Source organism: Enterococcus sp. AZ194, from assembly GCF_051713825.1.
Classification (GTDB): Bacteria; Bacillota; Bacilli; order Lactobacillales; family Enterococcaceae; genus Enterococcus_K.
Genome location: NZ_JBIOQR010000001.1, coordinates 1 through 47,500, shown reverse-complemented (window position 1 = coordinate 47,500; position 47,500 = coordinate 1). Strand labels below are relative to the sequence as shown.

Sequence of the window (47,500 nt, the reverse complement as noted above, 5' to 3'; positions counted from 1 at the left end):
GCTGCAGCACTGAAGGGCGGAAACCCTCCAACACTTAGCACTCATCGTTTACGGCGTGGACTACCAGGGTATCTAATCCTGTTTGCTCCCCACGCTTTCGAGCCTCAGCGTCAGTTACAGACCAGAGAGTCGCCTTCGCCACTGGTGTTCCTCCATATATCTACGCATTTCACCGCTACACATGGAATTCCACTCTCCTCTTCTGCACTCAAGTCTCCCAGTTTCCAATGACCCTCCCCGGTTGAGCCGGGGGCTTTCACATCAGACTTAAGAAACCGCCTGCGCTCGCTTTACGCCCAATAAATCCGGACAACGCTTGCCACCTACGTATTACCGCGGCTGCTGGCACGTAGTTAGCCGTGGCTTTCTGGTTAGATACCGTCAAGGGATGAACAGTTACTCTCATCCTTGTTCTTCTCTAACAACAGAGTTTTACGATCCGAAAACCTTCTTCACTCACGCGGCGTTGCTCGGTCAGACTTTCGTCCATTGCCGAAGATTCCCTACTGCTGCCTCCCGTAGGAGTCTGGGCCGTGTCTCAGTCCCAGTGTGGCCGATCACCCTCTCAGGTCGGCTATGCATCGTGGCCTTGGTGAGCCGTTACCTCACCAACTAGCTAATGCACCGCGGGTCCATCCATCAGTGACACCCGAAAGCGTCTTTCAAATTAGAACCATGCGGTTCCAATTGTTATACGGTATTAGCACCTGTTTCCAAGTGTTATCCCCTTCTGATGGGCAGGTTACCCACGTGTTACTCACCCGTCCGCCACTCTTTTTCTTTCGGTGGAGCAAGCTCCGGTGAAAGAAAAAGCGTTCGACTTGCATGTATTAGGCACGCCGCCAGCGTTCGTCCTGAGCCAGGATCAAACTCTCATAATAAAAGTTAGAACAATCATAAGATTGTTAAGCTCAATTTGTTTGCTAGCCTATTGCTTGCTTGTTAAATGTTTGTGACTTGATTAATCAAGTACACACTACACATTTGGTTTGTCTTACTTTGTTCAGTTTTCAAAGGTCTACAATTGCTGTGTCAGCAACTTTTATATCATATCAGTTGAGCAGTTAAATGTCAACCTCTTTTTTATAAAAGTTTTTAACTTCTTTTTTCAAATCAGTTAATCGCTTGTTTCAGCAACTTAATTAGAATACCAGTTCAGTTGTTATTTGTCAACAACTTTTTTCAATAAAATTTATTGATTTATCAACTGTTATTCTGCCATCTCTCTCGAGCGACTTTGTTATTCTATCATGTTGATTCCTCAACGTCAAGAACAATTTTGAAAAAGTTTTTCCAAAAATTAATTCGCGTTTATGAATGAGAAATCATTCACGCGAACATCTAATAATATATCAACTATTTCAGGTTTCGTCAACTAAAAAAACGTTGATTTATCAACATTTCCATGAATACGATTATTTATTTATTAACGTGTTTTATTCGTTCGTAATTTTCGGTTTTTACCCACTCATATACTCCTTTTCCATTAATAACGTTCGTTACACCTCGCGACTTCCAAATATTTTGTTGATTTACTTCTAAATTTTCATTAATTAATCACTGCACTTATCCAAAACTGTCTTTTTTTGATAGAATAGAGCTGATAACATAATATATTGGAGGTTTATTTATGAAAATTTTAGTAGCAGATGATGATAAAGAGATTGTTGAACTATTAAGTATCTATATACACAACGAAGGTTATGAAGCCGTAAAAGCCTATGATGGGAAAGATGCCTTATCTAAAATTCGCACAGTTCCTGATATCGAACTGTTAATTCTTGATATCATGATGCCAATCATGGATGGCATGCAAGTCGTAAAGGAATTAAGAAAAGAATCGCAAATCCCAATTATTATGCTGACAGCTAAAACAACAGACATGGATAAAATTAAAGGCTTAGTTGCTGGGGCAGATGACTATGTGACTAAACCGTTTAATCCACTTGAAGTTATGGCGCGCGTAAAATCATTACTTCGTCGAACAAAAATGCAAGTAACTCCTGATCAACCAGACATTTTGGAAGTTCATTCATTAATCATTAATAAAGATTCTCATGAAGTCAAAACGATTGATGGAAAAGAAATCCAATTAACAGCCCTTGAGTTTGGTATTTTATACTTACTAGCTAGTCATCCAAATCGTGTCTTTAGTGCAGACGAAATTTTTGAACGCGTGTGGAAACAGGAGAGTATCGTTTCTGCGAAAACGGTAATGGTTCACGTAAGTCATTTGCGCGATAAAATTGAAGAAGCAACCGATGGCGAAAAAGTGATTCAAACCGTTTGGGGAGTTGGTTATAAAATTGATGCAAGGTAAAAGAAAGGTTGCACAGGAAAAAAAGAAGCGAATTACTCTTACTTCTAAGGAAATTAGCGAGCTTTTAGCAGAAGGAATTATTACGATTGTTTTATTACTTCTATTAAATGTAGCGATTTTGGTTGTTTTAGATTCTGTCGTTCGAAACTCTCCTTCATTAGAGAATGCAATTTGGGGAACAAAGAATGTCTTTGCTGATCAATTGAATACCGATTTCTTCTTAAGTTTCCGAAACTTTTTTGTTCCAGCCTTCTTACTAATCGACTTGGCAGTTCTTTACTGGCGACTGATTCGTCGGTATAGACAAATGCAGCTACGTCATATTATTAGTGAACTTCATTATATTGCAGATGGAAATTATAACCACCGAATCCCATTTGAATTGAGTGGCGATTTGAGTCGAGTCGTCTCTAGTATCAATGGTTTGGTTGATAGTACCGTTGCTGCCATTGAAGACGAACGTCGTATTGAAAAATCAAAAGACGAGCTAATTACAAATGTCAGCCACGATATTCGAACACCGTTAACTTCTATTATTGGGTATCTTGGGTTAATTGAAGATCGACAGTTTCATTCACAAGAGGATCTCTTAAAGTATACGCATACTGCTTATGTTAAAGCCAAACAGATGAAAATATTAGTAGAAGATTTATTCGAATATACAAAAGTTCGCCAACCTTCTGTACCAATCAACATCACCTCTTTTGATATGACGCAGTTGGTGGAACAGTTAGCTGCTGACTTTGAATTAGAAGCTTCAAAAAAACAAATCGAGATTCATGTCGTCTCTTCACCGGAACATTTTATTATGGATGGAGATACAGAAAAACTGGTTCGCGTCTTTAATAACCTTCTATCAAATGCTCTGAAATACGGAAAAGGTGCTAAGTATATCGTAATAGAAGTAGAGAAGGTCGGGACAGAAGCCGTCATCACCGTCAAAAATGATGGGGCCATGATTCCAAAACGCGCACTCGACTCGTTATTCGATCGTTTCTACCGCGTGGAAGAGTCTCGTTCACAAGAAACAGGTGGGACTGGTTTGGGTTTGGCTATTGCACAAAGTATTGTCGCCTTACATGGTGGCTATATTTATGCTAAGTCAGATCCAAACTGGACGGCCTTCATCCTACACTTACCGATTACTAGAAACAATCCTGACGAACTAGATACCGAAAAAACTCTTTCTGAAACAAAGAAAAAGCTAGGGCTACGAAAGTAAATTTTGTGTAAGAAGCTAGGGCTTAGGTGAGTCATCTCTAGGTCTTAGCAGAATTCATTTAGAAGGATGTTCCAATTTTTACCATAAGAAATTGACAATTAATTTGTCATTCACTATACTATGGTTAATATGATTCAGAAAAGCTAGTACTTACGATTCTATTTGTAGAGAGTTGACGATTGGTGAAAGTCAATAATAGATAGTTTGGAATCCACTTTTCGATAATGAAATATAACGAAAACAGTAGGTCTAAGTTATATCGGCAAACAACCGTTATCTTGTTTACAAGGGCAGTTTTTTAACTGAACTTGGGTGGTACCGCGAATTCAAACTATTTCGTCCCAAGAAAGAGATTCTTTTTTGGAATGGACTAGTTTTTTTTATTTGGTTTTTGTTACAACTCAAACCAGCACTTACTTTAAGGAGGAAAAGGAATGTTAGATGTAAAAATGATTCGTCAAAACTTTGATGAAGTAAAAGAAAAATTGCAAACTAGAGGGGTCAAAGAAGAGGTTTTGGTTGAATTTCTTCGTTTGGATGAAAGTCGACGGGCTCTACTAGTCAAAAGTGAAGAGTTGAAAAAATATCGGAATGATGTTTCAACCAAAATTGCCGAGCTAAAACGTGAAAAACAAGATGCAACAGACAAAATTGCGGAGATGAAAACAGTTGGTGGAGAAATCAAAGCACTAGATGTGGAAATTGGTGAGATTGATGAACAGCTTCGTTTGATCTCAACAACCCTTCCTAACTTACCTCATTCATCTGTTCCTGTTGGTCAGGATGAAGAGGATAATGTAGAGGTTCGTCGTTGGAGTCAGCCTAGAAGTTTCGCATTTGAACCAAAACCCCATTGGGAAATCGCCGAAAACTTAGACATTCTCGATTTTGAACGTGGCGCAAAAGTTTCTGGTAGCCGTTTTGTTTATTACAAAGGTTTAGGTGCTCGTCTTGAACGTGCGCTCTATAACTTTATGTTGGACCAACATATCTATGAAAATGGTTATACTGAAATGATTACACCCTACGCGGTGAACAGCAACTCAATGTTTGGAACAGGGCAATTTCCTAAATTTAAAGAGGATGTTTTCCAATTAGCGGAGACAGATTTGACTTTAATTCCGACAGCAGAAGTCCCTTTGACAAACTACTACAATAATGAAATTTTAGAGGGCCAAGATTTGCCAATTAAATTTACGGCGTTAAGCCCTGCATTTCGTTCTGAAGCAGGAAGTGCTGGTCGTGATACTCGTGGCTTAATCCGCCTACATCAGTTTAACAAAGTGGAAATGGTGAAATTCAGTGACGCCCAACATTCTTATGATGAGCTAGAAAAAATGACCCATGATGCGGAAATGCTGTTACAAAAACTAAATCTTCCTTATCGTGTCTTAGCGTTGTCAACTGGCGATATGGGCTTTTCAGCTGCGAAAACTTATGACTTAGAGGTTTGGATTCCAGCCCAAGACATGTATCGTGAAATCAGCTCTTGTTCAAACTGTGAAGATTTTCAAGCACGTCGCGCCATGATTCGTTACCGTGATGAAAATGGAAAAACAAACTATGCACATACCTTAAATGGTTCTGGTTTAGCAGTGGGCCGAACAGTTGCAGCAGTCCTAGAAAATTATCAAAATGAAGATGGTACAGTAACCGTTCCTGAAGTTCTTGTTCCTTACATGGGCGGCCTAAAGATTATTGGTAAAGACTAGAGGCACGTCGGTCAAATGAGGCCTAGCGTACTAACTGCTGACCACGAAACAACAACTTCTAAATAACAAAACGGCTACCACAATTTTTTAACTGTGGCGGCCGTTATTTTTTTATGATTCGACTGAATAGTTTGGTGCTTCTTTCGTAATTTGCACATCATGGGGATGAGATTCTTTTAATCCACTACCACTCATTTGAACAAACTGCGCTTCATCGCGCAATTGTTGTAGATTGCCAGCACCAACGTAACCCATACCTGATTTTAAGCCACCAATCATCTGGAAAATAATATCTGAGACGCTTCCTTTATAGGCAACACGTCCCTCAATCCCTTCAGGAACTAGCTTGTTGGCTTCATTTACGCCACCTTGGAAGTAACGATCACTTGAACCTTTTTCCATCGCGCCTAATGAGCCCATACCACGATAAGTTTTAAAACGACGGCCTTGATAAATCTCAAATTCGCCTGGTGATTCATCCGTTCCAGCTAACATACTTCCTAGCATCACCACATGACCACCTGCCGCTAAAGCTTTTACAATATCTCCAGAGTACTTGATTCCTCCATCCGCAATAATCGCTTTACCATATTGACGAGCAATTGAGGCAGCGTCATAAATCGCAGTTAATTGAGGAACACCAACACCGGCAACAACACGCGTAGTACAAATTGAACCAGGACCAATCCCAACCTTCACCACATCAACCCCTGCATCATAAAGGGCTTTTGTTGCTTCGGCCGTAGCTACATTTCCAGCAATTAAGGTTGCTTCTGGGAAAGTTGCTCGGATCTCTGCAATTTTACGAATGACCCCTGCGCTATGTCCATGTGCGGTATCAATTACAATTGCGTCAGCACCTGCATCAAGTAATGCTTGTGCGCGGTCAAATGTATCACTCGTCACACCGACTGCCGCTGCTACAAGTAAACGTCCATGCTCATCTTTGGCAGCATTGGGAAACTCAATGACTTTTTCAATATCTTTAATTGTAATCAGACCGCTTAAACGACCATCTGAATCAACGATAGGTAATTTTTCAATTTTATGTTGTTGAAGAATTTTTTCTGCATCCTTTAAAGAGGTACCTACTGGGGCGGTAACTAGATTATCCTTGGTCATCACTTCTGAAATAAACATTTGATAATCTGTCACAAAGCGCATATCACGGTTTGTAATAATTCCAACTAGCTTACGGTTTTCCATTGTTTCAACAATTGGTACACCACTAATTCTGTATTTGCTCATTAATTGCTCTGCATCTGCCACAAGATTTTGAGGAGTTAAAAAGAAAGGATCAATGATAACGCCACTTTCTGAACGTTTGACTTTTCTGACTTCATCCGCTTGTTGAACGATACTCATATTTTTATGAACGACACCCAAACCACCTTGTCGAGCCATCGCAATCGCCATTTTACTGTCAGTGACAGTATCCATACTTGCACTCATAATTGGAATGTTTAACGTAATATTTTTAGCTAGCTTTACACTCATATCCACTTCGTTTGGTAACACGTGACTTTCTGCTGGTATCAATAAGACATCATCAAAAGTTAACCCTTTTTTCGCGAACTTTGTTTCCCAGTTGGACATTTTTAGTACCACTCCTCTTATTTAATTTTATATATGAAAATAACAGATTCTACCTTTCAAGTCAACATTAATGAGGTGATTATTATTTTTTTCTACCTAAAAAATAAAAGCCTTAGTACTTACTAACGGTTCTCTATGCTTTTAGGAGACCTTCTGTGAATGATATGCCCGTCATTCACATCATTTAATGTAGAGCCTGAATTTTACGCGTAAAAAAAAGCCAGCATCCAACACAAGGATACTGACTTTTTTGAGGTATTATCTGTTTCGTGGAACAGCTAAACTGCCCACAATCCCATATTTTTTCTTTAAGTAGTAACGAACAGCTAACGCAATCGCTCCTATGAAAATCACCACAACTGGTTCAAAGATTGGGTTAACAACAGGTGGTAACATCATTGTCGCAGCTAATGAAAGAACCCATAGTAACGTGGTTCCGACAATAATTCCCATTGATTTTAACATCCCTGGCTTCTGACTTTTGTCTGCGCCTGGTTGTTCAAAACGATAGATGTATTTGTACATTAAGTAGAAGACCCAACCACCGATAGCCGAGCTTAATACCAAGGTTGTTAATCCATAAGCCATTTGCGTACCACGTGAAATGAACGCCATAGCCGAAATCATAATACTGAAGATTCCGAAGATTAATAAGGTATTATCTAACCACATCGTCCAAGGGCTGGTTGATTTTGGTTTTTGAGGTTTACTAATAATCGCTTCTGTTCGTTCAGAGACCGTCCCAAACAATTGTCTAGCTGTCTTTCCACCTTTTTGTTCTTCCACTAATACAGGTAGAATATCATGTAAAGCCAAAGTTTTTTCTTCTTCGCTTAAGTTAGCCGCTACTAGGGCCTTTTTCAAATCAAAGATATATTGTTGGTTACGTTTGGTTAGTTTCGTTTCTAGACTGCGATTTTCACTAACGATTTCTCGTAGTTTTTCTGGTTCCATTTCGATTGTCCTCCTTCGCCATTGTTCCTAAACAACGGAATTCACAAAAGCTATTTTACCATAGTTCATAGGAAACTTGATAGCTTTTATACGTTAAATCGGAACAACATAACATCGCCATCTTGCACAACGTAATCTTTTCCTTCTAAACGAACACGCCCTGCTTCCTTGGCAGCTTGCATATTTCCATACTTACTTAAGTCTTCAAAAGAAACCGTTTCAGCTCGAATAAAGCCTCGTTCAAAGTCCGTATGGATAATTCCAGCAGCTTGAGGTGCTTTCATCCCTTTGATGAATGTCCACGCGCGAACTTCTTGTTCACCCGCTGTAAAGTAAGTAGCCAAGCCTAATAAATCATAGGCTGCACGAATTAATTGATCCAAACCTGATTCTTCAATCCCCAACGCTTCAAGAAACTCTGCTTTATCTTCCTCATCCAACTCAGCGATTTCTTCTTCTGCTCTCGCACAAATGACGATGACTTCAGCATTTTCGCTTGAAGCAAAATTACGAACTGTTTGAACATAGTGGTTGTTGTCTGCATCAGAGACTTCCTCTTCTGATACATTTGCTACGTACAACACAGGTTTTGTTGTCAACAAGAAGAGACTTCGAACAATTTTTTGTTCTTCATCTGTAAATTCGATAGAGCGAGCTGAAATTCCTTCCTCTAAGACTGGTTTAATTTTATCTAACACTGCTAACTCTGCCACAGCTTCTTTATCTTTGGTTTTGGCAATCTTCGCCACACGTGTATAACGTTTGTTAACAGATTCCAAATCAGCTAAGACCAACTCCAAATTAATTGTATCAATATCTTCTAATGGGTCAACGCGCCCTTCGACGTGGGTAATGTTGTCATCATCAAAACAACGAACCACGTGACAGATTGCGTCTACTTGGCGGATATGACTTAAAAATTGATTTCCTAGCCCTTCCCCTTTACTGGCACCACGAACAATTCCAGCGATATCAGTAAATTCAAAAGTGGTTGGGACTGTTTTTTTAGGCTTCACTAATTCAGTTAATCTTTGTAAACGATAATCAGGAACCTCTACCATCCCAACATTCGGGTCAATAGTTGCAAAGGGATAGTTAGCAGCCTCTGCTCCTGCTTTTGTAATTGCATTAAATAAGGTCGATTTTCCGACGTTCGGTAAACCCACGATTCCGGCGGTTAGTGCCATAGTATCTTCACTCTTTCTAAACTTTTTTTTCTAGTAATTTTTTCATTTTTTTCTCAAATTCACGACGTGGCATCATCACAATATGACCACAATTCGCGCATTTAATTTTTATATCGGCCCCCATGCGAACAATCTCCCAACGATTGGTTTGACAGGCATGTGGTTTTTTCATCTCAACAATATCCCCTAAATCATACATAAGCTTTTCCTCCTATGCTTCATCAAAACGAATACTTAAAATATCTAAAATACGCGTTAAATCAGATTGAGAAAGGTACTCAATTTCGATTTTCCCTTTTCCATCTTTTTCTTGAATCTCAACGTTGGTACCAAATTTATCCATCAAACGATCTTCACTTTCACGAAGATAATAGGGCTTTTCTTGAACCAAACGAGGAACTTTTTTCTTTTCTGATCCTTTGTTGTCATTTAGTTCACTTACTAAATGTTCCAATTGACGAACCGTTAGATTTTCTTTGACCGCACGATTGGCTAATTTTAAAATAAGCTGTTTATCCTTTAGACCAAGCAGAGTTCTAGCTTGTCCCATAGAAAGACGCTCATCTTGAACCATCTCTTTTACCAAATCAGGTAACGTCAATAAACGTAAGTAATTTGCAATGTAGGGGCGACTTTTTCCTAAACGTTCTGCAACTTCGGCCTGTGTTAGTTTGAGGTTCTTCATCAACATTTCGTAAGCTTCTGCTTCTTCTAAAGGATTCAAATCTTCCCGTTGTAAATTTTCCAAAACTGCGACTTGCATCATCGCTTCTTCATCAAATTCTCGGACAATTGCAGGAATTGCTTCTTTGCCGGCTAATTTTGATGCTCGAAAACGACGCTCACCAGCAATAATCTCATAACCTTTAACAGCTGATTGACGTACAATAATCGGTTGAAAAACACCCGACTGCTCAATCGAATTCGCTAACTCTTGTAAAGAAGCTTCATCAAAGGTTTTCCGTGGTTGATACGGATTAGGACGTAGCTCATTTAAGGGAAGCTCAATCACCGATTCCTTTTGAACATCAACTTCCTCCAAGCTCGCAATATCTTGAAATAGTGCATCAATTCCTCTACCTAAGCCTTTACTCTTGCTCACGATTTAACACTTCCTTTGCTAGAGATAAGTACACTTCTGCACCTTTTGAACGTGGATCGTAATCAATAATCGATAATCCGTGGCTCGGCGCCTCTGATAGGCGAACATTTCTTGGAATAATCGTGTCATAGACTTTTTCACGAAAATACTTTCGAACTTCATCCACGACCTCAGCACCTAAGTTCGTTCTGGCATCGTACATAGTCAACAGAACACCTTCGATTTTTAATTCTGGATTAAAATGTTTTTGGACCAGACGAACCGTGTTTAACAATTGACTCAAGCCTTCTAATGCGTAATACTCACACTGTACAGGAATCAAGATTGAGTCACTAGAGGTGAACGCATTAATCGTCAAATGCCCTAAAGAAGGTGGACAGTCAATCAAAATAAAATCATAGATATCTTCCACTTCCGCTAAAGCCATTTTTAATCGAGATTCTCTTGCCATCATTGAAGTTAATTCAATCTCGGCTCCTGCCAGCTGAATCGTAGCCGGAACAATATCTAAATTCTCGCGAGTGGTTGATAGAATCGTTTCTTTGATGGGTGTCTCATTGACCAGCACATCATAGACATCTTGATCAACATCCGGTTTTCTAATACCAATCCCACTTGTAGCATTTCCTTGGGCATCAATATCAACAAGTAAAACTTTTTTTCCATTAAACGCTAAACACGCACCCAAATTAACAGTCGTCGTGGTTTTTCCCACGCCACCTTTTTGGTTTGCGACAGAAATAATCCGTGCCATCGAGTCTCCTCCTATTTCAACGGTTGCTTATTGGGCAAACCTGGTTTTCTTGGATATTTTTTAGGCGTTTCTTTTTTCTTTTGAATCACTAACACATGACGCTCATCCTCTGTAATGGGTAAGTTCAATGAACGCTCTTCAATGAACTTGCCACCAAGTGTTGCGATTGCTGGTTTCGCTTCGTTCAACTCTTCTTCACTTTTGGCTGCTTTTAAGGCAAAGAAATAGCCATCCTTTTTCACTAAAGGCAAACACAGCTCACTTAGAACATTTAATCGCGCGACTGCTCTTGCTGTGACAAAATCAAACGATTCACGAATCTCTTTGGTCTGTCCGAAGGTTTCTGCCCGATCATGATATAAGTGGACGTCCTCTAATTTTAGTTCTTTGACTAATTCTGTCAAGAAAGTAATTCGCTTATTTAAAGAATCAACAATCGAAATCGTTAATGCAGGGAACACAATTTTTAATGGAATACTTGGAAATCCTGCACCCGATCCGACATCACACAAAGAGACTTTTTGAGAAAAGTCTTGTGAAAACGAAAGGGTCAACGAATCATAAAAATGTTTTAAATAAACTTCTTTTTTATCAGTGATAGCCGTTAAGTTCATCTTCTCATTCCACTCTACCAATAGATGGAAATAACGCTCAAACTGGGCCATCTGCTCCTCTGATAAATCAATCTGATGTGTGGCTAAGGCCTGTTGAAATTCTTCAGGTGTCATATGCTGTCCTTTCTCTTGTGAAACAGAAAAATGTTTCACACATTCTTATCCTACTTTAACGCAAATACGGCTTTCTTGCAATGCCTATCCATAGATTCTTTTGGTTAAAAAATAAAAAAATGTGCTGTTTCACATGCCCAAAATTTCTTAAAGATTCTTTCATTTACTCAAACCATTTTTGCAAGGTAACTCACACAAATCTTCTGCCGCAATCCTTCTGTAAAAAAAGAATAGACTCATTTTTTACAGAAGAAACGACCGATAGAAACCTACCGATCGTTTGTCCAGCTTATTCTTCTGTTTCTTCTATTTCTGTCGTCATCTCTTGAATCGTTTCTTCGATAACGGTTGTATCATTTGCGTTCTCTGTACCTGATGTTGTTTCTGTTGTCTCTTCTTCAAGTTCTTCAGGAGCAACAATCGCCATCGTTACCACTTTTGATTCAGTCTCCATCTTCATCAAACGAACGCCCAAGGTTGAACGACCTGTTTGTGAAACGGTGCTAGCGCTAAAGCGGATAATCACACCTTTATCTGTAATCAACATGATATCTTCTTCGCCTGTTACAGTTGTTAAACCAGCTAGTGGTCCATTTTTTGGTGTAATATTGGCAGTCTTGATCCCTTTACCACCACGGCCTTTGACTGGATATTCAGAGACTTTCGTCCGTTTTCCATAACCATTTTCAGTAATCACAAGCACTTCTTTGCCTTTATCCATCGTTGCTGCGCCGATGACATAATCATCTTCTCTCAAACGAATACCGCGAACCCCAGAAGCTGTTCGTCCCATATCTCGAACGACCTCTTCTTTAAAGGTTACAGAATATCCAGTATGCGTTCCAATAATGATATTGGCTGTGCCATCTGTCATTAATACGTTGACTAGCTCATCATTATCCTTCAATCCAATCGCAATTAAGCCATTGCTTCGGATATTTGAAAAGGCTGTAACAGTCGTCCGTTTAACCGTTCCTAAACGAGTAGTAAAGAACAGATAATGACCATCCTCAGCTTGTCCTTCAACAGAAATAATCGCTTGAATCTTCTCAGCTGAGTCAATTCCTAATAGATTAATCACTGGAATTCCTTTTGCTGTGCGACCATATTCTGGAATTTCATATCCTTTTGCTCGATAAACTTTACCGTTATTAGTGAAGAAGAGTAAAGTATCGTGTGTCGAACAAGAAACCAGATTCTTCACGAAATCATCGTTGTGAATGCCCATTCCCTGAACACCACGGCCCCCACGACGTTGCGCTCTAAATTCACTGTTAGCGACACGTTTGATATAACCATTATTGGTTAACGTAATAACGATTTCTTCTTCTTCAATCAAGTCTTCATCTTCCAGACTCAAGACTTCACCTACGAGAAGCTCTGTTCGACGTTTGTCACCAAAACGAGCACCAATCTCACCTAATTCAGTTTTGATAATCTCTGTTACTCGTCCCGGATTCGCCAAAATATCGGTTAAGTCCGCAATCAGTTTTAAGAGTTCTTGATATTCATTTTCAATCTTATCGCGTTCTAAACCAGTCAATCGACGCAAACGCATATCTAAGATAGCCTGTGCTTGACGGTCTGAGAAGTCGAAACGTTCAATTAAAGTTCTTTTGGCTTCATCTTCTGCTTTGGCACTTCGAATAATTCGAATAATTTCATCAATGTGATCTAGCGCAATTCGCAGACCTTCTAAAATATGCGCTCTTGCTTCTGCTTTTTGTTTATCAAATTCTGTACGACGAACAATTACTTCTCGTTGATGTTCGATGTAGTTTTCTAGAATTTGTTTTAAGCTTAAGACTTTTGGAACGCCTTTTTCAATAGCCAACATGTTAAAACCAAATGAAGTTTGTAGAGAAGTTAATTTGTATAAATTGTTCAAAATAACTGATGCACTGACATCGCGACGGACATCAATGACAATACGCATCCCTTCACGAGAAGATTCATCGCGAAGATCTGTGATTCCTTCAATTCGTTTTTCGCGGTGCAATTCTGAAATACGTTCAATTAATTTGGCTTTGTTTACCACATAAGGAAGCTCAGTCACTAAGATTCGTTCTTTTCCATTAGGCATTTCTGTAATTTCAACTTTTGCTCGAATGGTAATTGAACCCTTACCTGTTTCATAAGCTTTTCTGATGCCTGATTTCCCCATAACTAACCCGCCTGTTGGGAAATCTGGTCCTGGTAAAACTTCCATTAATTCGTTGGTCGTAACATCTGGGTTTTCCATTAAGAGGTTTACCGCAGCCACAACTTCATTCAAATTATGAGGTGGAATGTTTGTTGCCATCCCAACTGCAATCCCTGTTGTCCCATTCACCAAAAGGTTGGGGAAACGAGCTGGTAACACATTGGGTTCACGCTCAGTATCATCATAGTTACTTTGATAATCAACGGTATTTTTGTTAATATCACGCAACATTTCCATCGCAATTTTGCTCATTCGGGCTTCTGTATAACGCATTGCTGCCGCACCATCGCCATCGACTGAACCAAAGTTTCCGTGGCCGTCTACTAGCATGTAACGATAGCTAAATGGTTGTGCCATACGAACCATTGATTCATAAATCGCACTATCCCCATGAGGATGGTATTTACCCATAACATCCCCAACAATCCGGGCTGATTTTTTATGTGGTTTATCGGGGGTTACCCCAAGTTCATTCATCCCATAAAGAATTCTTCTATGAACGGGCTTTAAGCCGTCACGAACGTCTGGTAATGCACGAGCAACGATAACACTCATTGCATAATCAATGAAGGACTCTCTCATTTCACTCGTCAGATTGACGTCATGGATATTTTCTTTGATTTCTTCACTCACGAAATTCCCTCCTTCAAGGTTAAATATCTAAATTCTTCACGTAATGGGCGTTTTCTTCAATAAACGCACGACGAGGCTCAACCTTGTCTCCCATCAACATTTCAAAGATTTGATCGGCTTCAATCGCATCATCCACGCTCACTCGTGCCATCATTCGGCGCTCTGGATCCATGGTTGTTTCCCACAATTGATGGTCATCCATTTCTCCTAGCCCTTTGTAACGCTGAACCGTTGCTTTTGGACTCGCTGGTAATTCACTCATAATTTTTTTCAAGTTTTCTTCTGCATTTTTCCCTGGTTGAACGTAGGTAATGTTTTTCCCTTGTTTCACGCCATATAAAGGAGGCTGCGCAATATAGACATACCCTGCTTCCACAATTGGACGCATATAACGATAAAAGAGAGTCAATAAAAGCGTCCGGATATGCGCGCCATCGACATCGGCATCGGTCATGATGACTAGTTTGTGGTAACGCGCTTTTGAGACATCAAAATCAGAACCAAAGCCTGTTCCCATCGCTGTAAATAGTGAGCGAATTTCTTCGTTCGCTAAAATTTTATCCATGCTGGCTTTTTCGACATTCAAGATTTTCCCACGAATAGGTAAAATCGCTTGGTACTCACGACTTCTTCCTTGTTTTGCAGATCCACCGGCAGAGTCTCCTTCGACGATGAACAATTCGCATTTTTCAGGAACATTACTTGAACAATCGGCTAGTTTTCCTGGTAAATTACTGATTTCTAAGGCGCCTTTACGACGAGTCACTTCACGCGCACGTTTAGCTGCTAGACGCGCTTTTGAAGCCAACATTCCTTTTTCAACAATCTGACGACCGACTGTTGGGTTTTCCATCAAGAATTTGCCAAAGTGTTCTGAGAAAAGACGGTCAGTAACTGTTCGAACTTCCGAATTTCCTAGTTTTGTTTTGGTTTGTCCTTCAAACTGAGGATCTGGATGTTTGATTGAGATAACAGCTGTCAAACCTTCACGAACATCTTCCCCGGTTAAGTTTTCATCATTTTCTTTCATTAACTTTTGTTTGCGTGCATAATCATTAATCACACGCGTTAACGAAGTTTTGAACCCTGATTCATGGGTCCCACCTTCATAGGTATGAATATTGTTGGCAAAACTTAAAATATTCGAATGATACCCATCTGTATATTGCATAGAAACTTCGACAATAATGTCTTGTTGTTCGCCTTCAATAAACACGGGCTCTGGGAAAAGAACATCTTTATTCGCATTCAAATGTTCCACATAACTCTTAATCCCACCTTCGTAATGGTACTCGCGAAGGACTGGTTTTTCTTCTCGACGATCTTCTATTGAAATATGCAACCCACGATTCAAGAAAGCAAGCTCTCTGACACGTGTTGCTAATTTATCAAAGTTAAAGACAGTTGTTTCTGTAAAGATCTCTGGATCGGGAATAAAGTGAACTTCTGTTCCGCTTCGATCTGTTTCTCCAATGACCTTCAAATCATTCATCACAGCACCGCGTTGGTACTCTTGAAAATAAATTTTACCTTCTTTATAGACTTTTACATCTAAAACAGAAGACAAGGCATTTACAACAGATGAACCTACTCCATGTAGCCCCCCAGATACTTTATAACCGCCACCGCCGAATTTTCCCCCAGCATGTAAGACAGTAAAAACTGTTTCAACAGCAGGACGACCTGTTTTGGCTTGGATCCCTACTGGAATTCCTCGACCATCATCAATAACGGTAATACTGTTATCTTCTTCTACGACTACGTGAATCGATGTCGCAAAACCAGCTAACGCTTCATCAATCGAGTTATCAACGATTTCCCATACCAAATGATGAAGACCTTCACCACTTGTTGAACCAATATACATCCCTGGACGTTTACGAACGGCCTCTAAGCCTTCCAGAACTTGAATCTGACTGGCATCATATTCCTTGGCACGTTCCACTAAACTTTTTTCTTCTTCTGTCATTTAGGTCTCTGCTCCTTTTATTTCTCCCTGATGAACATAAAAAATCTCCGGTTCAACAGTCATTTTATTTTTTACATGATCCAGCGTTGTCGTTGTCAAAAAAGTTTGCACTTTCCCTTCAATTGTTTCTAGTAAATGGAGCTGTCTAGAATCATCTAACTCACTCATCACATCATCCAAAAGTAAAATTGGGTATTCGCCCGTCTCTTCCTTCATCAAATCAATCTCAGCTAGTTTGATACTCAAAGCGGTTGTCCGTTGTTGGCCTTGGGAACCATAAGTTTGCACATTTTGTTCATTGACAAAAAATTGTAAATCATCCCTATGAGGACCAAGAAACGTCGAGGCTTTAAAGAGTTCTTTTTTTCTATTTCGCTGAAGCTCCTGCAAAAGAAGCTCCTGGATATCCTCTGCTGTGGTTTCTTCACCAAACGGCACCGTTGCCACATAAGAAATCTGAAGGTTCTCTTTTTGATGACTGATTTGTTGATGTAATAAATTCGCCCAGTGTTCCAAACGTTTCACAAACTTCTGTCGAGCAAATAAAACTTTTCCACCAAATTCGGCAAGCTGTTCCGTTAAAATATCCAAATAAATCAAATCCGTCTGTTTTTTTTCAGCCAGCTGTTTCAGATACTGGTTGCGTTGCTTTAAAACAGATTGATATTGAACCAGGTCAAACAAATAAATTGGGTTGATTTGGCCAATCTCCATATCTAAGAATTTTCTTCTCAGCTGAGGGCTACCTTTCACAAGAGAAAGATCTTCCGGCGCAAACAAAATCACGTTCAGCTGCCCGACATAACTACTCAATCGTTTTTGCTCGATGTGATTAATCTTTGTTTTCCGGCCCTTTTTGGACAACGTTAATTCTAACGGTGTCTTTGAAAGATGGCGTTCTACCGTTCCCATTATGTAAGCTTGCTCTTTTCCCCACTGAATCAATTCTTGTTCATTGTTGGTTCTGTGGCTTCGAGTCATGGCTAAAACGTAGAGACTCTCTAAAATATTTGTTTTCCCTTGGGCATTTTCTCCCAAAAAAATCGTTAAGTTCTTTGAAAAAGTTAACGACAACTCTTCATAGTTACGATAATTTTTGAGTTGGATATTACTCAGTTTCATCAGACGTCATTTCCTTTTTTTTCATAAAAAAAGTACCTTCATCAGGTATTTCTAACATCATGCCCGGATATAATTTACGTCCACGACGGTTTTCAGGCTCTCCATCGACAAACACGGTATGCTCGGCTAAGTACCATTTGGCTTGACCGCCACTGCTAATAATATTGACCTCTTTTAGGACTTGTCCTAAAGTCATGTAATCTGTTTTCAAAATGACTTTTTCTTTCAATTAGCATCCCTCATTTTCTCTGATAAACATACACTCTATTATACCCTTTTTAAGCGAATAAAACAAATTTCCCTATATATTTTTAAATCTAAGGGCTTTTACCTAAAAAAAGTCTTTTCTATTTAAAACAAAGCAGAAGGCCTTAAAATCGATTTTAAGACCTTCTGCAGATAGGATATTCTTTTTACTTTTTCAAAAACTTTCAAAAAAAGATGAAAATAAAAAATTAATTTGTCCGAACTGGCGTAATTAATTGGATAAATTCGACAGAGCTTTCAGTTGGTTCTAATGTGAATGGGCGAACAGCTGAAATGAATTTGACCGTCACACTCATGTCACCAAAGGCTCTAAGAGCAGCTTTCATGTAATCAGGATTAAAGGAGAGCTCTAAGGGTTCGCCAGTGACTTTCTCGTAACTCAAGCTTTCTTCGACTTTCCCAACTTCTGGTGAGTTCCCTGATAAAACAACAGAATCAGCATCAAGCGTCAAACGAACGATATTATTGCGGCCTTCATGTGATAAAAGTGAGGCACGTTCAATCGCAGCTAAAAGTGTTGGTACATAAAAATCAATCTCAGTATTAAAGCTTGAAGGAATTAACCGATTGGTATCTGGGTACTTGCCTTCTAGTAAACGTGAGTAAAAGTACATCGTTTCTGTTTTGAAAAGAACTTGGTTTTCCATAATGCTGATCTCAACTAACTCTTCTTCATCTGTTAATGAACGAGACAGCTCAATTAAGCTTTTTCCAGGAATTACGATGTCAAAATTTTCTACCGCTTGTTCAATTGGAATGACACGTTGACTCAAACGATGAGAGTCGGTTGCCACAGCTAATAGTTTTTGATCACTTAAGATAAAATGAACACCGGTTAAAATTGGCCGGCTTTCATGTTGAGAAACAGCAAAGCCTGTCTCGGCAATTAATTTGTTTAACACATGAACAGGTAATTTCATTTGATTTTCTGTTTCAATAACTGGTAGATGTGGGTAGTTGTCTGCATCTAACCCGTTAATTGTAAAATGAGCTTTTCCTGAAGTAATCGCCACTTGATTGTTTTCAAGCATTTCAATAGAAACTTCTTCTTCAGGTAAACGACGAATAATTTCACTAAAGAAACGAGCTTGTAAAACAATCTTGCCTGTTTCTTCAATCTGTAGAAGAGAATTTTCATCCTGCACACTTAAAAATGTTTCTATAGAAATATCAGCGTTACTTCCGGTTAAAGTCAAACCTTCTTCTGTGACTAAGATTTTTACCCCTGTCAAAATGGGAATAGTTGTTTTTGAAGAGATGGCTCTTTGGACGGTTTGTAATTCTTGCATAAAGATTGTGCGTTTTAAAGAGAATTTCATGAGGGTAACTCCTTTGTTTTATTTATTAATAAGAGATAATAAAAGTAGTAGGGCCTGTTAATCCTGTGGAAAACTAATTTCTCGTATCAGGCACAAGTCTTTTTGCTTGTGTATATCCTGTGGAAAAAAGAAAGTCAATTTTAAAAGTTATCCACAAATTAATTTTTGCAGATTCGTTCACTAGTTTAGTAGGAAGTTCTTAATTTCTGAAATTTCATTTTGCATGGTTGAATCGGTATTGAGTAATTGTTCAATTTTTTCGTGGGCATGCAGCACCGTTGTATGATCTTTTCCGCCAAATTCTGCGCCAATCTTAGGAAGAGAATTATCTGTAAGCTCTCGAGAAAGATACATCGCAATCTGACGGGGCACCACAATCGATTTGACACGCTTTTTACCTTTTAAGTCTTTCATCTGAATATGATAGTACTTGGCAACTTCCTCTTGAATTTGAAGAATCGACAGCTGGCTATGACCTCGCCCAGACTTAAGTGTTTTCAGTGCATCAGCAGCTAAACTCGTGGTGATGTCTGAACTATTAATAGTAGCAAACGCCTGTACGCGAACCAACGCGCCTTCTAGCTCACGAATATTGGAGTCAATCTGACCGGCAATATAACTTAACGTGTCATCTGGAATTTCCAAGCGCTCAGCCGCCGCTTTTTTCCGTAAAATAGCGGTTCTGGTTTCCAAATCTGGAGGGGTAATATCAACAGATAAGCCCCACGCAAAACGCGAAACGAGTCGCTCTTCTAGTTTTGGTATCTCAGTTGGCAAACGGTCACTGGTTAGGACAATTTGTTTTCCATCATTATATAAAGCGTTAAAGGTATGGAAGAACTCTTCTTGTGTCGCTTCTTTTTCTGCGAAGAATTGGACATCATCGACGAGTAAGAGCTCAACGTTGCGATATTCTTGGCGGAATTCTTCACTGGTTTTGTTTTGGATAGAGTTAATGAAATCATTGGCAAAGGTCTCACTACTGACGTATTTAACTTTGGCATCTGGTTGATTTAATAACATTTGATGGCCAATTGCGTGCATCAAGTGAGTCTTTCCTAATCCAACGCCTCCATAAAAGAACAAGGGATTGTACATCGATCCAGGATCTTCAGCAACAACAAGTGCTGCAGCATGTGCCATCTGATTGCCTTTACCGATAACAAAGGTGTCAAATGTATACTTTTGATTCAACATCGCTTTTTTAGCGAGTTTGATAGGTTTTGGTGCTTCTTCTTTTTGTTTTATGGCTGGTTTAAGCTGAGGTTCTTCATCAGCTGCGACAAATGAAGGAATGATTTCTTGACCAGTTAGTTTATAGCCTGTTTCAACAATTTTGGTTGCTAAGTTTTTTTCCCAATAGTTTTTGTGTAAACTAGAGGGCACTTCGATAATTAATTGGTTATTCTGTAGAGAAAGTGGTTGTGCAGTATCGATCCAGGCATTGTAGCTGGTAGGGCTAAGTTCTGCACGATAACTCTCTTGAAGATCTAGCCAAATATCTTCCAGTGATGCCATCAGAGATCCTCCTTATCTTATAAATAGAAATAGGTAGTTCTAATTTAGCATTTTTTAGCGAAGTTTTCCACAGATTCTTTAAGGAAAATAAAAATTTCTTTTCATTTATCCACAAACTGTGTGAAAAAACAAAAAAGTAATCCAAAGACCTATAAAAAGTTATCCACAAGAGTAATCAACAGGTGGATAACTCGGGTTTAATAAAAAAAGTAAACAAGACCTGTGGACAAACTATTCAGATTCAGAAAGGGTTTTAGGCGCTTTTCCACATGTTTAAAACTCCTGAGGATAACTTTTTGACAGGGCGTGAATTTGTGCAAAAGTCGGGGGGAAACTCCAAAAAGCCTGTGAAAATTTTTTTGCTGATTCACAGCTCTATCCTCAAAAAAATTGAGATTGTGGATAAATTTTTCGAGACATTTACGTGAGTTTCTCTACAATTTATCATTGACAAAACCTAGGTCTACTAGGTATACTATCAAAGTATGTCTGTGTATATGGATAGTAATACTCTTATGGAGGTGGAATAAATGAAAAGAACATACCAACCAAACAAACGTAAACGTCAAAAAGTTCACGGGTTCCGTAAACGTATGAGCACTAAAAATGGCCGTCGCGTGCTAGCTAGCCGTCGCCTTAAAGGAAGAAAAGTTCTTTCAGCTTAAGCCACTGGGTTTCAGTGGTTTTTTTTGTACCTTTTTTCCTAGAAAATAGGTGAATCCACCTAGTTAAATATGGTATGATTGTTGGGTGAGTGAAAGATAAGGAAAGAAGCGAAGGAAACTAGATGAAGAAAGCATATCGAGTAAAAAAAGAACGAGAATTTCAAAAGGTTTTCCAAGAAGGCACTTCTTTCGCGAACCGTCGATTTGTTGTCTATCGTTTAGATAAGCCTAATCAAAAACATTTCCGAGTCGGAATTTCGGTCGGAAAAAAGATTGGAAATGCGGTAGAAAGAAATTCTGTCAAACGAAAAATTCGTGCTAGTTTGTTCGAACTGAAAGAAAGAATCAATCCAGAGCTAGATTTTATTGTGATTGCTCGACCATTGACGAATGAGTTACCTTCAAAGGAACTTCTTTCAAATCTCGAACATGTCTTAAAGCTTGCGAAAATAATTGAATAAAGGGGAAAAAGTAAGTGAAGAAATACAAACGTTTACTTTTAATGGCTGGTTTAGTAATGCTAGTCGTTGTATTATCTGCGTGTGGCGCAACAGGTGAGGTCAATGCGCAAAGTACGGGAGTCTGGGATCGTTACATTGTGTACTACTTTGCAGAAGCGATTAAAGCTCTATCATTTGGAAATCCAGGAATTGGGATTATTCTATTTACCTTGATTATCCGTGTGATTTTATTACCATTAATGCATTTTCAAACGAAAAGCATGCGCAAAACACAAGAAGTGCAACCACAATTAAAAGCACTGCAACAGAAATATGCATCAAAGGATTCTGAAACACAAGCGAAATTAAGAGAAGAACAACAAAAACTATACGCTGAGAATAATGTCAATCCTTATATGGGTTGTTTACCTATGTTAATTCAGATGCCTATCTTGATGGCGTTATGGCAATCTATTTCTCGTGTACCAGAATTAAAATCAGGTCAGTTTTTATGGTTGAATCTGGGGAATCCCGATCCAATCTTCTTATTACCGATTTTGGCGGCTGTTTTTACTTTTGCAAGTACGTATTTATCAAGTATGAGCCAGTTGGAATCGAATCCTTCGATGAAGATTATGAATTTTGTTATGCCGATTATGATTTTGGTTATGGGGCTTAATTTGGCCAGTGGGTTGTCACTATACTGGGTAGTCTCAAATGCTTTTCAAGTGGGTCAAACCTTACTACTAAATAATCCATTTAAGATTCGTAAAGAACGCGAAGCTGAGGCACAAAGAATTCGTGAGAAAGAGCGTGCGTTACAACGTGCGCAAAATCCTAAGAAAAAACGCAAGAAATAAAAGGAGGTATGAAATATGCCAGTTTATGAAGGCGCAACAGTTGAAGAAGCCGTAAACAAAGGTTTATCAGCTCTTTCATTGAAAAGAGAAGATGTTGAAGTGAAGGTTATTGAAGCAGGTAAAAAAGGATTTCTAGGCATTGGTAAAAAAGCAGCGAGAGTTTCTATTGAAGCCACTGTCAGTGAGGAAATTTCAGAAGCAGTTGAAGAGACTGTGGAAGAAGTTCTTACAAATGAAGCACCTATTGTCACAGAAATTGTGAGTGAACCTAAGCCGTCTATGCATGAATCAAACAAACCGTTAGAAGAGTTAGATGATGAATCTGCTTTGACGGAGTTGGCACTTTACCTTACCGCTATTTCTAAAGAGCTAAATGCTCCAGCGCTTGTTCGGATGGAACGAAAAGATGGGTTGATTATTTTGCACTTAGATACGCAAAAACAAGGAATTTTGATTGGGAAACATGGTAAAATTCTAAATGCCTTACAGTATTTGGCTCAAGTCTTTATTCATCGTGTTGCAGCGAACAAGTTGTCCGTTGTCGTAAATGTCGGTGACTACCGTGAGAAACGGCAAGCAATTCTTCAGCGCTTAGCAGAAAGAACTGCTGAAAAGGTCAAACAAACTGGTCGTCCGGTGTTCTTAGAACCGATGCCAGCATTTGAGCGTAAACAGATTCATTCTGTCTTAAGCAAAAAAGATTATGTAAAAACGCACTCTGAAGGGGACGAACCTTACCGCTATCTAGTGGTTGAGCCAGAGAAAAAACATTTTTAGGACATTCAATAAGTCAAACAAACGGAGCTGACTGCGGTGAGGCTGCTGAAAAACACTCACAAAAAAACAGTGGAATTCTTCAAAAAAAAAGAATTTCACTGTTTTTTGTGTATTTTCATAATAATAAAGGGAATCTACCCTCTATTTCCCCGTATTTTCCTTTTCTAACTTGATAATTCGTTTCATATTAGCTAAAAACAGCGTACTCGCCCCTTGGATGGTCATCCCTAATAGACCACAGCTTTGTGCGGTTCCATAATTGTATCGACCTTTCAACTCCGCATTCTTAGCCTCTATTTTATACCGCTCTTTATAAAGCTCTTTAAATTCTTCGGTTTCCATATAATCCATATGAGCGATATGTGTATCTGACTTTATTTTTACTGAGAAAGTTTTTGTTTTCGCTCCATCAGTATAACAACCCTCGCAAAACGGACATCTTTTGCATTTTTCCACGTCAAAGAAATAGGCCTCTACACGCGAGTCTACTCCCTTTTTATCGCATTTACTTCCTGACTTTCTCTTTTTAATTGCCATGTGTCCTGCTAGGCAAACATACATTTCTGCATCTTTATTGTACGCGAATTTATCCTTGTTTTTTCCATTCCCATGAGTGACTGACTTACTTAACTTCGATACTAGTTTCATTCCGTTTGCTTTTGCGTAATTCAAATTATCCGTCTCTGAATACGCACCATCTCCAATAATTGCCTTGACTTCAATCCCTGCATGTTGGCTTTTTTCGACGAGTGTCTTCATTTCTTTGCCGTCAGGTTTTTCGCCACTGGTAATCGTCGCGGCTGTAACGATTCGTTCAGGAGTTAAAGCAAGGTGTGTTTTGTAGCCAAAAAAAGCGGTGTCCGCCGTCTTATGCCCAACTTTTGCCTCTTGATCTTTAGAAAATTCAAACGCTCCCTCTGTTTCTTCGATGCCTTCTTTTAAGTAATTCATTCGCTCCATCACGGCTGTGCAGTTATCAAAACCACCCTCTGTTTCAATCACTTTTATCACTTCATTTGCATAGTGGAGGGTGTCTTCAAGGATCCCCGTATGTTCCTTTTTCTTTGGCATTTTTTCTTTCATTTGAGGGGCAACAGCATACACGGCTTTTCTTACTTCTTTCGCTCGTTTGATAATTTCTTCTCTTGGCGAAACGTGTTGGAACATGGCATTCGAGTGGGTAGAATCTTGAATTAATTTATTTTCCACTTCAATTACGCCTTTGTCCAAGGCGATTTCGACAGTTTTTGTGAGAAGTAAGTCCAATAGATTCGTATTTTTCAAGCGTAGGTGACGGAACTTAGAAAGTAAGCTAGGAGCCATAAATTCAGTTTCTTCTGGTTCATATTCTAGGAAGTATTTCATTTGCATATCCGTACGTAAACGAGCAATCAAATCGCGGTCTGATAGCTTATACGAGGTTTTTAATAAGATTAGTTTAAAGAGGAGAATGGGGCATTCAGCTGGCCGACCAGCTGTTTCTGAATAATTTTGTTTTACTTCAGCATAAATAAAAGAAAAATCAACCGTTTCATTGATTTGTCTCCAAAAATTATCCTTTTCAATCAAAATATCATATAAACCTGAATACATGCCTACTTCTAAGCTCGTTTGACGTCCCTTATCTAGCATTTAAAACACTCCTTCCACTTCTTCTATTATACCAATAAATGGCTATACAATGGGTTTTTTATACAAAAAAAAAGAAAAATAGACGTTTTCTCAACCACTATTTTTCTTTATTTTTGTAAAATTGTCAGAGACTTTTTCAGCAGCCTCGACTGCGGTTGGCTCTTTTTTACTTGATAAAGAGCGTATAGAATATCAAGGGGACAGGAAACTAATTAGAGAAAGACTCAGAAATCGATTGACAAAGAAAACGAAACCAAGTATATTTTATTAGAAATCATTCTTATCGAAGTAAGCATGCGATGAAGGGTTTATTACTTTGATTAAAAAGCTAGGTGTAAGGATCTCTTACACCTAGCTTTTTTAATGGATAAGTGGAAATCGACTGCAATCCTAGCCTAATGTTCGCTAGTGCCAAATCCGTTCTTTCCTATTTAGCCAATGGTCGTTTGTGTGAATTGAACGACGGTACCGTAAGCAAAGAGCTCGACATAAGAAAGTCCGTCTTTTTGATTTGTCTTATGCTCAAATCGACAGTTTATCACAGCGTCTGCACCATAACTGTAGGCTTTTTTCTTTAGCTTCAACTTGAGTGAAGAAAATAATTCATTCAAGTCCAGCTGTTCATCAAATAAATCCACTTGGTGTCGCTCGGCTGTAAAGATGACATCGCGCACGACGTATTTGACATTGACGTTGCCTGTAGAGAGTGTCACTTCATCGATTTGTTCAGGGCTGATTTCTTTTTCTTTATGTTCATCAGTAAAAAAACTCATTTTTCTTCACTCCTTTTATTTTTATAATACGTGTCACTGATTAAAAAAGAAAGGCAAATGAACTGGCTAATTCTTGTCTAAAAGGCTGAATTGGCTTGCAAGTAGCCTAAATTTATGCTACTCTATGACAAGAAAATTCAATAGACAGCAGTCAAAGTGCGAGTCTACCTTTTTTATCAAAGGGTGGAGTGGGCGCTTTTTTTGTGCGCCGAGATAGGAGGATATAAAAATTGGCGGAAATTACATTAGAGTTTGATACGATTGCGGCTATTTCGACCCCACCAGGTGAAGGGGCTATTAGTATTGTCCGTTTAAGTGGCGATCAAGCTGTTCAGATTGTCGATAAAGTTTATCAGTCAGGCAGTAAGCGATTGGTCGAGGTGGCTTCTCATACCATTCATTATGGACATATTATTGATCCAAAAGAACAACAAATCGTGGATGAAGTGATGGTCTCTGTCATGAGAGCACCAAAAACTTTTACAAGAGAAGATGTTGTTGAAATTAATTGTCACGGTGGGATTGTCGTCGTGAATCAATTATTGCAGCTTATTTTGCGAGAAGGAGCGCGTTTGGCCGAGCCTGGGGAATTTACCAAGCGAGCCTTTCTAAACGGTCGTGTGGACCTCTCACAAGCTGAGGCAGTAATGGATTTGATTCGGGCGAAAACAGATCGAGCGATGAATTTAGCTTTAAACCAATTGGATGGTAATTTGTCTCATTTAATTCGGACATTAAGACAGGAAATTTTAGAAACGCTAGCACAGGTTGAAGTGAATATTGATTACCCTGAATATGATGATGTCGAAGAGCTGACAACCAAACTTTTGCTTGAAAAAGCACATTTTGTCCAAAAACAAATTGATCAGCTGTTAGTGACCGCCAAACAAGGCAAGATTCTTCGTGAAGGCTTGAGTACAGCGATTATTGGCCGACCAAACGTTGGAAAATCAAGTTTGTTAAACCATTTGTTACGAGAAGAAAAGGCCATCGTAACCGATATTGCGGGGACGACACGCGATGTGATTGAAGAATATGTCAATGTGCGTGGAGTACCTTTAAAGCTGATAGATACAGCTGGAATTCGTGAAACAGAAGATATTGTTGAACGTATTGGAGTAGAACGTAGCCGAAAAGCGTTGGCTGAATCAGACTTGATTTTGTTAGTCTTAAATCAAAGTGAGCCATTGACTCAAGAGGATAAAAATCTTTTTGAGGCAACAAAAGGCTTAAAACGAATTGTCTTGTTAAATAAAACGGATTTACCGGCCAAATTGAGCCAAGATCAAGTTCGGCCATATCTAGATGAGGAACCTATCTTTGCCGTTTCTGTGGTTGAAAATGATGGGTTGGACAAGTTAGAAGAAGCGATTGCCCAGCTGTTTTTTGGTGGACAAACAGGCGAAAAAGATGCGACCTATGTTTCCAATACACGCCATATTGCTTTACTGGAGAAAGCTTCTATTTCATTAGGCGAAGTGGTTAATGGAATTGAAGCGGGCATGCCCGTTGACTTGGTTCAAATTGATATGACGCGTTGTTGGGACTATCTTGGTGAAATTGTCGGAGATAGCGTTCAAGATGAGCTCATTACGCAATTATTCAGTCAATTCTGTTTAGGAAAATAGAACAGTTTATCGTTTAAAAAATAACAAACAAAAATAGAATCAAGAACAAGTCAGGAAAGGAAGTCTTAAAATGACACAATTTGAAGCAGAATCGTATGATGTCATTATTGTTGGTGCCGGCCATGCAGGATCAGAAGCAGCCTTGGCATCCGCGCGTATGGGGGCAAAAACGCTCTTATTAACGATTAATTTAGATATGGTTGCATTTATGCCTTGTAATCCTTCTGTCGGAGGTCCGGCTAAAGGGGTTGTTGTACGCGAAATTGATGCATTAGGTGGAGAAATGGGTAAGAACATCGATAAGACCTATATCCAAATGCGCATGCTAAATACAGGGAAAGGTCCTGCTGTGCGTGCGTTACGTGCGCAGGCAGATAAACAAGCGTATGCGACAGAAATGAAGCACACAATTGAAAAAGAAGACAATCTGACTCTTCGTCAAGGAATTGTGGATAAGTTGCTTGTTGAAGACGGTGTTTGTCACGGGGTTGTTACGGCGACAGGTGCTGCTTACTCAGCGAAAGCCGTGGTTATTACTGCAGGAACGGCTTTACGAGGTGAAATCATTATTGGCGAATTAAAATATTCTTCAGGACCTAATAATTCGCAACCTTCAGTAACTCTTGCTGATCACTTAAAAGAGTTGGGCTTTGAGATTGCTCGTTTTAAAACAGGGACACCACCACGCGTGAAATCAAGCTCAATTGATTATCGTGTGACAGAAGAACAACCTGGCGATGAAGAGCCTAATCACTTTAGCTTCAGCACACCAGATAGTGCCTATAATTTGAACCAAGAGCCTTGTTGGTTAACGTATACCAATGAAACGACACATGAAGTGATTCAAAAAAATCTGCATCGTGCACCGATGTTTACAGGAATTGTCGAAGGGGTTGGGGCGCGTTATTGTCCGTCAATTGAAGATAAAATTGTTCGTTTTTCAGACAAACCTCGTCATCAACTATTCCTTGAACCAGAAGGACTGCACACAGAAGAAGTCTATGTTCAAGGCTTATCAACCTCATTACCAGAGGATGTCCAAGTGGAGATGCTTCATACTATCGCCGGCTTAGAAAAAGTGGAGATGATGCGCACAGGTTACGCGATTGAATATGATGTCGTGGTTCCGCATCAATTGCGACCAACATTGGAGACAAAAATTATCGAAAACCTATACACAGCGGGGCAAACAAATGGCACAAGTGGGTACGAAGAAGCAGCTGGTCAAGGACTGATTGCAGGAATAAATGCCGCACTTAAAACCCAAGGAAAAGAACCTTTTGTGATGAAACGAAGCGATGGCTACATTGGCGTTATGATCGATGATTTAGTAACAAAAGGGACAACAGAGCCGTACCGCTTACTGACATCTCGTGCAGAATATCGGTTGATTTTACGTCACGATAATGCTGACTTACGATTAACAGAGGTTGGTCATCAAATTGGACTTGTAAAAGAAACGCAATATACAGAGTATCTAGCCAAAAAACAAGCCGTTGAAGATGAATTATTACGTTTGAAAAAGATTCGTTTGAAACCAACAAAAGAAATTCAAAACTTCTTAAAAGAAAAAAATTCCGCAGAGTTAAAAGACGGTATATTAGCAATTGATTTCTTAAAACGTCCAGAAATCAGCTACGAAGAATTGCTTTCATTTATACCAGCAAATGAAGAATTAACAAAAAAAGAAGTCGAACAAGTTGAAATTCAAGTGAAATACGAAGGCTATATCAAAAAAGCTTTAGAAAAAGTCGACAAGTTGAAACGAATGGAAGAAAAACGAATTCCGGAAGCCATTAATTATGAAGCTATTAACGGTTTAGCCACAGAAGCCAAACAAAAATTACAGAAAATCCAACCAGAAACCATTGCTCAAGCCAGCCGAATCAGTGGGGTAAACCCTTCTGATTTAAGCATTCTGATGGTGTATATTGAACAAGGGAAGATAGCGAAAGTGAAAAAGGAAGAAGCGTAAATCGCGAGGCTGCTGAAAAACACTCACAAAAAAACAGTGGAATTCTTCAAAAAAAAAGAATTTCACTGTTTTTTGTGTATTTTCATAATAATAAAGGGAATCTACCCTCTATTTCCCCGTATTTTCCTTTTCTAACTTGATAATTCGTTTCATATTAGCTAAAAACAGCGTACTCGCCCCTTGGATGGTCATCCCTAATAGACCACAGCTTTGTGCGGTTCCATAATTGTATCGACCTTTCAACTCCGCATTCTTAGCCTCTATTTTATACCGCTCTTTATAAAGCTCTTTAAATTCTTCGGTTTCCATATAATCCATATGAGCGATATGTGTATCTGACTTTATTTTTACTGAGAAAGTTTTTGTTTTCGCTCCATCAGTATAACAACCCTCGCGAAACGGACATCTTTTGCATTTTTCCACGTCAAAGAAATAGGCCTCTACACGCGAGTCTACTCCCTTTTTATCGCATTTACTTCCTGACTTTCTCTTTTTAATTGCCATGTGTCCTGCTAGGCAAACATACATTTCTGCATCTTTATTGTACGCGAATTTATCCTTGTTTTTTCCATTCCCATGAGTGACTGACTTACTTAACTTCGATACTAGTTTCATTCCGTTTGCTTTTGCGTAATTCAAATTATCCGTCTCTGAATACGCACCATCTCCAATAATTGCCTTGACTTCAATCCCTGCATGTTGGCTTTTTTCGACGAGTGTCTTCATTTCTTTGCCGTCAGGTTTTTCGCCACTGGTAATCGTCGCGGCTGTAACGATTCGTTCAGGAGTTAAAGCAAGGTGTGTTTTGTAGCCAAAAAAAGCGGTGTCCGCCGTCTTATGCCCAACTTTTGCCTCTTGATCTTTAGAAAATTCAAACGCTCCCTCTGTTTCTTCGATGCCTTCTTTTAAGTAATTCATTCGCTCCATCACGGCTGTGCAGTTATCAAAACCACCCTCTGTTTCAATCACTTTTATCACTTCATTTGCATAGTGGAGGGTGTCTTCAAGGATCCCCGTATGTTCCTTTTTCTTTGGCATTTTTTCTTTCATTTGAGGGGCAACAGCATACACGGCTTTTCTTACTTCTTTCGCTCGTTTGATAATTTCTTCTCTTGGCGAAACGTGTTGGAACATGGCATTCGAGTGGGTAGAATCTTGAATTAATTTATTTTCCACTTCAATTACGCCTTTGTCCAAGGCGATTTCGACAGTTTTTGTGAGAAGTAAGTCCAATAGATTCGTATTTTTCAAGCGTAGGTGACGGAACTTAGAAAGTAAGCTAGGAGCCATAAATTCAGTTTCTTCTGGTTCATATTCTAGGAAGTATTTCATTTGCATATCCGTACGTAAACGAGCAATCAAATCGCGGTCTGATAGCTTATACGAGGTTTTTAATAAGATTAGTTTAAAGAGGAGAATGGGGCATTCAGCTGGCCGACCAGCTGTTTCTGAATAATTTTGTTTTACTTCAGCATAAATAAAAGAAAAATCAACCGTTTCATTGATTTGTCTCCAAAAATTATCCTTTTCAATCAAAATATCATATAAACCTGAATACATGCCTACTTCTAAGCTCGTTTGACGTCCCTTATCTAGCATTTAAAACACTCCTTCCACTTCTTCTATTATACCAATAAATGGCTATACAATGGGTTTTTTATACAAAAAAAAAGAAAAATAGACGTTTTCTCAACCACTATTTTTCTTTATTTTTGTAAAATTGTCAGAGACTTTTTCAGCAGCCTCGTAAATCGCTTCTTCTTTTTTCTCAAATTTTTATTTTTGTCACGTAGATGCTGGACAAGTACTCTATAAATATTGTCAGTAATGCTGAGATTGCTGTCGGCCGTATCAAGAGAGATTATTTATCAGCGGAAGGTTAAAAAGGTACGACAATCTTCAAAGAGCATATGTGAACTACTCACCACTTAGCTAAACCTGGCGGCTCTTAACGCTTGAAGTGGGAGCTTCTTGGGAATAGAGCCTACTTGATAGCTTATTTCTTTACTAACAGCGGTGTCTCTTATTTACCAAGCTATCCCCGTAGTTCCTACGGTTCTTGATTTTATCTAAACTAATGTTTGTATTCTTAGACCTTCAGTCAGAATATTGATACTAGCGTTGATATCTCGGTCGTGATGGTTATGACAAATTGGACAAGTCCATTCTCGAATTTTGAGAGATTTCTTGCCGTCCTTGTGTCCGCACTCTGAACATATTTGACTAGACGGAAACCATTTATCTACTTTGATGATTTCCCGTCCGTACCAGTCAGCTTTGTAGTGTAATTTAGTCACAAAACTAGACCAAGATACATCAGATATACTTTTTGCCAATTTATGATTACGCAACATACCTTTTATGTTTAAGTCTTCAATACAGATAATATCGTGATTTTTGATAATTTCTGTACTCAGCTTATTTAGAAAATCAGTACGTTGATTCATTACTTTTTCGTGTAGTCTAGCCACTTTCCGTTTTTGTTTTTGATAATTTTTAGCTTCAAACAGATTGATACCGTTCTGTTTAGCTAATAATGCACGTTTTGACAACTTGCATTGTTCACGTTTAAGTTTCTTTGCCATTTTGGACGTGAATTTATTATTATCAATTTTTTGACCGTCAGAAAGAATCGCAAAATCCGTAATTCCTAAGTCGATGCCGATTGCAGAATTAGTTTTAGACAATTCGCTGACTTCTTCCTCGCATAACAAAGAAACATAGTATTTACCACTTGAGTGACGTGATATTGTGGCAGATTTGATAATCCCTGTTGGTTGCCTATGAAGTTTAATTCTAACTAGTGACTTCAATTTGGGAACTTTGATGAATTTATTATCTGTCAAAGCTACTGTGCCATTTTGATTATTCGTTGTATAACTTTGAATAGGATTTTTCTTACTCTTGAAACGAGGAAATCCAACGGATTTATCTCGAAAGAAGTTCTTGTATGCTTTATCTAAATTGAGTTGTGCATTAGCTAGGGCAAGACTATCAATTTCCTTCAAAAATGGAAACTCTTTTTTATATTTTGCAGGAGTGGGGAAGATCATTTTTTTTGAAGAATCATTTTTTATTTCTTCATACGCCTTTTTTCTGTCATCAAGCATTAGATTGTAGACCTTACGGACACAACCGAAAGATTTGGCAAAGAAAATTTCTTGTTCTTCTGTTGGATATAGTCTGAATTTATATGCTTTTAGTCGTTCCATAAGGTTCACCTACTTTCTATTTATGATTGTTTCCTTGATTCTGAATATATTTCTTAATCACATCAATTGGCGCACCACCTGTTGTCAAAAGACAAAAACTTTTAGACCAGAACATTTCTTTCCAAAGAAATTGTTTGACTCTTGGAAAGTCACGTTTTATCAAACGCGAACTGGCACTTTTGTATGCATTGATAAATTTTGTCAATTCTGTTTTAGGTTGAGCTTTGAACATAATATGAACGTGGTCTTTATCATGATTGCACTCAACTAAAGTAATGTGATACGCTTCTGAAATTCTTTCAAAAGTTGCTTTAGCATAGTCAGATATCTCTTCATCAATTACTTGTCTACGATATTTCGTTACTAAAACAAGGTGGTAATAAAGAAGAAATATTGAATGATTATTTGTATCCAATTCCATGTTAGATCCACTCATTTCTTATATAGACTGATTGTAACATAGAAAAAAACAAAAAGGGAATATGCCTTAATTGTCGGTTTTCGAGTTACCAACGTCAACCCTCATACCGAACGACATTCATCACCCACCTATAGAGGATGGGCGACTTCTGCCTGAATCAAGTTAAACAAAACTTTTTGGTGCGTCACGTATTGATTCGAGCGTCTTAACAACTCAAAATTTATATTGTTATCTCCCTTTTCCAAAAAAATAGAAGTCTCTATAAGCTCAAACAATGCTTTTTTATAGACTATTATGGTATACAGCAGATGTCCGTTATCTCTTATTTCTAATGCATATTAATTATTAATTATTGAACAAATGCAACAAAGTTTTATCTACTTTTGTAATTACTTTATCAGAAGCTGCGACTAACTTTGAATTTTCTGAGCCAACAGCGATGCCATAGCCAGATGATTTAAGCATATCAATATCGTTTGATCCATCACCGATTGCTACACATTCATGAGGAGCAATTTGATAATATTCCAGAGCTTTTAAGATACCAGTGACTTTTGTAACTTCCTTGTCCAGTATGCTGATAATTGTTGGATGCCAGCGAGAAAGGAATTGGTTTGGAAAGGACTCTTTTAATTTTGTATCCACCGTGTCAGGGCAAAAGTCGCACAGTAAATAAATTTCTGATTTAAGAGGTGAGTTGAAAGTTTTTAAAGAGCCTGGAGTGAGATTCATCGATTGTTTTAAACCACGTTCTAAGTCCTTATTATAGAAACCATTTGAATAAAGCTCGTCAGTATAAATAGTACCAGGTAATTGATTCTCAGTACAAAATAGAGTGAACGCTTCAATTGTTTGTTCAGCTAGAGCTGTTGAATGCATAGAACCGAACGCGTTTTGAACCAAAGAACCGTTTGCACTTACGATACAGTCAACCAATTGTTCATCTAGTAGATAGTGACAATGATTATGTGGTCGACCAGTTGCTAGAATGACAAGTACATTATTTTTTCTCAAATGAGTGAGAAGAGCCTCAATTTCAGGAGATATTCTTTGTTCGTTTTCGAATTTGATCGTACCATCGTAATAAAAAATTATTGCTCTATATCTCTTCAAAAAGCCACCTTCTTTACTATATAGTAGTGATGATAATGTAAATCATACCATACATGTAGGGCGGTTTTTGTAGTGCCAGGCTAACTTATAAAATAAAAAAAATCTGTTAATCGCTGGGGCGATTGGACGACAGTTGATTTTCGTTTATTGCAGTAAATGAAGAGAAAAAATTAGTCTAAATAACACCAAAACGAGTAGTCGTTCGTGAGTGCTGTCCTATAATTAGGGAGACTCATGTTTGACTACTCGTTTATTTTTTTTACTCGGCCACCGATTTTAAAAGCAATGCGTTCAGCAGTTTCTTTAGATTTGAATAATTTAATATTTGTTTTATCTCGCGTGCGTCGTTTTCCATCTGCAGAGAGATAGCCGTGGAAAATTTTGATTGCGTACAAGCTGTTCACCTCCATGAATTGATAATAGTATAATAAATAGAACGCTTACAATCAAGTTTTACAGTCCATATTTTAAAAAAATTTTTTGATTTTTGAAATAACATGCAGCTGTTGGTATTTATCATACGGTTAAAGAGTTAACTCCTATCAAAATAACTTTTAAATGTAGAAGACCGACTATGCTAGAATGAAAAGGAAGTTTGACTTAAATAGACCACTATAAACAGTGAAAATAATTTTTTTAAATGTGGGGAGGAACGATAAGATGGAAGAGTGTATATTTTGTAATAAGAATGAGGGCATTGTCCTTGAAAATAAAACATGTGTAGCCTTTTTTGACAATCATCCAGTCGCTCAGGGGCACGTGCTGATTATACCTAGGGAACACAAAGTAGATTATTTCGAGCTTTTGGCAGAAGAAATAAAAGATATGAATGAATTGCTTCATACAGCGAAGGAATTTCTCGATGCAAAATATTTACCAGATGGTTATAATATAGGTTTAAATTGTGGTGAAGTAGCTGGACAGTCGGTTTTCCATTGTCATTGTCATATTATTCCACGTTACAAAAATGATACCCCATCTCCCAAAGGCGGTGTTCGAGGTGTAATTCCAGAGCGAATGGCCTATTAATTTTTGTAGCGTTTGTTTGTAGGGAGTAAATGATAGCAGCGAGATGATAGACCTAAAAATCAGGGGCTCAAATTCTGTTCTTTTCTGATGAAAATTCTAGGCCTAACGTGTTAACAGATAACTTTCCTCAATCCACTGTTCAAGCTCCTCTTGATAGACATCGGCTAAAGAAATAGAAATCCAATGCTCTTTATTCATGTGGTAAGCAGGAAAATACCCTTCTTTTCCCTGTAGAAGAGTGATTAACTCAGGATTTAGTTTTAAACCAATAATATCGATCTTCTCGGGTCCATCTAATCCAAGCTTCTCTTTAGATGTATCAGTGATAATTGCAAACCATTTTTTATTGCGCAAATGTTTAAAAACAGCATAAGTGGGAAATTTTTTGAACGTATACTCCGGTTGAACATTGTAACGAGTAAAAATATGGTCAATAACTTCATCACGTGTGATAGTAGATCACCTCTTATTAATCTATTTTCTACAATGATAGCACAATAAGTGGGAAAATTATCTAGGATAAGAACGAAAAGAAAAATTATTTAACAAAATAATAGAAAGTAATGGCGTATCTAAATAGTGAGGAGGATAAAAAAACTTCCTTCTATCAAAAATTAGAAATACCGTTGCTATGATGAAAAAGTAAGAAAGCAGGATTAATTTTGTTGAAACCATTGATTTCATAGGGATAAAGGTGTATAATTTATTCTTGTGAGCAGTTTTAAAAACTGTTCTCCTTGCTCTTGTAAAAACAAGGGCCTAAAGTCCATAGGGAGGTGAAAATCAATGGAAAATACGAAATATGAAGTTATGTACATTATTCGTCCAAACATTGATGAAGAAGCAAAAGCCGCTTTAGTTGAACGTTTTGACTCAATTTTGAAAGATAACGGAGCAGAAGTTATTGAATCAAAAGATTGGGAAAAACGCCGTCTAGCGTATGAAATTAACGGTTACCGTGAAGGAATCTATCACATCGTAAAAGTTTCTTCTCCATCAAGTGCAGATGCAATCAATGAATTTGACCGTCTTGCAAAAATCAATGACGATATTATCCGTCACATGATTGTTAAAGAAGAAGCGTAACAAAACTATTGTTTCACGTGAAACAATGAATCGATGAGAGGAGATGACGAATTTGATTAATAATGTTGTATTGGTAGGAAGATTAACCAAAGATCCTGACTTGCGTTATACCGCTAGTGGGACGGCTGTTGCGACATTTACTTTGGCTGTAAATCGTAATTTTACAAATCAAAGTGGAAATCGTGAGGCAGACTTTATTAACTGTGTGATTTGGAGAAAATCTGCTGAAACAATGGCAAATTATGCACGTAAAGGAACTCTTTTAGGTGTAACTGGACGGATTCAAACACGTTCATACGACAATCAACAGGGTCAAAAAGTTTATGTGACAGAAGTCATAGCTGAGAACTTCCAATTATTGGAATCTCGTTCAACTTCAGAACAACGCCAACAAGATGGTGGAAGTAGTTTTGAAAATCGTGCAGAATCTACATCTACACCAAATCAATTTGCTAGTTCTAGTCAAGGACAAAACAATTTTAATCAACAACCAGCTCAATCATCTACTAACGGTATGCCTGATTTCAATAGAGAAAGCGATCCATTTGGGTCAAGCAACACTATTGATATTTCAGACGATGATTTACCATTCTAAAGAATTTTTGATAGGAGGGAAATAAGGATGGCACAACAAAGAAGAGGCGGGCGTAAACGTCGTAAAGTTGACTATATCGCTGCTAACCATATTGAACACATCGATTATAAAGATGTTGAATTATTGAAGAGATTTATCTCAGAACGTGGAAAAATTTTGCCACGTCGTGTAACTGGTACTGGTGCGAAAAACCAACGTAAAATTACGATTGCAATCAAACGCGCGCGTATCATGGGTCTTCTACCTTTCGTAGGCGAAGAATAAAAATAACTTTTAGAAGTAGGCTGAATCCTTTTGGGTTTAGTCTGCTTTTTTGTTGTAGATTTAAAGACCGTTTGTGGCTAGCTAGTGAGAATTTAATAGTTGAAAAATGAATGGCTACATGTTCAATTTCCAGTTTTTTTGTCAGATGATTATTGATTAACTCGTTCATTAAAAGTATTGAATAGAAATGGGACGGGGCTTGGGACATAACTTTTGAAGTTATGTCCCAAGCTCCTCTTTTTATCCGAATAAACGGTGGGTACAGAAGCAACTCCATCTGCACGTTGTTCCGCTCTCAACAACTTCTACGCATGAGACATGCTAGAGTTGAAGGTCTGCACTACGTAAAAACCATACTCCGATCTCATCAATCTCTAAAGGTGAAACACCTTAAGAATTGAAGGACGTTGTTCCGCTCTCAACAACTTCTACGCATGGGACATGCTAGAGTTGAAGGTTCGGAAATAAGCTGAAATTGCTGTGAAACACTATTTACAAAGTAAATAGATGTAGAACAGTACCTACCTGGTCACAAAAATTTGAAGAGCACCATGTAGGAATCAATCAACATCGAAAGAAAGTCTTTCGTGTTTCTTGTCATTTCCGTGAATTCCTTCTTATTGCTGTAAAACACAACGAAGCATGAGTTGATGTTGCGCAGTACCTACTCGGTGCTGTAAAACACAACGAAGTATGAGTTGATGTTGCACAGTACCTACCCGGTTCTCGGAGTTAAACACTTCTGTCCCAACCTCATATCAAAACCATAATTTTCTTATCTTTATTTTTTTGATACAATGAGTTATAGCATACCGTGCTTATTTTTTAGAGGAGGGAGAGTAGAAATTTTTTGAAACGTTTACTAAGAGAGTATAAAAATACCAAGCAGTCTACTGATGACTTTCTTAGCTGGTTTTTAATCAGGAAGCTTAGTTTGAGTGGGAAAATTGGTATAATTTTCATTTTTTGGTTAGTATGGTTAAAGTTCGCTTTTAATTTAGTTTTTATGATTTCTTTTTTTAAGTTTATGTGTGTATCTTTTATACTCTATTATAGCTTCCTTCTTTTAATGAAGTTGTTTATTTCTATTAAGAACAGACAATAAAAAAATTTAGTATTTGATCCCTTCTTACATGTGCTAAATAAAATTTATTGAGTGGAGACATCATTATTTTATATCTAGTTATAAGCTTGCTTATCTATAGTGAAATGAAATTTTTTTATGAGTAGCTGATACCGTTAAGAAAATCCTACAAGTTATCTGTTAGACAACAGGGATGGATTATCGTTTTTTGAATTAAAGGAAATAAATATGCAACAAGACTTATTAGTTTAGTATTCTTAATGACTATCAATTTAGTTTCATATGTAGAAAGAAGTGAAGACTAATCCTAGATGAGTATGTTCTTAATAATGTTTCACGTGAAACATTATTGAGAAACAAAATAAAGCGAGTCCCTATTAAGTCAAACTCAGTTGGTGAGGAATCAACCTCTGTTATAGTCAAAGTTAAAGCTAAGAAACTAGTTAACCAATTTTTGTCTGTTAAAAAATAAGAGCAAGCATCATGCCAAAACAAGAACGTACGTTCTTGTTTTGGCGTGGCATTTACGATGATAAGAGAAGAAAACTTGTGAACACTCGTATTCTTTAGTACAATAAAAAGGTAGACTTTAAGTTATGGGTTCCGATTTGTTTGAACTTGAGTCATGTAACTTAAGTAAGTTTTTAACTCAAAGAATCATTTATAGAGTGGTGTGCGGAGTTATTGGAAGGCAGCTAGACTCTATAAATCTGAACGAAGGAGAGTATGTATATGAAAGTAATCTTTTTACAAGATGTTAAGGGAAAAGGTAAAAAAGGGGACGTAAAGGAAGTCCCAACAGGTTATGCACAAAACTTCTTATTAAAAAATAACTTAGCTAAAGAAGCGAATAAAGGTAGCATTAGTGAGTTAGAGGGCAAGAAAAAGGCGCAACAAAAACTCGATGAAGAAGTTTTACAAGAAGCCAAGGATTTGAAGACTTTCTTAGAAAAAGAAGAGACAGTTGTGGAATTAAAAGCCAAAGCTGGTGAGGATGACCGTTTATTTGGTTCAATTCCGTCGAAACAAATCGCAGAAGGTTTGAACAAACAATATAAAATTAAGCTTGATAAGAGAAAAATCGAGTTGGAAAACCCAATTCGGACATTAGGTTTTACAAAAGTTCCTGTGAAGTTGCATACAGAAGTGACTGCAACGATTAAAGTCCACGTAGTAGCTGAATAGGAATCTTATTCTCTGCAGGAAAGAGTCTGGGACATTTGAAATTATGTTCCGGGCTCTTATTGTGCTTTACAATAATTTCTTGTAAAATAGATAGACTGACAAAAGGAGCGATAGATATGAATGAAGTTTGGCAAGATCGTGTTCCGCCTCAAAATATCGAAGCAGAACAGGCAGTTTTAGGGTCAATATTCCTTGATGCTGAAACGATTATTGACGCAATGGAATATATTGAGCCAAAAGATTTTTATCGGCGGAGTCATCAAATAATCTTCCAGACTATGATTGCGTTGAATGATCGAAATGAAGCGATTGACGTAATTACTGTAAAATCACGTCTAGAGCAAGAGAATTTATTAGAGGATGTTGGAAGCTTAAGTTATCTTTCTGATTTGGCTACGGCAGTGCCGACAGCCGCGAATATTACGTATTACGCAAAGATTGTTGAAGAGAATTCGTTATTAAGAAATCTGATTCAAACTGCTACTGGAATTGTGACTAAGGGTTTTGAGCAAGGAGAAGATGTTCAAACTATCTTGGATGATGCGGAGAAAAGCATTTTAGAAGTCTCTGAAAAGAGAAATCGAAGTGGATTCCTTTCCATTGCAGAGGTTTTGAATACGACGATTGAAAATATCGATCAGCTGTCAAAAAACAATGAAGAAATCACTGGGCTACCTACAGGATATCAAGCGTTAGATAAGATGACAGCAGGCTTGCAAGCGGAAGAGCTGATTATCTTAGCCGCGCGTCCAGCGGTAGGGAAAACGGCTTTTGCGTTAAATATTGCCCAGAATGTTGGAACGAAGACGGATCGTTCAGTGGCGATCTTTAGTTTGGAAATGGGTGCTGAGTCTCTCGTGAATCGGATGTTGTGCGCAGAGGGTTCAATTGAAGCGAGTCATCTGAGAACAGGGCAACTTTCAGAAGAAGAATGGTCGAGTTTGATTGTGGCAATGGGGAGTCTGTCTAAAGCCAATATCTATATAGATGATACACCAGGTATCAAAATTTCTGAGATTCGTGCGAAGTGTCGGAAACTTGCCCAAGAAAGAGGAAATCTGGGGTTGATTTTGATTGATTACTTGCAGCTAATTGAAGGAACTGGCCGTGAAAATCGCCAACAAGAGGTTTCTGAAATTTCCCGACAGTTGAAGAAGCTAGCTAAAGAGTTAAAAGTTCCTGTTATCGCCTTATCACAGCTTTCTCGTGGTGTTGAACAACGTCAGGATAAACGTCCTGTACTGAGTGATATTCGTGAATCAGGATCAATTGAGCAGGATGCGGATATTGTTGCTTTCTTATATCGTGATGATTATTACGATAGAGAGGGTGGCGAAGATGGAGATGGCGGAGAACCACAACAACCGGATAACATTGTTGAGGTTATTATTGAAAAAAACCGGAGTGGTGCACGTGGGACAGTAGAGCTGTTGTTCATAAAAGAGTTCAACAAGTTTTCTTCGATGTCCCCGAGAACCGATTCTTATTAATCTAAATAATCAGTCGTGCATAGAAAGGCCTTGTTGTCTTTTCTATGCACGATTTTTTTGATTCGCAACAGGGCTTGTGCGGTGTTTAAATGAAGGCTAAAAAAATTTTCTCAAGGGAGTGTTCTAAGTTTGTTTCAGCTGGCGACTTAAGTTTTAAGGAAGTACGTCAAAAACCGGGATGAAATGAAACAGGAGCAACTAAAATAGAATGAATTCAAATCGGAATAAGTTTGAATAAAACAAAATAATGTTCGTGTTTTACTGGAAAAACAAAATATATTTTCAATAATATTCGAATTTTATTGAAATGTATCGGGTTTCTTGATACAATTATTCAGTATTGAAAAAATAGAAAATGAGGTGCTTGAATGTCATCTGTAGTAGTTGTAGGAACTCAATGGGGCGATGAAGGAAAAGGAAAAATCACTGACTTTTTAAGTGAAAATGCTGAGGTCATTGCTCGCTATCAAGGCGGAGACAACGCAGGGCATACGATTAAGTTTGATGGTGTGACGTACAAATTACACTTGATTCCTTCAGGGATTTTTTATAAGGAAAAAATAAGTGTGATTGGGAACGGTGTGGTTGTTAATCCTAAATCATTAGTGAAAGAGTTGGCTTATTTAAAAGAACACAATGTAGACACAGATAATTTGCGTATCTCTGATCGTGCGCATGTCATTTTGCCTTATCATATCAAATTGGATCAATTGCAAGAAGATGCTAAAGGCGAAAATAAAATTGGAACCACCATTAAAGGGATTGGACCAGCTTATATGGATAAAGCGGCGCGTGTCGGTATTCGTGTGGCAGACTTATTAGATAAAGAAATATTTGAAGAGCGTTTGAAGATTAATTTGGAAGAAAAGAATCGTCAATTTGTCAAAATGTTTGACGATGTTGCTATGAGCTTTGATGATATTTTTGAAGAGTATTACGAGTATGGGCAACAAATTAAACAATACGTTACTGATACATCAGTCATCTTAAACGATGCGCTAGATGCAGGGAAACGTGTCCTATTTGAAGGGGCGCAAGGCGTTATGTTGGATATTGACCAAGGAACATATCCATTTGTGACTTCTTCAAATCCTGTTGCTGGTGGGGTAACAATCGGTAGCGGTGTGGGTCCTTCAAAAATTAATAAAGTAGTCGGCGTTTGTAAAGCGTATACGTCACGCGTAGGGGATGGGCCATTTCCTACAGAACTATTTGATGAAACGGGTGAACAAATCCGAAAAATTGGTAAAGAGTACGGAACAACAACAGGACGTCCACGTCGTGTGGGTTGGTTTGATACGGTTGTGATGCGTCATTCAAAACGCGTTTCAGGAATTACCAACCTTTCATTAAATTCGATTGACGTGTTAAGTGGGTTAGAAACGGTTAAGATTTGTACAGCTTATGAGCTAGATGGAGAGTTAATCTATCATTATCCAGCAAGCTTAAAAGAATTAAATCGTTGTAAGCCAGTTTATGAGGAATTACCAGGGTGGTCAGAAGATATTACTGGATGTAAAACTCTTGCTGAGCTACCTGAAAATGCTCGTAACTATGTACGTCGTGTCTCAGAGCTTGTAGGCGTGCGTATTTCGACGTTCTCAGTGGGACCGGATAGAAATCAAACAAACATCTTAGAAAGTGTTTGGGCGCAAATTTAGGCTGATTTTTGAAGAGTTGAAAAACTTAGATAATTCAGTGAATTTGATTGAAAAATGCTGAGAAGATCAAAATTCTTCTCAGCATTTTTTTATCGGTAGTGGTAAAATGTAGAAAAGATGAGTGAGGAGGAGACCGATAGATGTATCAAATTATTACAGACTCCTGTTGTGACCTACCCTATGAGGTCCTGGAAAAGCATGATGTTGCCTTTATACCCATGTTTATTAACCTTGAAGGAAAAGAATATGTTGATGATTTAGGTAAAACATTTGACCAAGAGAGCTTTTTAGAAAAAATTCAAAATGGTGCATTGCCATCCACGAGTCAAGTCAATGTCGGCCGTTACCTAGAATATTTTAAGGATTATGTTGATAAAAAAATTCCTCTTTTATATGTGGCTTTTTCTTCTGGCTTGAGTGGTTCATACAATAGTGCTTGCCAAGCGGTTGAAATGCTGAGAGAAGAATACGATGAGGTTCAGATTCAAATCGTTGATTCAAAAGCGGCGAGTTTGGGTGAAGGAGTCTTGGTTTTAGAAGCCGCTCGTTTACGCCAAGAAGGCACTTCATTAGAGGAAGCAGTGAGCTGGCTAGAAGAGAATAAAAGCAAGGTTCATTCGTGGGTTACCGTCAATGACTTGAAGCATTTAGAAAGAGGAGGGAGAATTTCTAAAACGGCTGCGGCTTTGGGTGGGTTGTTAAATGTCAAACCAATCATCAATGTTAGTCCAGAAGGGAAACTAGAGAATGTCGACAAGGTTCGGGGCAGAAACCGCGCGCTTAAAACGGTCGTTGATGAAACGATGAAAACAATTGTGGCACCGCTGTCTCAAACAATCTATATTGCCTATGCGGGTGATATAGAAGCCGCAGAAAAGGTCAAAGAACAGTTGCTTGAAACCAAAAATGTCGAGTCGGTGGTTTGTTACCCACTAGGTCCGACGATTACGAGTCATACAGGTTATGGGTGTATTGCTGTATTTTCAATGGGGACTACACGATAATAAACAGCTATCTAGGCTAAACAGGCATCAAACTATCTGTTTATCTCATAATAAAAAGAAGCTTTACCTTAGTTTTTACGCTAGGTGAAGCTTCTTTTTATTTACGAAAAGTTTTCACGCAGAACCGTCTGTGAACACTTCTCAATTTTTAAAAGTTAATGATTTTAGGCGAATAAGACAGCCATTCGTTCCTTAACCTCAGGATTTTCTAAGAACTCGTCGTAAGTTGTTTCTGCACGATCGACAACCCCTTTATCAGAAACAGCAATGATGCGGTTTGCTAGGGTTTGGATAAACTGATGATCGTGTGAAGCAAATAAGAGAGAACCACTGAAAGCCATCAAACCATCATTTAAGGCTGTGATTGATTCTAAGTCCAAGTGATTAGTTGGATCGTCAAGCACTAAGACATTTGACTTAGAAAGCATTAATTTAGAAAGCATACAACGGACTTTTTCGCCCCCTGAAAGCACGTTTACAGGTTTTAGAACCTCTTCTCCAGAGAAGAGCATCCGGCCTAAGAAGCTACGTAAGAAGGTATTATCGTCCTCTTCTTTGCTGGCATATTGACGAAGCCAATCCAAAATAGTTAACTCATTATCAAACTCACGTGAATTATCTTTTGGTAAATAAGATTGTGTAGTTGTCACGCCCCAACGAACAGAACCAGTATCAGGAGTGATTTCTCCCATAATGACTTTAAATAGTGTGGTTGTGGTAATATCATTATTTGCGACAAAGGCCACTTTATCATCTTTACCTAGAGTGAAAGAAATATTATCCAAAATTTTCTTTCCATCAATCGTGACACTAACATTTTCTAGTTGAAGTAAGTCATTGCCGATTTCACGTTCTGGTTTAAAGCCAACAAATGGATAACGACGTGAAGAAGGTTGGATGTCATCTAGGGTGATTTTATCCAACATTTTTTTACGAGAAGTTGCTTGTTTTGATTTAGAGGCATTCGCACTAAATCGAGCAATAAAGTCTTGTAATTCTTTGATTTGTTCTTCTTTTTTGGCATTAGAGTTTGCTTGTAGTTTGGCAGCTAGTTGGCTAGATTCTAACCAGAAATCATAGTTGCCGACAAAAAGTTTGATTTTTCCGAAATCTAAATCGGCCATATGTGTACAAACTTTGTTTAAGAAGTGACGGTCATGGGAAACAACAATCACAGTATTTTCAAAGTTAATCAAAAATTCTTCTAACCAATTAATCGATTGAATATCTAGTCCATTAGTAGGCTCATCCAAAAGTAATACATCAGGCTTACCAAAAAGAGTTTGAGCTAGTAAGACTTTCACTTTTTGACCAGCTGTTAGTTCACTCATTGTTTGATGATGGAATTCTTCAGGGATATTTAACCCTTGTAAAAGAACAGCAGCTTCAGGTTCTGCTTCCCATCCATCTAATTCAGCAAATTCGCCTTCTAATTCAGCAGCACGAATGCCATCTTCATCAGAAAAATCTTCCTTCATATAAACAGCATCTTTTTCTTTCATGACTTCATACAGGCGTTTGTGTCCCATAATAACCGTTTCTAATACGGTATATTCTTCATAATCAAAATGATTTTGTTTTAATACAGCCATGCGTTCATCTGGGCCCAAAGCCACAGTTCCAGTCGTAGGTGCTAAGTCACCAGACAAAATTTTTAAAAAGGTAGATTTTCCAGCCCCGTTTGCTCCAATCAGGCCGTAACAGTTACCAGGAGTGAATTTAATATTTACATCGTCGAACAGCTTACGGTCTGAAAAGTTCAAACTGACATCATTTACAGTAATCAATGGTTTTCCTCACTTTAATCAATATTGACTCTAGGTCTCTTTGCATTATATCGGTGAAACGTGAAAGTTTCAAGGTAACTCTGATTTTTTCCTGTAAAAAAGGTGAAAAAACTAGTTTAGAAAGTTTCACGTGAAACGTTTTCGAAAAGGTTAGGTATAAAGTTTTTTTAGGTTGACCGAAAAATAGTGGTCTTCCCTATAAAGTTATGCTAAAGTAAAAGTAGAGAATAGGAAAAATGAAGGAAGGAGATTTTTGGATGATTGATTGGTTATTGGATATGGCTCCTTGGCAACAGGCTTTAGTGGGGACGGGTTTTACTTATTTTATGACGGCGTTAGGGGCTGCTTTAGTGTTTTTCTTTAAAGAGATAAAAAAAGAAGCCTTAAATTTAATGTTAGGTTTTGCCTCAGGAGTGATGATTGCAGCCAGCTTCTGGTCACTGTTAGATCCGGCGATTGAGAAAGCGACAGAAAATGGAGATATTGCCTGGTTAGTGGTAAGCATCGGTTTTGGTTTAGGTGGACTGTTCCTGTATATATCGGATAAAACACTGCCGCATATGCATTTTGGCCCGAATAAAGAAAAAGAAGGGATACCTAGCCATTTAAAACGGACGATTTTATTAGTCTTTTCTATTACCTTACATAACATTCCAGAGGGCTTAGCTGTCGGAGTTGCTTTTGGAGCAGCAGCTAATTCAGGGAATCCAACAGCTGCCGTTTTAGCCGCTATTTCAGTTGCTTTGGGGATTGGTATCCAAAACTTTCCAGAAGGAGCTGCTGTTTCGATTCCTTTACGGCAAGAAGGGCTGAGTCGTTGGAAAGCTTTTTTATACGGACAGGCTTCAGGAATTGTTGAACCAATAGCAGGAGTAGTTGGTGCGTTGCTAGTTACAAGGGTTAGCTTATTGTTACCCTATGCTTTGGCCTTTGCAGCTGGTGCGATGATCTATGTTGTGGTCGAAGAACTCATCCCAGAGGCCCAACAAACGCTATCCAGTAAACGTCATTTTGCAGTCTTTGGTGTCATGTTAGGTTTTATTATTATGATGGTTTTGGATGTCGCTTTGGGATAGGTTGACTGGAAACTTTACTATTACTGAAAAAGACAGAAGAGATAAAACGCCAGCGTGCCGTTTTATCTCTTCTGTTTTTTTCTTTCGCGTTCGTATCTTTGTTGTTCTTGCTCTTTGGCACTCAGGTAGGCATTACTATTTCGTCCTAGTGTGCCGCCACTCGTATTGGAGTACGGAAGATTTCTCGTAAGGGCTACAAGCACGTCTATCACTTTTATCAGTCGAGTCAAAAATGCATTGGGGCGTTTGTTCATGGGAATAACCTCCTTGTAAGTCTAGAATTATTTTTTAGTATGTGCTAAGTGATTGGCTTTTTAACTAAGTGTTCTAATTCACATGACAATAATTTCGGCTCACTCTTCATTTATAATTTTTTTAATTGTTCATAAAAATTTTCATGTTGGCCACATAATAAAATAGGGACAAGCTGATTATTTCTAATTTTATAAGCTACTCTATAGGTTGTTCTGGCATAGGTAAATCCCATAGACTCCTGATAGGTCTCCTATTTTTTGTTCGCCACTATAAGGATTTGAAGCAATATCGTCATAGATAATGGTTAGAAAATTTGTTCACTACATGTTTAGATAGAATCAGCTCTTAAGCCAATCTCTTTTGACATCTCCTCTTTAGTCATCACTTTCGAATTTGTAACGGTATCTTCAGCAATCGATTTAAATGAAGAAAGTAGCTTTCTTTTACGAGCTTTAAATTCAGATAGTAGGTCATCATAAGAATAACCCTCACTAATAAGGTCAGTCAAAATGTCTTCGCTAAAATCATAAAATTCGTTTACGGGTTCAATAAATTCATAGAAAATACCATTTTCGACAAGTTTAGCTTGTACCTCAACACCCTTTGGAATATTGAAATCTTTTAGGACCGTCAGCATAATTGAATTTCCTTGTTTTCTTGTTTTAGTAATCATAGAGTTATCCTCAGTTCTCTATATTTGTAATTACTTAGTAAGAACATTGTATCATATTATTGAGCATGGGACATGCTAGAGTTGAAGGTTCGAAAAATAAGCTGAAATTGCTGTGAAACACTATTTACAAAGTAAATAGATGTAGAACAGTACCTAACCGGTGCTGTGAAACACTATTTACAAAGTAAATAGATGTAGAACAGTACCTA

General features: G+C 38.2%; 42 protein-coding genes, 1 rRNA gene, 1 pseudogene and 1 other annotated feature (1 of these 45 cut by a window edge). Of the genes and pseudogenes, 18 read left to right on the top strand and 26 right to left on the bottom strand.

Annotation, left to right across the window (positions count from 1 at the left end; translation table 11 throughout):
- Positions 1–881 (bottom strand): 16S ribosomal RNA (locus tag IGI37_RS00220) (it extends 679 nt beyond the left edge of the window).
- 749 nt (positions 882–1,630) lie between these two features.
- On the opposite strand from IGI37_RS00220, the gene IGI37_RS00215 reads away from it, so the two are divergent.
- The 3 genes from IGI37_RS00215 (at position 1,631) to serS (ending at position 5,254) form a co-directional block, all read left to right on the top strand.
- Positions 1,631–2,320: a response regulator gene (locus IGI37_RS00215; RefSeq protein ID WP_438759405.1), complete on the top strand. Its 690-nt coding sequence runs from the start codon at positions 1,631–1,633 to the stop codon at positions 2,318–2,320.
- Positions 2,310–3,542 carry a sensor histidine kinase gene (locus tag IGI37_RS00210; protein ID WP_438763553.1) on the top strand — a complete coding sequence of 411 codons (1,233 nt, stop codon included), beginning with the start codon at positions 2,310–2,312 and terminating at the stop codon, positions 3,540–3,542. The genes IGI37_RS00215 and IGI37_RS00210 overlap by 11 nt, the downstream gene beginning before the upstream one ends.
- A gap of 124 nt (positions 3,543–3,666) precedes the next feature.
- Positions 3,667–3,889, top strand: a binding site (T-box leader).
- A gap of 87 nt (positions 3,890–3,976) precedes the next feature.
- Positions 3,977–5,254, top strand: a complete 1,278-nt coding sequence (gene serS, locus IGI37_RS00205) for a serine--tRNA ligase (RefSeq protein ID WP_438759404.1) — start codon at positions 3,977–3,979, stop codon at positions 5,252–5,254.
- 111 nt (positions 5,255–5,365) lie between these two features.
- On the opposite strand, the gene guaB is transcribed toward serS, so the two are convergent.
- The 13 genes from guaB to dnaA all read right to left on the bottom strand — a co-directional run bounded on the left by guaB (position 5,366) and on the right by dnaA (position 20,606).
- Positions 5,366–6,850, bottom strand: a complete 1,485-nt coding sequence (gene guaB / locus IGI37_RS00200; protein WP_438759403.1) for an IMP dehydrogenase — start codon at positions 6,848–6,850, stop codon at positions 5,366–5,368.
- Between the two features lie 258 nt (positions 6,851–7,108).
- Complete coding sequence (locus tag IGI37_RS00195) at positions 7,109–7,804, bottom strand: DUF1129 domain-containing protein (protein ID WP_438759402.1); 696 nt, start codon at positions 7,802–7,804, stop codon at positions 7,109–7,111.
- Positions 7,805–7,890: 86 nt separating this feature from the next.
- Positions 7,891–8,991 (bottom strand): redox-regulated ATPase YchF, encoded by a 1,101-nt coding sequence (ychF, locus tag IGI37_RS00190; RefSeq protein ID WP_438759401.1) that lies wholly within the window; start codon positions 8,989–8,991, stop codon positions 7,891–7,893.
- Between the two features lie 16 nt (positions 8,992–9,007).
- Positions 9,008–9,190, bottom strand: a complete 183-nt coding sequence (locus IGI37_RS00185) for a DUF951 domain-containing protein (RefSeq protein ID WP_438759399.1) — start codon at positions 9,188–9,190, stop codon at positions 9,008–9,010.
- Between the two features lie 12 nt (positions 9,191–9,202).
- Positions 9,203–10,093, bottom strand: a complete 891-nt coding sequence (locus IGI37_RS00180; protein ID WP_438759398.1) for a ParB/RepB/Spo0J family partition protein — start codon at positions 10,091–10,093, stop codon at positions 9,203–9,205.
- Complete coding sequence (locus tag IGI37_RS00175) at positions 10,080–10,847, bottom strand: ParA family protein (protein ID WP_438759397.1); 768 nt, start codon at positions 10,845–10,847, stop codon at positions 10,080–10,082. Before IGI37_RS00175 ends, IGI37_RS00180 begins: the two co-directional genes overlap by 14 nt.
- Positions 10,848–10,858: 11 nt before the next feature.
- Positions 10,859–11,575: a 16S rRNA (guanine(527)-N(7))-methyltransferase RsmG gene (rsmG, locus tag IGI37_RS00170; RefSeq protein WP_438763552.1), complete on the bottom strand. Its 717-nt coding sequence runs from the start codon at positions 11,573–11,575 to the stop codon at positions 10,859–10,861.
- 289 nt (positions 11,576–11,864) lie between these two features.
- Positions 11,865–14,411, bottom strand: coding sequence for a DNA gyrase subunit A (gene gyrA, locus IGI37_RS00165; RefSeq protein WP_438759396.1), 2,547 nt, complete (start codon positions 14,409–14,411; stop codon positions 11,865–11,867).
- Between the two features lie 19 nt (positions 14,412–14,430).
- Positions 14,431–16,380, bottom strand: coding sequence for a DNA topoisomerase (ATP-hydrolyzing) subunit B (gene gyrB, locus IGI37_RS00160; RefSeq protein ID WP_438759395.1), 1,950 nt, complete (start codon positions 16,378–16,380; stop codon positions 14,431–14,433).
- Positions 16,381–17,502 (bottom strand): DNA replication/repair protein RecF, encoded by a 1,122-nt coding sequence (gene recF, locus IGI37_RS00155; RefSeq protein WP_438759393.1) that lies wholly within the window; start codon positions 17,500–17,502, stop codon positions 16,381–16,383.
- Complete coding sequence (yaaA, locus tag IGI37_RS00150) at positions 17,489–17,731, bottom strand: S4 domain-containing protein YaaA (RefSeq protein ID WP_438759392.1); 243 nt, start codon at positions 17,729–17,731, stop codon at positions 17,489–17,491. Before yaaA ends, recF begins: the two co-directional genes overlap by 14 nt.
- Before the next feature lie 226 nt (positions 17,732–17,957).
- Entirely contained in the window at positions 17,958–19,088 is a 1,131-nt protein-coding gene (gene dnaN, locus IGI37_RS00145; protein WP_438759391.1) for a DNA polymerase III subunit beta, read from the bottom strand.
- Between the two features lie 180 nt (positions 19,089–19,268).
- Positions 19,269–20,606, bottom strand: a complete 1,338-nt coding sequence (dnaA, locus tag IGI37_RS00140) for a chromosomal replication initiator protein DnaA (protein ID WP_438759390.1) — start codon at positions 20,604–20,606, stop codon at positions 19,269–19,271.
- 530 nt (positions 20,607–21,136) lie between these two features.
- Between dnaA and rpmH the strand changes: the two genes are divergently transcribed.
- From rpmH to jag, 4 genes are all read left to right on the top strand, one after another.
- The gene (gene rpmH, locus IGI37_RS00135) at positions 21,137–21,271 is read left to right on the top strand and encodes a 50S ribosomal protein L34 (protein WP_010766794.1); all 135 of its coding nucleotides are present in this window, start codon (positions 21,137–21,139) and stop codon (positions 21,269–21,271) included.
- Positions 21,272–21,393: 122 nt separating this feature from the next.
- Positions 21,394–21,732: a ribonuclease P protein component gene (gene rnpA, locus IGI37_RS00130; protein ID WP_438759389.1), complete on the top strand. Its 339-nt coding sequence runs from the start codon at positions 21,394–21,396 to the stop codon at positions 21,730–21,732.
- 14 nt (positions 21,733–21,746) lie between these two features.
- Positions 21,747–22,571, top strand: coding sequence for a YidC/Oxa1 family membrane protein insertase (locus tag IGI37_RS00125; RefSeq protein WP_438759388.1), 825 nt, complete (start codon positions 21,747–21,749; stop codon positions 22,569–22,571).
- A 15-nt stretch (positions 22,572–22,586) separates the two neighbouring features.
- The gene (gene jag, locus IGI37_RS00120; RefSeq protein WP_438759387.1) at positions 22,587–23,348 is read left to right on the top strand and encodes an RNA-binding cell elongation regulator Jag/EloR; all 762 of its coding nucleotides are present in this window, start codon (positions 22,587–22,589) and stop codon (positions 23,346–23,348) included.
- 141 nt (positions 23,349–23,489) lie between these two features.
- On the opposite strand, the gene IGI37_RS00115 is transcribed toward jag, so the two are convergent.
- Positions 23,490–24,980: an IS1182 family transposase gene (locus tag IGI37_RS00115; RefSeq protein ID WP_438759386.1), complete on the bottom strand. Its 1,491-nt coding sequence runs from the start codon at positions 24,978–24,980 to the stop codon at positions 23,490–23,492.
- Between the two features lie 431 nt (positions 24,981–25,411).
- Positions 25,412–25,753 carry a heavy metal-binding domain-containing protein gene (locus IGI37_RS00110; RefSeq protein ID WP_438759385.1) on the bottom strand — a complete coding sequence of 114 codons (342 nt, stop codon included), beginning with the start codon at positions 25,751–25,753 and terminating at the stop codon, positions 25,412–25,414.
- Between the two features lie 230 nt (positions 25,754–25,983).
- On the opposite strand from IGI37_RS00110, the gene mnmE reads away from it, so the two are divergent.
- Positions 25,984–27,381 carry a tRNA uridine-5-carboxymethylaminomethyl(34) synthesis GTPase MnmE gene (gene mnmE / locus IGI37_RS00105; RefSeq protein ID WP_438759384.1) on the top strand — a complete coding sequence of 466 codons (1,398 nt, stop codon included), beginning with the start codon at positions 25,984–25,986 and terminating at the stop codon, positions 27,379–27,381.
- A 70-nt stretch (positions 27,382–27,451) separates the two neighbouring features.
- The gene (gene mnmG, locus IGI37_RS00100; RefSeq protein WP_438759382.1) at positions 27,452–29,356 is read left to right on the top strand and encodes a tRNA uridine-5-carboxymethylaminomethyl(34) synthesis enzyme MnmG; all 1,905 of its coding nucleotides are present in this window, start codon (positions 27,452–27,454) and stop codon (positions 29,354–29,356) included.
- A gap of 108 nt (positions 29,357–29,464) precedes the next feature.
- Here the strand turns inward: mnmG and IGI37_RS00095 are convergent, their stop codons facing one another.
- The 5 genes from IGI37_RS00095 to IGI37_RS00075 form a co-directional block, all read right to left on the bottom strand.
- Complete coding sequence (locus IGI37_RS00095; protein WP_438759380.1) at positions 29,465–30,955, bottom strand: IS1182 family transposase; 1,491 nt, start codon at positions 30,953–30,955, stop codon at positions 29,465–29,467.
- A 470-nt stretch (positions 30,956–31,425) separates the two neighbouring features.
- Entirely contained in the window at positions 31,426–32,568 is a 1,143-nt protein-coding gene (gene tnpB / locus IGI37_RS00090) for an IS200/IS605 family element RNA-guided endonuclease TnpB (protein ID WP_438759379.1), read from the bottom strand.
- Between the two features lie 16 nt (positions 32,569–32,584).
- Positions 32,585–32,989, bottom strand: coding sequence for an IS200/IS605 family transposase (tnpA, locus tag IGI37_RS00085; protein WP_438759378.1), 405 nt, complete (start codon positions 32,987–32,989; stop codon positions 32,585–32,587).
- 345 nt (positions 32,990–33,334) lie between these two features.
- On the bottom strand, positions 33,335–34,102 hold the full coding sequence (locus IGI37_RS00080) for an HAD-IIB family hydrolase (RefSeq protein ID WP_438759377.1): 768 nt from the start codon (positions 34,100–34,102) through the stop codon (positions 33,335–33,337).
- 242 nt (positions 34,103–34,344) lie between these two features.
- Positions 34,345–34,497 carry a hypothetical protein gene (locus tag IGI37_RS00075; protein ID WP_438759376.1) on the bottom strand — a complete coding sequence of 51 codons (153 nt, stop codon included), beginning with the start codon at positions 34,495–34,497 and terminating at the stop codon, positions 34,345–34,347.
- A gap of 265 nt (positions 34,498–34,762) precedes the next feature.
- On the opposite strand from IGI37_RS00075, the gene IGI37_RS00070 reads away from it, so the two are divergent.
- Positions 34,763–35,131 carry an HIT family protein gene (locus IGI37_RS00070; protein ID WP_438759375.1) on the top strand — a complete coding sequence of 123 codons (369 nt, stop codon included), beginning with the start codon at positions 34,763–34,765 and terminating at the stop codon, positions 35,129–35,131.
- Positions 35,132–35,233: 102 nt separating this feature from the next.
- Here the strand turns inward: IGI37_RS00070 and IGI37_RS00065 are convergent, their stop codons facing one another.
- Positions 35,234–35,557 (bottom strand): MmcQ/YjbR family DNA-binding protein, encoded by a 324-nt coding sequence (locus IGI37_RS00065; protein ID WP_438763551.1) that lies wholly within the window; start codon positions 35,555–35,557, stop codon positions 35,234–35,236.
- Positions 35,558–35,917: 360 nt separating this feature from the next.
- On the opposite strand from IGI37_RS00065, the gene rpsF reads away from it, so the two are divergent.
- From rpsF to IGI37_RS00030, 7 genes are all read left to right on the top strand, one after another.
- Positions 35,918–36,217 (top strand): 30S ribosomal protein S6, encoded by a 300-nt coding sequence (rpsF, locus tag IGI37_RS00060; protein WP_010766809.1) that lies wholly within the window; start codon positions 35,918–35,920, stop codon positions 36,215–36,217.
- A gap of 52 nt (positions 36,218–36,269) precedes the next feature.
- On the top strand, positions 36,270–36,812 hold the full coding sequence (ssb, locus tag IGI37_RS00055; RefSeq protein WP_438759374.1) for a single-stranded DNA-binding protein: 543 nt from the start codon (positions 36,270–36,272) through the stop codon (positions 36,810–36,812).
- Positions 36,813–36,839: 27 nt separating this feature from the next.
- Positions 36,840–37,076, top strand: coding sequence for a 30S ribosomal protein S18 (gene rpsR, locus IGI37_RS00050; protein ID WP_438759373.1), 237 nt, complete (start codon positions 36,840–36,842; stop codon positions 37,074–37,076).
- A 1,816-nt stretch (positions 37,077–38,892) separates the two neighbouring features.
- Positions 38,893–39,345, top strand: a complete 453-nt coding sequence (rplI, locus tag IGI37_RS00045; RefSeq protein WP_438759372.1) for a 50S ribosomal protein L9 — start codon at positions 38,893–38,895, stop codon at positions 39,343–39,345.
- Positions 39,346–39,461: 116 nt separating this feature from the next.
- Complete coding sequence (gene dnaB, locus IGI37_RS00040) at positions 39,462–40,835, top strand: replicative DNA helicase (RefSeq protein ID WP_438759371.1); 1,374 nt, start codon at positions 39,462–39,464, stop codon at positions 40,833–40,835.
- Between the two features lie 368 nt (positions 40,836–41,203).
- Entirely contained in the window at positions 41,204–42,496 is a 1,293-nt protein-coding gene (locus tag IGI37_RS00035) for an adenylosuccinate synthase (protein ID WP_438759369.1), read from the top strand.
- A 140-nt stretch (positions 42,497–42,636) separates the two neighbouring features.
- Positions 42,637–43,500, top strand: a complete 864-nt coding sequence (locus IGI37_RS00030; protein WP_438759367.1) for a DegV family protein — start codon at positions 42,637–42,639, stop codon at positions 43,498–43,500.
- A 164-nt stretch (positions 43,501–43,664) separates the two neighbouring features.
- Here IGI37_RS00030 and IGI37_RS00025 read toward each other — a convergent pair whose 3' ends face one another.
- A complete protein-coding gene (locus tag IGI37_RS00025) occupies positions 43,665–45,287 on the bottom strand; it encodes an ABC-F family ATP-binding cassette domain-containing protein (protein ID WP_438759366.1) in 1,623 nt (540 codons plus the stop codon).
- 257 nt (positions 45,288–45,544) lie between these two features.
- On the opposite strand from IGI37_RS00025, the gene IGI37_RS00020 reads away from it, so the two are divergent.
- A complete protein-coding gene (locus IGI37_RS00020) occupies positions 45,545–46,363 on the top strand; it encodes a ZIP family metal transporter (RefSeq protein WP_438759365.1) in 819 nt (272 codons plus the stop codon).
- Positions 46,364–46,425: 62 nt separating this feature from the next.
- Here IGI37_RS00020 and IGI37_RS00015 read toward each other — a convergent pair whose 3' ends face one another.
- The 3 genes and pseudogenes from IGI37_RS00015 to IGI37_RS00005 all read right to left on the bottom strand — a co-directional run bounded on the left by IGI37_RS00015 (position 46,426) and on the right by IGI37_RS00005 (position 47,291).
- Positions 46,426–46,617, bottom strand: coding sequence for a hypothetical protein (locus IGI37_RS00015; RefSeq protein WP_438759364.1), 192 nt, complete (start codon positions 46,615–46,617; stop codon positions 46,426–46,428).
- A 110-nt stretch (positions 46,618–46,727) separates the two neighbouring features.
- A pseudogene (locus IGI37_RS00010) lies at positions 46,728–46,929 on the bottom strand (type II toxin-antitoxin system RelE/ParE family toxin); the annotation flags it as partial.
- A gap of 17 nt (positions 46,930–46,946) precedes the next feature.
- On the bottom strand, positions 46,947–47,291 hold the full coding sequence (locus IGI37_RS00005) for an AbrB family transcriptional regulator (protein WP_438759363.1): 345 nt from the start codon (positions 47,289–47,291) through the stop codon (positions 46,947–46,949).
- Between the last annotated feature and the right edge of the window lie 209 nt (positions 47,292–47,500).

What these genes read in the sequence shown, in the direction of transcription:
- IGI37_RS00215 (WP_438759405.1), top strand. Translation starts at nt 1,631, where the DNA reads ATGAAAATTTTAGTAGCAGATGATGATAAAGAGATTGTTGAACTATTA.
- IGI37_RS00210 (WP_438763553.1), top strand. Translation starts at nt 2,310, where the DNA reads ATGCAAGGTAAAAGAAAGGTTGCACAGGAAAAAAAGAAGCGAATTACT.
- serS (WP_438759404.1), top strand. Translation starts at nt 3,977, where the DNA reads ATGTTAGATGTAAAAATGATTCGTCAAAACTTTGATGAAGTAAAAGAA.
- guaB (WP_438759403.1), bottom strand. Translation starts at nt 6,850, where the DNA reads ATGTCCAACTGGGAAACAAAGTTCGCGAAAAAAGGGTTAACTTTTGAT.
- IGI37_RS00195 (WP_438759402.1), bottom strand. Translation starts at nt 7,804, where the DNA reads ATGGAACCAGAAAAACTACGAGAAATCGTTAGTGAAAATCGCAGTCTA.
- ychF (WP_438759401.1), bottom strand. Translation starts at nt 8,991, where the DNA reads ATGGCACTAACCGCCGGAATCGTGGGTTTACCGAACGTCGGAAAATCG.
- IGI37_RS00185 (WP_438759399.1), bottom strand. Translation starts at nt 9,190, where the DNA reads ATGTATGATTTAGGGGATATTGTTGAGATGAAAAAACCACATGCCTGT.
- IGI37_RS00175 (WP_438759397.1), bottom strand. Translation starts at nt 10,847, where the DNA reads ATGGCACGGATTATTTCTGTCGCAAACCAAAAAGGTGGCGTGGGAAAA.
- rsmG (WP_438763552.1), bottom strand. Translation starts at nt 11,575, where the DNA reads ATGACACCTGAAGAATTTCAACAGGCCTTAGCCACACATCAGATTGAT.
- gyrB (WP_438759395.1), bottom strand. Translation starts at nt 16,380, where the DNA reads ATGACAGAAGAAGAAAAAAGTTTAGTGGAACGTGCCAAGGAATATGAT.
- recF (WP_438759393.1), bottom strand. Translation starts at nt 17,502, where the DNA reads ATGAAACTGAGTAATATCCAACTCAAAAATTATCGTAACTATGAAGAG.
- dnaN (WP_438759391.1), bottom strand. Translation starts at nt 19,088, where the DNA reads ATGAAATTCTCTTTAAAACGCACAATCTTTATGCAAGAATTACAAACC.
- dnaA (WP_438759390.1), bottom strand. Translation starts at nt 20,606, where the DNA reads ATGGCATCACTGGAAGATATTTGGCTAGATCTTCAAGAGAGTTATCGT.
- rpmH (WP_010766794.1), top strand. Translation starts at nt 21,137, where the DNA reads ATGAAAAGAACATACCAACCAAACAAACGTAAACGTCAAAAAGTTCAC.
- rnpA (WP_438759389.1), top strand. Translation starts at nt 21,394, where the DNA reads ATGAAGAAAGCATATCGAGTAAAAAAAGAACGAGAATTTCAAAAGGTT.
- jag (WP_438759387.1), top strand. Translation starts at nt 22,587, where the DNA reads ATGCCAGTTTATGAAGGCGCAACAGTTGAAGAAGCCGTAAACAAAGGT.
- IGI37_RS00115 (WP_438759386.1), bottom strand. Translation starts at nt 24,980, where the DNA reads ATGCTAGATAAGGGACGTCAAACGAGCTTAGAAGTAGGCATGTATTCA.
- IGI37_RS00110 (WP_438759385.1), bottom strand. Translation starts at nt 25,753, where the DNA reads ATGAGTTTTTTTACTGATGAACATAAAGAAAAAGAAATCAGCCCTGAA.
- mnmG (WP_438759382.1), top strand. Translation starts at nt 27,452, where the DNA reads ATGACACAATTTGAAGCAGAATCGTATGATGTCATTATTGTTGGTGCC.
- IGI37_RS00095 (WP_438759380.1), bottom strand. Translation starts at nt 30,955, where the DNA reads ATGCTAGATAAGGGACGTCAAACGAGCTTAGAAGTAGGCATGTATTCA.
- tnpB (WP_438759379.1), bottom strand. Translation starts at nt 32,568, where the DNA reads ATGGAACGACTAAAAGCATATAAATTCAGACTATATCCAACAGAAGAA.
- tnpA (WP_438759378.1), bottom strand. Translation starts at nt 32,989, where the DNA reads ATGGAATTGGATACAAATAATCATTCAATATTTCTTCTTTATTACCAC.
- IGI37_RS00070 (WP_438759375.1), top strand. Translation starts at nt 34,763, where the DNA reads ATGGAAGAGTGTATATTTTGTAATAAGAATGAGGGCATTGTCCTTGAA.
- rpsF (WP_010766809.1), top strand. Translation starts at nt 35,918, where the DNA reads ATGGAAAATACGAAATATGAAGTTATGTACATTATTCGTCCAAACATT.
- rpsR (WP_438759373.1), top strand. Translation starts at nt 36,840, where the DNA reads ATGGCACAACAAAGAAGAGGCGGGCGTAAACGTCGTAAAGTTGACTAT.
- rplI (WP_438759372.1), top strand. Translation starts at nt 38,893, where the DNA reads ATGAAAGTAATCTTTTTACAAGATGTTAAGGGAAAAGGTAAAAAAGGG.
- dnaB (WP_438759371.1), top strand. Translation starts at nt 39,462, where the DNA reads ATGAATGAAGTTTGGCAAGATCGTGTTCCGCCTCAAAATATCGAAGCA.
- IGI37_RS00035 (WP_438759369.1), top strand. Translation starts at nt 41,204, where the DNA reads ATGTCATCTGTAGTAGTTGTAGGAACTCAATGGGGCGATGAAGGAAAA.
- IGI37_RS00030 (WP_438759367.1), top strand. Translation starts at nt 42,637, where the DNA reads ATGTATCAAATTATTACAGACTCCTGTTGTGACCTACCCTATGAGGTC.
- IGI37_RS00020 (WP_438759365.1), top strand. Translation starts at nt 45,545, where the DNA reads ATGATTGATTGGTTATTGGATATGGCTCCTTGGCAACAGGCTTTAGTG.
- IGI37_RS00015 (WP_438759364.1), bottom strand. Translation starts at nt 46,617, where the DNA reads ATGAACAAACGCCCCAATGCATTTTTGACTCGACTGATAAAAGTGATA.
- IGI37_RS00005 (WP_438759363.1), bottom strand. Translation starts at nt 47,291, where the DNA reads ATGATTACTAAAACAAGAAAACAAGGAAATTCAATTATGCTGACGGTC.